32 protein-coding genes and 1 pseudogene (2 of these 33 only partly in view) are annotated in these 57,671 nt (G+C 47.2%); 12 read left to right on the top strand and 21 right to left on the bottom strand.

The features are described from left to right. From porU to T499_RS0106970, 6 genes are all read left to right on the top strand, one after another. Nucleotides 1–2,968, top strand: partial view of a type IX secretion system sortase PorU gene (gene porU, locus T499_RS0106995; RefSeq protein WP_033150362.1) — the 3' portion only. The gene continues 173 nt to the left of window position 1, outside the view; the window shows 2,968 of its 3,141 coding nt (coding positions 174–3,141); its start codon lies beyond the left edge, outside the window; the stop codon is at nucleotides 2,966–2,968. Nucleotides 2,969–3,056: 88 nt separating this feature from the next. Then, nucleotides 3,057–4,199: a type IX secretion system outer membrane channel protein PorV gene (porV, locus tag T499_RS0106990; RefSeq protein ID WP_091861247.1), complete on the top strand. Its 1,143-nt coding sequence runs from the start codon at nucleotides 3,057–3,059 to the stop codon at nucleotides 4,197–4,199. 53 nt (nucleotides 4,200–4,252) lie between these two features. Beyond that, entirely contained in the window at nucleotides 4,253–4,732 is a 480-nt protein-coding gene (gene ispF, locus T499_RS0106985) for a 2-C-methyl-D-erythritol 2,4-cyclodiphosphate synthase (protein ID WP_028906791.1), read from the top strand. A gap of 410 nt (nucleotides 4,733–5,142) precedes the next feature. Then, a complete protein-coding gene (locus T499_RS0106980) occupies nucleotides 5,143–6,417 on the top strand; it encodes a glycosyltransferase family 4 protein (RefSeq protein WP_033150360.1) in 1,275 nt (424 codons plus the stop codon). Further along, nucleotides 6,414–6,992 (top strand): LbetaH domain-containing protein, encoded by a 579-nt coding sequence (locus T499_RS0106975; protein ID WP_033150359.1) that lies wholly within the window; start codon nucleotides 6,414–6,416, stop codon nucleotides 6,990–6,992. Before T499_RS0106980 ends, T499_RS0106975 begins: the two co-directional genes overlap by 4 nt. Before the next feature lies 1 nt (nucleotide 6,993). Further along, nucleotides 6,994–7,797, top strand: a complete 804-nt coding sequence (locus tag T499_RS0106970; RefSeq protein ID WP_033150358.1) for a glycosyltransferase family 2 protein — start codon at nucleotides 6,994–6,996, stop codon at nucleotides 7,795–7,797. Between the two features lie 4 nt (nucleotides 7,798–7,801). Here T499_RS0106970 and T499_RS0106965 read toward each other — a convergent pair whose 3' ends face one another. The 11 genes from T499_RS0106965 to T499_RS0106915 form a co-directional block, all read right to left on the bottom strand. Next, nucleotides 7,802–9,622 (bottom strand): alpha-amylase family glycosyl hydrolase, encoded by a 1,821-nt coding sequence (locus T499_RS0106965; protein WP_369793373.1) that lies wholly within the window; start codon nucleotides 9,620–9,622, stop codon nucleotides 7,802–7,804. 117 nt (nucleotides 9,623–9,739) lie between these two features. Continuing rightward, nucleotides 9,740–11,089, bottom strand: a complete 1,350-nt coding sequence (locus T499_RS0106960; protein ID WP_033150357.1) for an Outer membrane protein SusF domain-containing protein — start codon at nucleotides 11,087–11,089, stop codon at nucleotides 9,740–9,742. A 20-nt stretch (nucleotides 11,090–11,109) separates the two neighbouring features. Then, entirely contained in the window at nucleotides 11,110–12,168 is a 1,059-nt protein-coding gene (locus T499_RS14150; RefSeq protein ID WP_081358044.1) for a SusE domain-containing protein, read from the bottom strand. Between the two features lie 34 nt (nucleotides 12,169–12,202). After that, nucleotides 12,203–13,792, bottom strand: a complete 1,590-nt coding sequence (locus T499_RS0106950; RefSeq protein ID WP_033150356.1) for a RagB/SusD family nutrient uptake outer membrane protein — start codon at nucleotides 13,790–13,792, stop codon at nucleotides 12,203–12,205. A gap of 19 nt (nucleotides 13,793–13,811) precedes the next feature. Continuing rightward, on the bottom strand, nucleotides 13,812–16,841 hold the full coding sequence (locus tag T499_RS0106945) for a SusC/RagA family TonB-linked outer membrane protein (protein ID WP_033150536.1): 3,030 nt from the start codon (nucleotides 16,839–16,841) through the stop codon (nucleotides 13,812–13,814). Nucleotides 16,842–17,060: 219 nt separating this feature from the next. After that, nucleotides 17,061–18,704, bottom strand: a complete 1,644-nt coding sequence (locus T499_RS0106940) for a glycoside hydrolase family 43 protein (protein WP_033150355.1) — start codon at nucleotides 18,702–18,704, stop codon at nucleotides 17,061–17,063. A 17-nt stretch (nucleotides 18,705–18,721) separates the two neighbouring features. Further along, the gene (locus tag T499_RS0106935; RefSeq protein WP_033150354.1) at nucleotides 18,722–19,840 is read right to left on the bottom strand and encodes an alpha/beta hydrolase family protein; all 1,119 of its coding nucleotides are present in this window, start codon (nucleotides 19,838–19,840) and stop codon (nucleotides 18,722–18,724) included. An 11-nt stretch (nucleotides 19,841–19,851) separates the two neighbouring features. After that, entirely contained in the window at nucleotides 19,852–21,171 is a 1,320-nt protein-coding gene (axe7A, locus tag T499_RS0106930; RefSeq protein ID WP_369793372.1) for an acetyl esterase Axe7A, read from the bottom strand. 66 nt (nucleotides 21,172–21,237) lie between these two features. Beyond that, nucleotides 21,238–22,386, bottom strand: a complete 1,149-nt coding sequence (locus tag T499_RS0106925) for a sialidase family protein (RefSeq protein WP_033150352.1) — start codon at nucleotides 22,384–22,386, stop codon at nucleotides 21,238–21,240. Between the two features lie 147 nt (nucleotides 22,387–22,533). Beyond that, a complete protein-coding gene (locus T499_RS0106920) occupies nucleotides 22,534–23,832 on the bottom strand; it encodes a pectinesterase family protein (protein WP_033150351.1) in 1,299 nt (432 codons plus the stop codon). A gap of 109 nt (nucleotides 23,833–23,941) precedes the next feature. Further along, on the bottom strand, nucleotides 23,942–26,326 hold the full coding sequence (locus tag T499_RS0106915; RefSeq protein WP_084162948.1) for an AraC family transcriptional regulator: 2,385 nt from the start codon (nucleotides 26,324–26,326) through the stop codon (nucleotides 23,942–23,944). 209 nt (nucleotides 26,327–26,535) lie between these two features. Between T499_RS0106915 and T499_RS0106910 the strand changes: the two genes are divergently transcribed. Genes T499_RS0106910 through T499_RS0106890 form a run of 5 tightly spaced genes read left to right on the top strand, consistent with a single transcriptional unit; the run spans nucleotide 26,536 to nucleotide 37,907 of the window. Continuing rightward, the gene (locus T499_RS0106910) at nucleotides 26,536–29,745 is read left to right on the top strand and encodes a SusC/RagA family TonB-linked outer membrane protein (protein WP_033150349.1); all 3,210 of its coding nucleotides are present in this window, start codon (nucleotides 26,536–26,538) and stop codon (nucleotides 29,743–29,745) included. Between the two features lie 23 nt (nucleotides 29,746–29,768). Continuing rightward, nucleotides 29,769–31,838: a RagB/SusD family nutrient uptake outer membrane protein gene (locus tag T499_RS0106905; RefSeq protein ID WP_084163006.1), complete on the top strand. Its 2,070-nt coding sequence runs from the start codon at nucleotides 29,769–29,771 to the stop codon at nucleotides 31,836–31,838. A 24-nt stretch (nucleotides 31,839–31,862) separates the two neighbouring features. Continuing rightward, the gene (locus T499_RS0106900) at nucleotides 31,863–33,455 is read left to right on the top strand and encodes a DUF5123 domain-containing protein (RefSeq protein WP_052173521.1); all 1,593 of its coding nucleotides are present in this window, start codon (nucleotides 31,863–31,865) and stop codon (nucleotides 33,453–33,455) included. 14 nt (nucleotides 33,456–33,469) lie between these two features. Continuing rightward, nucleotides 33,470–35,362 carry a polysaccharide lyase family protein gene (locus tag T499_RS0106895; RefSeq protein ID WP_033150348.1) on the top strand — a complete coding sequence of 631 codons (1,893 nt, stop codon included), beginning with the start codon at nucleotides 33,470–33,472 and terminating at the stop codon, nucleotides 35,360–35,362. 10 nt (nucleotides 35,363–35,372) lie between these two features. Continuing rightward, entirely contained in the window at nucleotides 35,373–37,907 is a 2,535-nt protein-coding gene (locus T499_RS0106890; RefSeq protein WP_033150347.1) for a glycoside hydrolase family 95 protein, read from the top strand. On the opposite strand, the gene T499_RS0106885 is transcribed toward T499_RS0106890, so the two are convergent. Continuing rightward, nucleotides 37,897–38,919: a glycoside hydrolase family 53 protein gene (locus T499_RS0106885; RefSeq protein WP_033150346.1), complete on the bottom strand. Its 1,023-nt coding sequence runs from the start codon at nucleotides 38,917–38,919 to the stop codon at nucleotides 37,897–37,899. The two genes, T499_RS0106890 and T499_RS0106885, sit on opposite strands and share 11 nt — an antisense overlap. Before the next feature lie 135 nt (nucleotides 38,920–39,054). On the opposite strand from T499_RS0106885, the gene T499_RS0106880 reads away from it, so the two are divergent. Next, entirely contained in the window at nucleotides 39,055–39,921 is an 867-nt protein-coding gene (locus tag T499_RS0106880) for a hypothetical protein (RefSeq protein WP_198021257.1), read from the top strand. A gap of 357 nt (nucleotides 39,922–40,278) precedes the next feature. Here T499_RS0106880 and T499_RS0106875 read toward each other — a convergent pair whose 3' ends face one another. The 9 genes and pseudogenes from T499_RS0106875 to T499_RS0106835 form a co-directional block, all read right to left on the bottom strand. Next, on the bottom strand, nucleotides 40,279–42,330 hold the full coding sequence (locus T499_RS0106875; protein WP_052173519.1) for a glycoside hydrolase family 43 protein: 2,052 nt from the start codon (nucleotides 42,328–42,330) through the stop codon (nucleotides 40,279–40,281). A 104-nt stretch (nucleotides 42,331–42,434) separates the two neighbouring features. Then, complete coding sequence (locus T499_RS0106870; RefSeq protein WP_033150343.1) at nucleotides 42,435–43,484, bottom strand: family 43 glycosylhydrolase; 1,050 nt, start codon at nucleotides 43,482–43,484, stop codon at nucleotides 42,435–42,437. A gap of 4 nt (nucleotides 43,485–43,488) precedes the next feature. Further along, nucleotides 43,489–45,264 carry a glycoside hydrolase family 43 protein gene (locus tag T499_RS0106865; RefSeq protein WP_052173517.1) on the bottom strand — a complete coding sequence of 592 codons (1,776 nt, stop codon included), beginning with the start codon at nucleotides 45,262–45,264 and terminating at the stop codon, nucleotides 43,489–43,491. 459 nt (nucleotides 45,265–45,723) lie between these two features. Next, nucleotides 45,724–47,187 (bottom strand): annotated as a pseudogene (locus tag T499_RS0106860) (hypothetical protein); the annotation flags it as partial. Between the two features lie 43 nt (nucleotides 47,188–47,230). Continuing rightward, nucleotides 47,231–48,979, bottom strand: a complete 1,749-nt coding sequence (locus T499_RS0106855; protein WP_033150532.1) for a RagB/SusD family nutrient uptake outer membrane protein — start codon at nucleotides 48,977–48,979, stop codon at nucleotides 47,231–47,233. A 37-nt stretch (nucleotides 48,980–49,016) separates the two neighbouring features. After that, nucleotides 49,017–52,232, bottom strand: a complete 3,216-nt coding sequence (locus T499_RS0106850; protein WP_033150341.1) for a SusC/RagA family TonB-linked outer membrane protein — start codon at nucleotides 52,230–52,232, stop codon at nucleotides 49,017–49,019. Between the two features lie 184 nt (nucleotides 52,233–52,416). Then, the gene (locus tag T499_RS0106845; protein ID WP_033150340.1) at nucleotides 52,417–55,338 is read right to left on the bottom strand and encodes a two-component regulator propeller domain-containing protein; all 2,922 of its coding nucleotides are present in this window, start codon (nucleotides 55,336–55,338) and stop codon (nucleotides 52,417–52,419) included. Next, complete coding sequence (locus tag T499_RS0106840) at nucleotides 55,335–56,636, bottom strand: MFS transporter (protein WP_013064553.1); 1,302 nt, start codon at nucleotides 56,634–56,636, stop codon at nucleotides 55,335–55,337. The genes T499_RS0106845 and T499_RS0106840 overlap by 4 nt, the downstream gene beginning before the upstream one ends. A 23-nt stretch (nucleotides 56,637–56,659) precedes the next feature. Beyond that, nucleotides 56,660–57,671, bottom strand: partial view of a LacI family DNA-binding transcriptional regulator gene (locus tag T499_RS0106835; RefSeq protein WP_013065485.1) — the 3' portion only. The gene runs 14 nt beyond the window's last position; 1,012 of the gene's 1,026 nt are visible here — the last part of the coding sequence; the start codon falls outside the window, past its right edge; it ends in the stop codon at nucleotides 56,660–56,662.

The raw sequence follows: 57,671 nt of genomic DNA, 5'->3' as shown, positions 1-57,671 counted from the left end.
AGGGTTTAGCGATGCCAGCCACGTAAAAATATACGGCTATGGCGGCGCGCTGCAACCCGAGCGCCTGACAGGCGATTACCTGACGGCTAACGACGACCTGAAAGAGCTGCCCACCTGCACCATGAACGGTAAGCGGGTATTCTATGGCGTGGGGCCGGTTAACTGGTATAATAAGGAATCGCTTACGCGCACGCGCAACCCTTATGCTGATTACGGTTATTATTTCCTGACGGAGAGTGAGGACGAGCCACTGACTACCGACAGCGCCACCTTAGTTGGCCAGCACTACCCCGCCAACCACGATTACCACCAGCTGTACGAGGTGGATAACTATGCCTGGTACCACGGCGGGCGCAACCTGTTTGATAAAACACTCTACACCATCGGCACACCACAGACTTACAAGCTGAAGGCCACAGGCAGCACAGGGCGCATAGGCATAGCCCTTACAGCCGATGCCGACTACGAGGCAACCATCAGCGTAAACGATTCGGTGATAGCCACCATTAGTAAGAAAATCACATTAGACAGCTATACCAAGGCCGACGAGCAGCTGTGGCAGTACGACCTGCAGAACCTGAAGGCCGAGAACACCATCAGCATTACCCAGACCGCTGGCGGCAACCTGCGGCTGGACTACATCGACTTGCAGCACGCTGAGCCTGCCCCCATCACCATCGGCGAGCCCACCTACGTGTATCGCATCACCAATCAGGATCACCATGCCGATGCCGCCACCGATATGGTGATTATCATTCCCACCAGTCAACACCTGTTGGCACAGGCCGAACGCCTGAAAGCCCACCATGAGCAGCACGACGGGCTGCGCGTAACCATCGTACCAGCCGACGAGCTGTATAACGAGTTCAGCAGCGGCACCCCCGATGCCACTGCCTACCGCCGCTATCTGAAAATGCTGTACGACCGTGCCACCACACCAAACGATAAGCCGCGCTACCTGCTGCTGTTTGGCGATGGCGCTTGGGACAACCGCATGCTCACCAGCGAGTGGAGCGGCTATAATCCCGACGACTATCTGCTGTGCTACGAGAGCGAGAACTCGTTCAGTCAGGTAAACTGCTACGTCAGCGACGATTTCTTCTGTCTGTTGGATGACGAAGAGGTGATACAAACCACCAACGGCAACAGCACCACCTATGCCGGCAAGCCCGATGTAGCTGTTGGTCGTCTGCCTGCCCGCACCCCAGACGAGGCGAAGACACTGGTGGATAAGATTATCAGCTACGCCCAAAACGAATATGCCGGTCCTTGGCAGAACGAGATATGCATGATGGGCGACGACGGCAACGACAACTCGCACATGAAGACCGCCGACAAGGTGGCCACGATGATAGAGAGCACCTACCCCAACTACAATGTAGATAAGATTTACTGGGATGCCTACCAGCGCACCTCGTCGAGCACGGGCTATAGCTACCCTGACGTAACCCGACTGATTAAGCAGCAACTGCAGAACGGCGCACTGATGATGAACTACTGCGGGCATGGTGCCGCCTATGCCATGAGTCATGAACTGGTGATGAAGCTGACCGACTTTGAAAGTCAGCAGAGCAACTACCTGCCACTGTGGATGACAGCCTCGTGCGACATCATGCCCTTCGACGGACAGGAAGAGAACATCGGCGAGACCGTGATGCTGAACAGCAAAGGCGGCGGCATTGCCTTTTTTGGCACCACCCGCACCGTATATGCCACCTATAACGAGGTGATGAACCTGGCCTTTACCAAACATGTGCTAACCCCAGGCATGGCTATCGGCGAGGCCGTACGCCTGGCCAAGCGCGAACTGGTAGAGAAAAGCAGCGACCTGACCTGCAACAAACTGCAATATACCCTGTTAGGCGACCCAGCCCTACAGCTGAACACGCCCCGACAAAAAATGGTGGTAGATAGTATTAACGGTATGCCTGCTACCCAGGGCATTAAACTGGCTGCAGGTTCGATCGTAAAGATAACCGGTCATGTAGAACTGAACAACGAGACCGACACTGACTTTAACGGTATCGTGACCCTGTCGGTACGTGACGCCGAAGAAACCATCACATGCCGATTGAACGACCGATCGAGCACTGGAGCCGACAAAGCTTTTGTGTATCAGGACCGCACCAACTACCTGTATCGCGGTTCGGAGAACGTAACCGAAGGTGTTTTCCACTTCACTTTCGCTATCCCCAAGGATATCAGTTATACCGACGGCAGCGGCTTGATGACGCTCTACGCCATCAATGTCGATAAGACGCGCTCGGCCCACGGCGAGAACGAGAGCTTTGAGTTGATAGGCAGTAGCACAGCACTGACAGATTCCATTGGCCCGTCGGTTTACTGCTACCTGAACTCGAAAAACTTTAAGAACGGCGGCAAGGTAAACACCACGCCATACTTTATAGCCGAGCTTTATGACGACAGCGGTATCAACGCATCGGGCAGCAGCATCGGTCACGACCTGGAGCTGATTATCGACGGCGACATGAACCAGACTTACAACCTGAACAACTATTTTGAGTACGACTTTGGCGACTACCGCAGTGGTAGCATCGGCTTTAGCATACCCGAACTGAGCATCGGCACCCATAAGCTGCTGTTCAGAGCTTGGGACATTCTGAACAACTCGACCACCACTGAACTGCTATTCGAGGTGAGCGAGGATACGGGAGCAGGCGAATTCAACGTTACCTGCACGCAGAACCCAGCCAGCACCAACACCCAGTTTGTGATTACCCACGACCGCCCTGGCAGCGAACTGAAGGTAACACTGGATGTGTTTGACTTGGGCGGCAGACAGCTTTGGCGACAGACCGATACTGTAATGGCAACTAACGACACCGTGACGGTAGACTGGAACCTGAACGTAGCAGGCGGCAGCCGACTACACACAGGTCTGTACCTGTGCCGCCTAACCCTGAACGATGGCGATAGCCAAACCATCAAACTATTGATTAAACATTAAAGATTAAACATTAAAGATTAAACATTAAACATTAAAGATTGAAAAATTGAAGAATATGGAAGATAAAGGACGTATACTAAGGTGGGTGATGGTGACACTATTCACTATTCACTATTCACTTTTCTCTGCTTCGGCGCAGGACGAGAAGAACGCGATGTTCAACCCCGTAGAGCATGCCGTGATATCGCAGACGATTGCCCCCGATGCCCGTGGCGCCGGTATGGGTGATGTGGGTGCGGCTACTGATCCCGACGTGAACTCACAGTATTGGAACCCCGCCAAATACCCCTTCTGTATCAGTCGTGCAGGTATCGCCCTGAACTATACCCCATGGCTGCGCCAGTTGGTAAATGATATCGACCTGGCCTATCTGGCAGGCTACTACCGCATTGGCGACTATTCGGCCATCAGCGGTTCGCTGCGCTATTTCTCGCTTGGCGAGGTGTTTGCCAACGATGGCATGACAGTTAAACCCTACGAGATGTCGTTTGATGTGGCTTATTCGATGATGCTGAGCGAGAAGTTCTCGTTGGCTGCCGCTATCCGTTGGATATACAGCGACCTGCGCTACGACTACAGCGAAGACTCGAAACCCGCCTCGGCCTTTGCCGCCGACCTGGCGATGTACTATAACAACTACGTGATGCTGGGCAGCAGAGAGTGCCAGTTGGGCATTGGATTGAACATGTCGAACATAGGTAGTAAGATTAGTTACTACGGCGACGATGAGAGTCAGTTCCTGCCCGCCAACCTGCGCCTTGGTGCCTCGCTCATGGTGCCCATCGACGAGTACAACCGCTTTTCGATAGCCGCCGACGCCAACAAACTGCTGGTGCCCACCGTGCCCCGACAGGAAGAGGGCGAATCGAACAGCGACTACCAGGACCGCGTGCGCCGCGAGTATAGCGACATTAGTGCCATCAGCGGTATCTTCAAGAGTTTTGGCGATGCCCCGGGCGGACTGAGCGAAGAGTTGAAGGAGATACAATGGAGCGTAGGTGCCGAGTACGTGTACCACGATCAGTTTTCGCTGCGCGCCGGCTACCACCATCAGGCCGAGTCGAAAGGTAACCTGAAATATTTTACCGTGGGTGGCGGCTTTAAGATGAACGTGTTTTCGCTGGATGTGGGCTACGTGATATCAACAGCACGCAGCAACCCACTTGACCAGACACTGCGTTTCTCGCTAACGTTTGATATGGACGGTATTAAGGACCTGTTCAGACATTGAACATTAAAGATTAAACATTAAACATTAAACATTAAAGATAAAACATTGAGAATATGAAGATTAGAGTTGGTATGGGCTTTGATGTCCATCAGTTAGTAGAAGGCCGCGACCTTTGGATGGGCGGCATTAAGTTAGAACATAGTAAGGGATTGTTAGGTCACAGCGATGCCGACGTGCTGCTGCATGCTGTGTGCGATGCGCTGCTGGGCGCTGCCAACATGCGTGATATCGGCTACCACTTCCCCGATACCGCTGAGTTTACCGACGGTATGGACAGTAAGGTTATCTTGAAGAAGACCATCGAGCTGATAGCTACCAAAGGTTATAAGCTGGTGAACATTGATGCCACTATCTGCGCCGAGCGCCCAAAGATGAACCCACACATCCCCGAAATGAAAGCCTGCATGGCCCAGGTGATTGGCTGCGACGAAGATGATATCTCTATCAAAGCTACCACTACCGAGAAACTGGGCTTTACCGGTCGCGAAGAAGGTATCTCGGCTTATGCTGTGGTGCTGATTGAAAAGGCATAAAAAGAGTGATGCCACAACCCTCACGAGCTGTGGCATCACAAAAGCCTATGTTTAACTAAAAATCCTTTTCGTATAAAAAAGAAATTTTCAGCCCACAAGGGCCAAAAATTTGAAAGTTTAAAAGGGAGCTTCACAGCGACCTCCAGTTATCCCACTGTTGAAAACTTTCTTTTACCAATAACTAAAAACCTAAAACTATAAATATTACTACTAACCTAAAACAATCTAATCTATTAACCTTTTGACGGGTGCAAAGGTACGACGTTTTTTCGAATCTCACAAGTTTTTCTGCGTTTTAAGTGTATAATTACACGTTAATCTTGATTTATATCAAGTCTTGTGCACGGACACAACATATATTTACGTATTTTCACTTGGTTTTAACAAAAACTTATTGTACCTTTGTCCCCATGAAAATACTCATAGTAAATACAAGCGAGCGTACAGGCGGGGCTGCTGTAGCAGCCAACCGCTTGATGAAGGCTCTTAATAATAGTGGTGTAAAAGCCAAGATGCTGGTACGCGATAAGGAATCGGATACCCTGACGGTTGCCCAACTCCCTAAGTCGCCTATGAAGCGCTGGCATTTCCTATGGGAGCGACTGGTGGTGTTCTGCCATCTGCACTTCAGCAAGCAGCACCTGTTTGAGATCGACATCGCCAATGCAGGAACCGACATCACCAACATGCGCGAATTCCAAGAGGCTGATATCATCCATCTGCACTGGATTAATCAGGGCATGCTGTCGCTCAACAGTATCCGTAAGATTCTACGTAGCGGCAAACCTGTGGTATGGACCTTGCACGATATCTGGCCAGCCACCGGTATCTGTCATTACACCCGTGGCTGTGGCTACTTTAAAATGGCCTGCAAGCAATGCCAGCTGTTGCCTGGTGGCGGCTCGGCGAACGACCTTTCGACCGCCATCTGGAACCAAAAGCAGAAATTACTGAGCGAGCACCACATATCGTTTGTGGCTTGCAGCAAGTGGTTAGAAGGTGAAGCCAAGAAGAGTGCCTTGCTACAGGGACAGCATATCTGCAGCGTACCCAACCCAATTGATACGCACATCTACCACCCCGAAGATAAGCAGCAGGCCCGTCAGCGTTTGGAGCTGCCAACCGATAAGCGCATCATACTGTTTGTGTCGCAACGTGTTACCGACGACCGCAAGGGCATGGCCTACTTTACCGATGCCATCAACCGCTTGGCAGAACAGCATCCAGAAGCACGCGAGAACACGGTGATAGCCATCTTAGGCGGACACTCGGAGGATGTAGCTCCCCAGTTGGCACTGCCCGTTTATCCGTTAGGCTATGTAAACGACGAGAAACGCATTGTGGATGTTTACAATGCAGCCGACGTGTTTGTGCTGCCATCGCTTGAGGACAATCTACCTAACACCATTATGGAAGCCATGGCCTGCGGTGTGCCCTGTGTAGGATTCAGGGTGGGCGGCATTCCAGAGATGATCGACCATCAGAAGAACGGCTATGTGGCCCGTTTCCGCGATGCCGACGATCTGGCTACAGGTATCAACTGGGTGCTTAGCAATACCGACTATGCACAACTATCGCAGCAAGCCGTACATCAGGTTAACATGAGCTACTCACAGCGCAGTGTGGCCTCGAGATATATCGAAGTGTATAATCAGGCTATGGCCTACAAGCATTACAAGATATGAATCCATTGACTCAAGCCGTGATACTCTCGACCTCAACCCTGCGCATGATTCCACATATCATATTATATATGGCGAATCGCAGTAAGATAGCCCCCGATTTAGAGAAGTACTCTGCCGATGGCAGTGGCATTGGTGCCTTTATCAAAGTATGCACCCGTCAGAAGGTGTTCCGCAACCTGTTTTATTACCGCTTGGGCGAGTATGTATCGGTATTCATCAAATGGATGCTTCCCCCCGATCCTACGCTCCACATCTGGTGCCCAAGCATCGGACCTGGTGCCCACTTTGAGCACAACTACGCCACCTACCTGAATGCCGAGCGTATAGGTAGCAATTTCTATTGTCTGCAGCTGGTAACATTAGGCAACGACGGCAAGATGCAGCGTCCTATCATCGGTGATGATGTGAAGATATTTACCGGCGCCACCGTTTTTGGCGGCATCACCATCGGCAACCATGTAACCATCGGTGCCGGCGCCGTGGTATCCAAGAACGTACCCGACAACTGCACCGTCGTCGGTAATCCCGCCTACATCGTTAAGAAAGACGGACAGAACTGTAAGATTGAATTATAATATGAGTGAGATACGAATTACATACGTTACCATTACCTATAATGCAGCCAAGGTGCTGAAACGTACACTCGACAGTGTGCTTGAGCAGGATTATCCCAACATCGAGCACCTGATTATTGATGGTGCATCGACAGACGATACGCTGAAACTGGTGAACGACTACATTGCCCAATCGAATGCAGCCGAAAACGGCCATCAGATTCAAGTAACATCAGAGCCCGACAAGGGTATCTACGATGCTATGAACAAAGGTCTGAGATGCCTCACAGGCGATTACGTATGTTTTCTGAATGCCGGCGATTTCCTGCCTGCACCAGATATCGCCAGCCGCATAGCGCTGGCAATAACCAACACCAACCACCCATCACCCAACACCTCGCAACTGCCAGCAGTTGCGTACGGCGACACCGACATTGTGGATGGCGAGGGGCATTTCCTGCACCACCGCCGACTGGCACCACCCGAACGCCTTACGTGGAAATCGTTCCGCCAGGGCATGCTGGTATGCCATCAGGCTTTTTATGCCCGCGCCGATTTCGCCATTGCCACACCTTATGATATGCAGTACCGCTACTCGGCCGATGTTGACTGGTGTATCCGTGTGATGAAAGCAGCCGCCAAAGAGAATGTGCCCCTACTGAACCTGCACATGGTAGTGGCCAACTACACCCAGGAGGGACAAACAACGCTCCACCACCGCGAATCGCTCATGGAGCGATACCGAGTGATGGAGCATCATTACGGACGCGTGCAAACCTTGCTACTACACTGTTGGTTTGCCGTCCGCACGTTTCTCAAATACTAACTAACTATCTTACTATGAACTTTTGCTTATTAATAATGTAAACCCCAGGCTTCAACGAACTCTTGGTGGTGCCTACCTGTCGGCCCTGAAGATCGAAGACGGCATGCTCGGCAGGCTGACCTGTCATATCGATATGGCGTATAGCCGTGGCTGTTACAGTGGCTTTCAACCCGTCTTTACCAAAGTAGTAGCCGCCGTTGGTATAATTCATATTACCTGTCTGCATACCACCACCACTAAAAATAATGTTATCGGGATTTACTGAACCTGTTACAGTCCACTTCCAAACGCTGTTACCATTATCGGCAGTACCCAATTTGGTGGCAGAAACACCAGGCCAGTCGGTGCCGAGGTAGTCTTTGCCATCACCATTGTTCATCCAAGCCCAAACAAATATCTGACTACCCCATGAGACAGGTGCCTCGAAGAAAGCACAGCGCTCACCCTCTTCTATTGTACAGAAAGTAGGAACTCCAGCGTATTCACCATCTTTCTCTTCCTCGGTCTTGATCTCTGGATACGTAATAGAAGCGGGGTCGATATCGCTGACATAATATACATAATGATAACCGCTAATTGCTTTCTTCCATTCACTGCCCTTGGGGGTGTAACCAGCAGCGTTGGTGCCCACCACAACAAGCAGCTTACCCTTCGTACCAGTTGTCTGTACGGCATAGTAGTCTTTATTAGAAGCCATATTCGTATAAGCGCTCGTATTGGTGATGCCAACAGCCTTACGTACAGTAATCATATTGGCAATCTCCTGCTTATAGGCCTTCCAATGCGTCAGGAACACACAAGGTGTGCCAGGCATAGCCAACATATAGGCATTGGCAGCCAAGGTATCTTTTTTTATAGGATCCTGAGCGGCATTAGCACGCTTCTCGGTATCGTGATTCTCTACGAATGTTACAGCATACCGGCTATAGCTAGCATTCTCGTAATTCTTACTAATGAGCGGATAGTTGTGGTATTCTACCTTGTCCTTGGTGTAAGTGCCATTATCCTTACCCAGCATGGTCCAATCGTTGTTATTGATGGCATTACGAACGGTATAACGGAACTGAAAATCGAACGCAGCACTTGTTTTGCCAGCCGCATCAATCCAGTCCTGTATCACCTTACTGGCATCCCAGCATTCACCAACCGAAAAAGAGGGTTTACTGTCCTCGTTATACATCTTAGTGTACATGCCAGCATAGCCTTTTACCATATCGTAACGGAAACCTGTGTAACCCAGATCGTTGAGCAAGAACTTGAGATAAGCCTTTACGTTGGTTTGCACATTCTCGCTCATATGGTCCAAATCACGCATGCCATCCCAACCTTCGCCAGTATCCTTATTAGGACCAACCTGATGACCATTCGTAGCAGCCTCATCATCGCTACAGATATCGTTATATGTAAGCTGATAAGTTACGCCATTATAGGTCTCGGCAGGAAAATCTGTCCATGACGACACATTACGACGATGGTTAATCACCACATCGGCAATGGTACCGATACCTTTTTCCTTAAACGTTGCAATCATCGAACGCAATTCGGCCTCGGTTCCAAAAGAGCTGTTATAGTTGGTGAACCAATACAGATCGTCGTATCCCATCGACTGACCGCCACAGTAACCACTCTGTGGAATCCAAACCAGGTCGAACACCTTCGAAAGGTCATCGGCCTGCTTCTTTAAACGTGTCCACTGCGAGTCGTTATAGCTATCCCAGTAGAACCCCTGTAGCATTACACCGCTATAATCCTTGGGCCAGCCCTGAGCCATGGCAGCAACAGCTACCAAACAAAATATCCATGTGGCGTAAAGTCTTCTCATCATGCTCTTTTAGTTATCTGTATTATTGAATTTGCTGCAAAGATATGAAAAAAGCCGCTTGGTTATTCTCCAAGCGGCTCATTTTATGCAAGTTATCTTATGCAATCGGTTGCACGAAGATTATTGCTTAGTCATCTTAAAGGTAGCCTTGCTATCGCAGTAAGCGAAGAGCTGGATAAAGTACTTACCAGCAGTAGCAACCTTGATGTTGTTACCACCCTGAGTAAGATTGTTCTCAGTGCCACCCCAGTTGATGTCCCAACCATCGTTAGCACGGAACTTCATCTCATCAGCAGCCAACTCTACAGTAGCTTCCCAAGCGCCAGTCTCCTTATTGTAAGTCATGTCGGTGTCGGCATCCCAGCCACCAGCCTGAGCAGGACCTACAATTCCGATAGTTGTAATCGGTGTGAGCTTATAGGTAAGAGCACCCAGGTCTACTTCAACCTTGTAATAACCAGCATCAGCACTCAGGTTACCAGCCTGCTCGGCCAAAGTTCCCTCGCTAGCGCCTTTTCCCCAATCAGGAGCATTCCAGTTGTCCTCGCCGCTACGGAACTTGAACTCACCATCCAAATACATAAAGCCAGTGTACTTACCATCGCCAGCAGGGCTATAGAGTGGAGAAGCAGGGCTACCCCATCCGTTGCCATTACCAGCCTGCCAGATGTAAGTATTGAAATTCAGAGCATCGTACTTCCAGGTCTGGTCGAGCATATTAAACTCTACGCGATAGAACTTAGCTCCTTCAACATGAGGAATCTTCAAGTCGGCGCCTGCATTATTTGTAGCGAACTTACCCTCGGTATCAGATGCTGTGAGACACTTGCTCCAGTCGCCACCAAGACCTGACTTAGGTGTTACTTTGAAGCTAATATCGCTACCTGTAGCAGGAATCAGCACCTTGAAGACAGGATTCTCATAAACATCACCACCGCCATTAGTAAGCTCGAGCGATGTATCGCTGTTATTCCAACCATTAGGTGTACCTGTGATGTAGTAAGCCTCCTCAATCTCTGGAGCATTAGGAGTAGCGGTTAATGTAGTAGAGGCTGTCTTAACAATAGAAGCACCCTTGACATTGATAGCAACACCAACCTCCATAGGAATGGTACGAGCAACAGGACGGCGACCGTAAAGACCATAAACTGCAGCCTCGAGCTCCTCGACATTAGCATAGCCTTCGGCGTCTACCTCAACAGGTGTCTGGTTTTCGCCAGACTCGTCGCTCAGTACTACTTCATACTCAGTAGCTGCAGCACCCTCAGGACCTTCGATTGTTGAGTTGAACAGCAGCACCTTATCACCGCTGATGGTAGCAAAGTCGATAGGACTTGCAGGCGAGGCAGTAAAGCTGATGCTATACGGATCCTCGGGTGCATTGCTGAACGGCTCTGCCCAATCTTTATAATCGTCGGTACAACTTGCCATCAGCAAGGCCATACCCATTAATGATAATATCTTTTTCATAATTCTACGTCGTTATTTAGTTACTCGATAACTACATGATGTTTGTTCTCACAAGAGAGATAAAGCTTGTAGGTGTGAGTACCGCCGTCGCTATTCAGGTTTGCACCATCCTGTGTCAGGTTGTCCTCAGTTCCACCCCAGTTGATAGCCCAATCGTGGTTAGCACGGAACTTGTACTCGCCAGATACTTCGCCTGTTGTGCACTCCCAATAGCCACCTTCAACATTGTAAGTCATCTCTACGTCGCCAGCCCAATCGTTGAAGCCACCGATGATACTGATGTTGGTGATAGGTGTAACGCTATAGGTCATCTCGTTCAGGTCGACAGTAATCAGGTAGAAACCTGCATCAACGCCTGGCATGTTAGAACCGCCATTATCAGCAATCTTACCATCGCCGTCGTTCTCCCAGTCATTATTCCAGTCGTTCTCGTTTGGTTTGAACTTGAACTCACCATCGAGGTAGTAGAAGCCCTTATAGATACCATCCTGGTTAGGACTGCAGAGTGCATGAGCTGTACCCCAACCGCTCTCATTACCAATCTCGTAAATATACATTGGGAATGCGGGAGCAATCTCGTCAGCAGGAACAACAATAATATTAACTGTATTAGAGTAGATAGTAGCTGCACCCTTGGTAGTAGCCGAAGCACGAACTGTAAGCGTTACAGTCTCAGGTGCATCATCACCCCAGTTACCCATGGTGTTGACAGCTGCAGCCAGTTTGGCAGCATCCATTGAACCAGAACCACCTGTAAAGGTAGCAGGCAGTGCAACGTAATCAGGAACCAGACTCTCGTTCTCCTCAGCCTCGGCAGTTGATACGGTGAAACTGCCATTGATAGAAGCCTCTAACTGGAACTCAGCCTCAACGGGGCATCCGTAATCAGGCGAAGACCATGTGAAAGGCAGTTCTGTTGATGTTTCCAGATTAACAGGCATGCTGGCATAGCCTGGAGTATTCAGCACAAATGTAGTAGGCTGACCCAGCGTTGGGTTGGAGTCGTTGTCATCGCTACAAGCGGTGAACAGGCCCACGCTGCAAAGCAGCAGTAGTGTTGACTTCAATATTGTTTTCATAATTATCAATTCTTAATTATTCATTATCAATTAATCAATAGCCAGGATTCTGAGTCAGATTTGGATTGGCTGTCAGATCCGTTGTTGGGATAGCAAAGAGGTTCTTCGTTGCGTCGAAGTTGCGGCCATTAATGGCACCACCCTTCCACTGCCATACGTAATCGCTGCTACCACCAAACTTGCCAAAGCGAACGAGGTCCATACGACGACGACCCTCGAAGTAGAACTCACGGCACCACTCATCGCAAATCTCATCTAATGAGTAGTTAGCCTTAGTGTCGGCATTAGCACGGAGACGCAGTGTGTTAATAGCACTTGCTGCCTCGGCTGTAGTAGCTCCACCGTTCAAACGAGCCAGTGCCTCAGCATAAGTCAGATAAGCCTCAGCCGAACGCATCAGGAAGAAGTCGGCATCAGGGAACTGAGCACTGCTGGTTGCTGCGCCATTAGTGGTATAGTTATTATACTTAGCTACAGCATAACCATTCTTAAAGTTGCTAGGATCGGTGTTCTCGAGTTCACGACCTCTGGTGTCGAAGATGGCGCGATCATCGCCAGCAGCCTTCACTACATCACTAGGAGCAGCCTCAGGAGCATCGTTACCAGGGAAGAACTTCTGGATGAGCTGAGGACGAGTGCGGTTACCACCCCAAGCCTCGGTTGTACCATTAACGTCTGACATGTCGGCATCGTGAGTAGAAGCGATCATGAAGAGAGAAGTACCCCAAGAGGTAGTGCGAACACCATCCTGCAGGATTGGGAATACAGCCTCGTAAGCAGCGCTTGTCTCACCATTGTCGCCCATAAACAGCATCTGGTAAGCACTCCACTTGCCAACAGCAGTGGTATTCAGCTTATAGCTTGAATCCATCACCTTCTTGGCATAGTCGGCAGCCTTCTGCCACTGAGCAGTGCCTGTGTAAACCTCAGCATTCAGATACAGACGGGCCAGCAGCAGCCATGCAGCAGCCTTGTCAACACGGCCGTAACCGTCGTCGGTCGACTTCTTTGCTACAGCAGCATTCAGCTGTGGCTCAATCTCCAACAGCTCGCTCTCTACAAAGTTGAACACTTCCTGACGTGAATACTGTACAGGCTTCTCAGAAGAGATCGAGGTCACGAAAGGAACATTACCCCAACCATCCATCAGATAGAAGTAGTTGAGCGCACGTATAAAACGAATCTCTGCTGTCATAGCGGTATTGTAGCTACCGAACTCCTGCAGATACTGATTGCAGAAAGAGATACCAGTGTACAAACGATAGTAGAAACCACGCAGCATAGGATGGCTGGCATCGTAAGTGTTATAGCAGAAGTTAGAAATACCCTCATCACCCCATCCGCAGATAGCCTCATCGGTAGTTAACTCCTGAGCGTTCCACAGCTGGCGAACATATCCTGAGGTACCACCATCGATACCGTCGACGTCGCAATCGCCGTTAGCACCACCGTTACCGGCTACAGCGATGTTTGCATAGCACTTGTTAAAGAGTGCCTCCGGCTGAATCTCTGTATTCAGGTTCGGGTCGATAGGTGTCACATCCAGATCCTTCGTACAAGAGCTGAATCCTACTGCTACGAGTAAGGCAGCTGCCGGAATGATATTTTTGATATATGTTTTCATTGTTACCTTATTTATAATGTTAGAAGTTCAGATTCAAACCAAGGATGAATGAGATAGGACGGGGGTAGAGATTGTTGTCGATACCACCGAACACTTCTGGGTCGATGCCCTTGTACTTCGTGATGCAGAATACATTAGAAGCAGTAGCATATACACGACCGCTAACGCCCTTGTAGCTACCCATTGGGAGGAGGTTCTCGAAGCTGTAACCCAGTGTGATATTGTCGCACTTCAGGAACGAACCGTTCTGTACCCAGTGGTCAGACAGCTTAGCTTCCAGATCATAGGTCTGCCAATTGTAGTCGAGTGCTGCAACAGGACGGTTGCCGAAGAAGTTGTTACCACTTGAGTAAAGCTCACCGGCACTCAGGTTAACATTACCCGACATCAGGTTGTTGAATACATAGTTACCAATGCTGGCACGGAGTGTGAAGCCGAAGTCGAAGTTCTTGTACTCCAGACGTGAGCTCAAGCCCATAGTTACAGGAGCATCAGGACTCTTATAGTAGTACTTATCAGCCTCGGTAATAGTACCATCACCATTGCGGTCAACTACCTGTCCCTCGATAGGTTTGCCTGCATTATCGTAAACCTGCTGGTAAACATAGAACGAGCTCTTAGGATGACCTACGGCATGAGCCTGAGCTGTAACACCAGTACCACCACCGATACCACCTGTTGGAACGAAGTAGCTCTTATCGTCGCCACCTACCAGCTCGGTAATCTTGTTCTTATTGTAGGTAAAGTTGTAGTCAACGGTCCAGTACCAATCCTTAGCCTGAATAGGCTTAGCACCGATGGTAACCTCGACACCCTTATTCTCCATCGATCCGATGTTAGTCATCACGGTGTTCTTGAAGTTAGAACCAGCAGCTACGTTAGCACTGTTCAGCAGGTCGGTGGTCTTACGCAGATAAGCATCGATGCTGAAAGTGATTCGCTGATTCAGAACGCCGAAGTCCAAACCGATGTTATAAGTATCAGTTGTCTCCCACTTCAGTGATGGGTCGTAAGCATCTGGACGAGCCAATGAACCATCGCCACTGATATCGTAGTAGCTACCAACACCAGTATTCATGGCATAAATAGCAAAGTAGTTGTAATCGCCAATACCATCCTGCTGACCGGTCTTACCATAGCTCAGACGAAGCTTCAGGTCAGAGAGCCAGTTGATATCCTTAAAGAACTTCTCCTCATTAATCTTATATGCGAAAGCTGCTGATGGGAAGAGTGCCCAGTGATCCTGGAAACGTGAAGAGCCATCGTCACGTACAGTAGCTGTGAACATATAACGATCCATCAGCGTATAATTAGCACGTCCGAAGAATGAAACCAGATAGTTCTCGGTCTTATAGTTGTACATCGACCAATCGTGATACTGTCCGGGCTTCTCAGCATTTGTGCTGGGATATGCTCCCCAGTAGTTGTTACGCTGTGAGCGCCAGAAGTGCTGCCACTCGTAACCTCCCATCACATCTACATGATGAATCTTTGCAAAATCCTTGTAATACTGAGCATAAGCCGAAAGGGTGAGGTTACGCTTGGTAATGCGATCCCAACCATGTGAGCCGTAATAGATAGCTGCAGGAGAAGAATTCTCAACATCTGTCCACTGCTTACCCTCTGAGACATCAGCACCTAAAGTAAGGTGGAGGCGAAGATCCTCGAAACCATGAATCTTATAGTCGGCCTCGGCATTACCGATAAACGAGCGGCTGATAGCACGGTCGTCCTTCAGCTCCAGCAGAGCCACTGGGTTGCTGGTAGCATTACGGTTTGTTGTTGTTGCCCATGAAGGATCGTTGAGTGATGAGCCAGGAACCTGCCACTCCCAGTAACCACCAAAGTTGGTAGCACTGTCGTCATGAACAGGCTTGGTTGGGTCGAAAGCAACAGCAGCACCAATAGCACCAGTGTCAGCATACTGCGACTTAGCCCACATGCCCTTGGCATTCAGGTTCAGAGTAAGGTGATCGTCGAACAGTGATGGGTTCAGGTTCACAGATGCAGTGTAACGCTTAAAGTCGGATGTCTTCAAGATACCCTGCTGATCGGTATAACCAAGAGATACGCGATAAGGCAAGTTCTTGAATGCACCAGCTACGGTTACATTATGATCGTGGCTCCATGCAGTGCGGTAAATCTCCTTCTGCCAATCGGTATTAGCATCGCCCAGAGCAGCCAAAGCCTCAGCCTCACGAGAGTTGCCGGCATAAACCTGCTTAACCAATGCACGATACTGATCGCCATCCAGTACATCAACTGTCTTCTTCTTCATACTCATGGTAACACTTCCTGAGTAGCTTACCTGAGGTGCACTACCCTTGCGGCCCTTCTTAGTGGTGATAATGATAACACCATTAGAACCACGGCTACCATAAATAGCAGTTGCCGAAGCATCCTTCAGCACGTTGAACGACTCGATATCCTGTGGGTTTACCATCGAGAGGGGGTTAGCAAGACCCTTCACACCGTTGTTATCCATAGGTACGCCATCGATAACAATCAGAGGGCTGTTTGATGCGTTCAGAGACGAACCACCACGAATACGGATGGTAGAGCCACCACCAGGGGTACCACCATCGCTGGTTACATTAACACCAGCAATCTTACCCTGCATCATTTCCTGGGCGTTAACAACCAAACCCTTGTTCTTTGTATCGGGCTTCAAAGCTGTAACCGAACCAGTCAGGTCGCTCTTTTTTACTGCACCATATCCGATAACCACTACCTCGTTAAGAACAGCAGCATCGTCCTGGAGCGTAATCACCAAACTGGGAGCAGCCTTTACCGTCTGGCTCTGATAGCCAATATAGCTCACGGTAATGTTTGCACCCTGTTCTGCCTTCAGCACGAAGTTACCGTCGAAATCAGTAACAGTGGCGGCCTGTGTGCCGTCTACACGTACTGTTGCGCCGATAATGGGTTCGCCTGTAGCATCTTTCACATGGCCTTTTACGTCAATCTGAGCAAAGGCACTTACCGACAGGAACAGACCTAAAATAAGGCCAAGCATCCTCATCGGGAATTGAATGTTTACCTGCTTCATCATTACATTTGAATTAGAGTTAATTTGTTATTGTTATATCGTTTTAAGCTTCTTGGGAGCTTGAATTTACAGTTTCATCGGTGCAAAGATAAATCAGATTTCAATAAGTTATTCTTTTTTTTGTTTAAAATTGTTATTTTCACGATGCAAACGTTTGCATAACAAAAAAGGGCTTGCATCCCATAGATACAAGCCCACACCTTATTATATATAAGCACCTTATGGTGTTACCCTAATCCAGTCGGCATCCAGATTGCCACGATCGGATTTAGCATTATCATCTACAGATACATAACCGAACTTAGCGCCAATCCATTTGCCCTCGCGCATCTGGAACTCAGTACCACAGGATTTGAACTTCTTGCCATCCAGACTGTAGGCGAACTTCAACTTAGAGTTATCTACACTCAAACGGAGATAGATATCCATGTGGATAGCTGGTTTGTAATCGATCTTATCCTCGGCTGAGGGTTTTAGGGTTGCTATCAGCTGCTCTGTCTGCGGAGTGCCTTTATCGGCAGCCTTACAGGTGAGTTGCAGCAATTGGAACTGCTTACCCACACGCTTTACTACCAACGCCGAATAGTCGAGGCCCATCATAATAAGTCCGCCCATCTGTCCTTCAGCCTTTGAGGTGAAACGTATCTTGGTGGTTGCCGTAAACTTATCGGCAGGCGTTTTCTGGAGCAACAGATTGGGCACCTCCCAGAAGTTCACGAAGTTATCCGAGAGTTTATAATTATAAATACGATAGGTGCCAAAGGCGGTGGGCATACCGAATTTCTCATCGTAGTTGGCATGCCATTGCCACTGCAGGCCTAACTTGTTACTATTAAACTCATCGCTTTCAACGGGGTTAACCACCGTTTTCGATGAACTCTTGGGTTTCTTGTAGGTTGTTACAGGCTCACCCTTATTACCCATGATGGGCCAACCAGTGCTCCAATCAACGGGATTGAGATGTACCACACGTCCATAGGCTTCCTTATCCTGAAAATGCAAGAACCAATCCTCGCCGTATTTGGTATGTACCCACCCACCCTGATGAGGGCCGTTGATAGTAGTCTTGCCCTGAGCTAATACTATCTTATGCTCATAAGGACCATAAGGGCTGCGACTACGCATGGCCAACTGGAAGCCAGTGGGCACGCCGCCTGCAGGACACATAATCCAGTACCAACCATCGCGCTTGTAGAATTTCGGTCCCTCACAAGTACGATTCTCAGTGCCGTTGCCATCAAAAACAATCACAGGCTGGCCAATGGCACGAGTGCCATCAGCTGATAATTCGCGCACCGTAAGTACCGATGCGAACTTAGAACGACTGTTAGCCCATCCGTTCACCAGATAGCAGCGACCATCCTCGTCCCAAAGCGGCGTGGTATCGATATACCCCTGCCCTTTAATCACACAAACGGGAGCCTCCCACTTGCCGGCAGGATCCTGTGTTTTTACCATATACACACCAAAGTCGGGATCGCCCCAATAGATATAGTACCAACCAGCATGATAGCGAATACTAGGCGCCCAAACGCCTGCACCATGACGAGGCGAACTAAAATGCTCGAGCAAAGCCTCATCGCCCTCGTACAGATTGCCTAATGCATAATTGATAATCTCCCAGTTTACCAAATCCTTGGAGTGCAGGATGGGCAGACCAGGCACGCACTGAAACGACGAAGCCGTCATGTAATAATCCTCGCCGCTGGCACCCACGCACACATCGGGGTCGCTATAATCAGCATTAATCACAGGATTGGTGTAGGTGCCATCGCCATTTTCGGGGCTCCACACCTTCGACACATACTGAGCCGAAGCTAAAAGAGGCAGGCAGACAACTGCCATTAAAATCGTTCTTTTCATATTTTAGTAGTTTCCTTTTATAAGTGTTTCTTGAAGAATTCGAGCACACGCTGCTGGGCTTTCAGACCACAGCTGTGGGGGATATCCCAGAGTTCGGTTTCCAGTTTATCGTCGGCACCCTGACTTTTCCAGGTATTGTGCATGATGGCAAAGGCCTTTTCGACACCTGGCACAGGGAACAGTTTATCCTGTTTACCATTGATAAAGAGCATAGGCTTAGGGCAAGCGATACTAGCCACATGGGGATAATCCATCCAGCGGCGCAAACCTGGGAAACAGTTGGCAAAGCCGCCATTCTCGGTTCGATCGTACTTAAACGACAACTGCTCATCGGCTGTAACCATCCAGCATACCGAAGCACTTACTTTGATGCGATCGCTGAGTGCAGCCAACATCCAGGCACGATAGGCACCCATCGACCAGCCCGTACAACCAATTCTCGAGGCATCTACCTCAGGCATCTGCGCTAAGAACTCGGTACCAGCGATATCGTCGTAAGTCATCCAGGCCGAAAGGTCGATGCCATACAGCATCATATTGCCTGCTATCATATCGTATCGGTCGCGGCGCGGTCCTTCTTTCTGTCCACGTTCTCCCCACATCGGGGCATCGGCCGAGAAAACTACATAGCCCTGCCTGGCCAGATAATCGCCAAAGAACTGGCCTTCGTAACCAGCCAGCCACTCCTCAGCATCTTTCACTACCGCTTTATCCTCACAGGATAGCGGACGTATCATCTTCTCCTTACCTATATATAAATGGGCACCATGATCGTGCAACAGGTTGATGGCTGGGAACGGGCCTTTACCATCGGGAATCAATACATAAGCTGGTACGGTGTAATATTGCGACAAGCGGATCTCAATCTTCTGCGCCTTATAGCCATCGCGCTGTTCCTCGAACAGCACCTTAGTCTGATAGCCATCAGCAGGTGGTGGCGGTGGCATCAGCATGCAGTCAAACACCTTCTGGCGAGCCACCTTCTTCCATTTTGCAAACTTCTTAATGCCACTATTTTCCCAAGCCAAGGGATAATCGAAATGGGCAATTAGCGAGTCGGCATACACAGGCAGATTACGCATAAACTCGAATTTTTCGCGTTTCTGCGCTGAAGCATTAAGACAGCAGAACGCCATCAACGCAAGGATTATTTTACTTGTTTTTTGAGCCATAGCATCTGAGTATAATTTGTTTCTGAAGTAGTCCAATGTTCATTGATAGGTGTAATGAGCGATCCCTTGGGCGCTGTTATCAGGTTCCAGACAATATAGCTGGTAGTTGGCGGACACACATTATCATTATATCCCCAAGTGATATAAACCGGACAGGTAATACGACGGGCAAAGTTTACCACATCGTAATAAGCCATAGTGTTAACCTTTTCGGGAGTGAACATATTCTTCAATCGGTTAAAATGAGGATAGCCACCAGCACGGTTATCCAAGTAGCCGGCCATATCACTTAAAGCAGGATGGTTGGCAACACAGGCTGTTACACGAGGATCGAGACCTGCCGTAACGAGCGAAAGAGCCCCACCCTGACTTCCGCCTTGTACAAAAACATTCTGACCATCCCAATCGGGAAGCGATGTCAGGTAGTCAATAGCTCGCACACATGCCACATAAACATGCTTCATGTAGTAGTTGTCGCGATCGTCGAGCCCATTGGTCAGATAACCGTTTTCGTAATCAAAAGCAGTGGTTATCTCCTTAAACTGCTCATCGGTCATCTCTGGGTTCAGACCATGAATCTCCATCTCCAAACGGATAAATCCGTTCTTAGCATAGAAAGTACTACGCATAGGCTCTTTAATGGTTTTGATACCTGCACCTGGGGGACAGAGCACAACGGGGTACTTACCTGCTTTCTTGGGTTTGGTGAGATAGCCATAGATGCTATGACGGCGATCTGTCTTGATTTTCAGGAGATAGCAATCAAACTCGTCGGTGGTATATTTATCTACCTTATTACAACTTACTGATACAGGCGTTTTGCGGGCCTCATCAAGATTGGCCTTCCAGAAAGCATCGAAATCCTGAGGATTCTTGGTGTAGGGCTTTAACAGCTCAGGCGAGAAGCCCACCTTAACATGATGCTGATACTTGCCATCAACGCTCAGTCGCATATCAAGAAAACCAGGTTTCTTCATCGTCCCCATATCAATCACGGCACGACCATTCTTAAGTGCTACCTTTCCTGATGACGTAGCAGGCATCATATCGGGCCCTATCTCATAAGCCACTTCCACATTTTGTGGCATACCATAAAGGCAGAACGACACCTCGACCTTGGCACGTTCGCCTGTCTTATAGAGCCAGTCGGCGTGATTGGGCACCGTAAGCCACAAATAATCAGCACGATAGGGATAATTCTCGGCCAAAGCAGTAGCCATACTGCCTAACACAAAAAACAATGTAAATAGTAATTTCTTCATTTCTGTAGTTTGTTTGGGTGCAAAGTTAAACAATTATTTTTATTAATTCAAAAAATCGACTACAAAGACAACAAAAAAATGTTACCGTCACGTAAAGCCCTAAAGGGTAACGATAGTACATTCTACATCTTCTTTATTAGTTGAATATCCAATATATAAGTTTTGATGATATGCAATGGCCTTGGGGTAGCTATATCCCAAGGTTTTATATTTTCCCTCATAGCGCCGTGGTGGCAAATCGTTTAGTGAGCCACTACGCAACAAGATGGCCTTATCGAACTTTATGCCATCGTTACTCAAATGCAGCACGAGCGGCCAGCGACGTTTGGCAGGAGCAGGACAGCTAACCATATACGAGGTGCCATCGGGCAGATTGCCCGCACACTGTTTGGTACGTCCATCAGGGAATGTTGTCAGCGTTGGCTTTGTCCAAGTTACTCCCCTATCCTTGCTTTCAGATACCAGTTTGCGGAAGCTACTGCTTTGATCGCGGAATAGCATCACGAAAGTGCCATCGGGACGCAAATACTGACTGGGTTCAATTTCGCGCGAAGTTTTACTAATATCTTCTGATTCGAAATTCCCTTTGCGCCAGCCACTGATGCCTCGCGGATCATCAGTATATACAGGACAGATATGCAATCCTGGCATAAAGTGAGTGGCTCCCACTAAACGTCCATCTGGCAAGCGATAAGGATCTTGTTCCAGTACACCGTTCATCTCGCTGCCGTCTGCCATTCTTACAGGTTTCATGGAACTCCACGAAAGTCCGTCGGTACTGGTTATATAACAAGTCTTTCCGCCTCGTGGCGAAAGTCCTTTCTGCCAAGTATCAATAAAAGCTATAAGGGTGTCGCCGTTAACCAGCCAACCGCCTGATGTGCAATAGCAATCCATGCCAGGTGCAGACAGTACCATGGGCTTGCTCCAAGTATTGCCTTCATCGCTACTGATGCTATAAAGCACACGGGTATCGTCGCTATCCTCATCCTTTGGCGAGCTTTGCCACATGCAATAAAGCTCGCCCTTAAACGCAGCCAATACTACACCGTTAGCATAGTGGTCGGACTGCTCAGTAGCCTTAAATACCGTTACGGTCTTTACGTTAGCAGCCGGTTTTAACCCTACAGTTTCGTGCAGAGTGGTATCGATAATACCATTGGGGATATATGGCATTTGTATCTGTGCTGCAGTATAACTACTGCAAAGCAGTAAAAATGCAATAACAAATTGAACTTTATTTTTCATCTTTTAGTAGTTTGATTGAGTGCAAAGATACACGATTATTTTCAAATTGCAATAGTTTTATCCTTATTTGTTTCTTCTTTAGAAAAAACTTCCTGCTATTTCACAACAACAGGAAGCCATCTTACTTACTTCAATTAACTAATCTAACTATAATCCTATATGAATCTCCGTTTTATTACCGATGTGACCATAATGATTAATAGTACTAACCGTATATAACTGACTATGCTTCTGTGTTATTATTAGATGGTTATCTTTCACGATTCCAACCACTTCATTCTTATCGTTTGTTACCAGATATCCTTTTGCTCCTTTTACCGATTTCCAATGCAGTACGCCTTTTTTATAATAAAGTTTTTCAGGAGCAGGTAATGATTCCATATAACTACGAGGGTTCCAACCATCTGGTGCCAGTATCATATTCTGATAATTATATTTGGCAGCTTCGGAGGTTGTGAGTGTTGTCCGGCTGCTACCAGAATACTTAGCTCCGGTGCTGCGATCGGTATAGGTATAGATAGATTTACGGTGCTCTGTTTCTATCAATTTGCCCTGATTGTCATAACTGCGATATTCGGCAAAAAGATAAGGAATGGTACCCATATCAGTCCAACCTTCAGGGGCAACAGGAATAAGCATCTTGGTGTTAATCCACACGTTTACAGGATTGTTATGCCAAGGACGACCTAATTTCAGTTTTCCATCGGCTGCCTTCTGATTTCCATCCACAATACAGTTTAAGAACGCATAACCATAACGTGCTTTGGTGTGGCATGGTGCGGTAATAATCGATCCGCTACGCACATTGTAAAAGGTAGTTTCTTCAGCAAGAATATCGCCACTACCATAGATGTAGTCAACGGCACCCTCCAGATAGCAGTCCTTAATATAATGGCGATCGGTATCGTTGGTGGTTGTAAACCATGTATCCTGGAAAGACAAGAATCTACAATTGTAGAACGCCATTCTATCGGCAAACGTCCGGATGGCCAATGCTTGCGGACCAGCCTGTTGTCGGGTTCCCCAACTATTCTCAAGGGTGATATTCTCCATATAGAAGTTACTACCCCAGTTATCCATTACTGCATGGTGTTTATAGTTTTCTGATTGGGGATTATTAACAGAATACTCAAATTGCTTGCTATCCTTACCGCCACAATGCATGGTATGACGGATGATGGTACTATTTGCATCTTGTCCGATAAGATGTATATAAGTCTTTTCGGCGGGTATATCCACCAATTCATCATATATACCATTCTTAATAAAAATAAGATATGGACGTGTAGAATGCTCGGGAGCAGCATTTATAGCTGCCTGTACGCTGGTGTAATTTCCACTGCCATCAGAAGCAACAACCATATCGAACACCTTATTGGCTTTATTCTGGCCATAGCCTATAACACTTACCAGTAGCGATAATAAAATTGTTTTAGTACGTTTCATTTTTTGTTTTTAAAGATTTTGATGGCGCAAAGATAGAAAGCCATACAATATTTTAGGTCGACAAAAGTCCTAAAAACTGCATGGCGTATATTTTTCCTCGTTTTCGGGATTATTTTTTACCCTCGGAAAAATCCTTCGGTAAAACTCCTGTTAGTTTCTTAAAGCAGCGACTAAAGTATTTGGGGTCGGAAAAACCACTCTTATAGGCAACATCCGACACACGCATATCGGTAGTAAGTAACAGTTTCTTAGCATAGTTAATACGGGTATTAAGCACATAGTTATTAGGCGAACTATTGAATATGTGCTTCATACGTACAAACAGCACAGTACGGCTCACATACATGGCCTGTGCAATATCGATTACTGATAGATCAGCATTATCGATATTTTTCTCCACATACTCCTTGACACGCGAAGCAAAAAAACGGTCATCTGGACTCAACGTTTCACTCTCCTCGGTTATCTCCTTTACCTCTTCGGTGATAGGGAGCAACTCTTTGATGCGTTCACCCAACAATTCTATCTGTTCCTTGCTGGTAAGTTGTACATTTTTCAGCTCACGCTTTAATCTTCGTACGTATCTGATGGCCGATAATCCACCAATTACAAAGCATGTAATAAGTAACCCATATAACATCCAGGCCCAAGGTGTCTCATTAAAATATGCAGAACGGTGCAGAATAATCGTCTGCTCGTTATCAGTCCAAACGCCATCGCCATTGGTTGATTTGATATGCAATGTGTAATCGCCTGGCGCCAATCGGGCATAATTCAGTTCATTACTTCGGGTATATCGCCACTCACTGTCTATGCCATCCAGTTTATAAGCATACACTATCTCTTCGTTCTTATTATAATCCAATGCCGCAAAGCGAATACTGAAATCTTTCTCATCGGGCGACAGGAATACTTCATGAGCACAATTAAACACAATTCGAGGAACGAAATTACTTTTCTTCATCTCGCTTGGGTTGATGGGTAATATACCTAAAGTGGTACTGAATACGAGCGTTCCATTTGACAGAACTGCAGGTGTTGCCTCCGTAAACAACTCGCCAGCATCCGGAAACAGATTCCAATAGTTAGTGGCTAATCCTGTTTTGGGGTTTAGCATACTTAACGACCCAGCAGACACTATCCACACATTACCATTCCTATCTTCGGTCAACGTCTGGTTCATGTCCGATGAGATACCCTCAGCTACAGAAAAGTGTTGGAATTGTATCGTATCACAGAGAAGTTTATGAGAAATAACGACATCGGTACCACCACCAGAAGTAGTAATATAGATCCGACCAGACTTTGCTTGCAATATTTCGGTAACAAAATTATTACTGATACTATGAACATCGTTAGGTCGACGGTTGTTGATATAGAACACCATCTTTTCGTAGGGATTGTTCAGGGATGTTGTGTATAGTCCGTCGTTAGTACCAAACAACAGCGTACCATCAGGCATCATACTCAAACATCTGCTCTTAAGCCCCTTGTGAGGATACTGTTTCAATACATTTCCACAATGCATAAAACGCGTTTGTCCGTTTGACAGCTGTTCGGCAATGTTCAGTCCGCCACCAAAGGTTGCAATCACAAGTCTGTTCTTTGCATCCTCAGCAATGTCGTATACCGAATTACAATTGATAGAGAAAACATCCTTAGGGTCATTACAGAAATGCTCCACCTGATAGCCTCCATGATGAGGAGTAAGTTTAAACAGTCCATCAGGTTTGGTGCCTATCCACATCCGTCCTTTGCGATCTTTGTAGATGCAATAGGCAGCATATCCAAAAGACGTACGAGTGCTTGAAAGACTACCATTAGCCGTAAGATATTGCGTTTGCTTATTCTTGTTAATCAAACGAATATAGCCGCTCTTATCCGCCACCCACAAGTACCCTTTAACATCAGCATAAAGGGCACTTACCACTTCTTCATGCGGACTATCTTTCAAAGTCATAATGGGTGCTGGAATATCCGATATACGTTCTAAACCACGATGAGAGTTTACCCAAATACCATTTTGCTGGTCTTCCAACAATATACTGAATTCAATATTCTGATATTCCTTGATGTTTTGTATTTTTTGTTTAGCTTTAGCTGTTGGATGATATAAATGGGGCTTCACCTTATTATTATATAAAGTGAATACCGCTGTTTGGGGATTGAAAAGATAGTATTTATCGTTCGACCAACATATAATCTGGTGATCGGCAGTTTCTTCTACATAACTAATGCGGTTTGATTCCAATGGCGAACAGTCGCCAGGACGCGCTTTAAAGGTTTCGAACCGATAGCCGTCATATCGGCGCAATCCATCCCAAGTAGCCAACCATATATATCCGTTGCTATCTTGTATCATGTGTACGACAAGTGCTGATGAAAAACCATCTTCCTCACCAAAGTGCTGAATCTTGGTTTTATGTACTTGGAAAGCCCAACCAGATATAGCCACCAAGCACCATGTCGTTAGTAGTATAATGTATCTTCTCATGTTAAAACTGTTATTTGCCGATACAAAAGTACGAAAAATAAATCATAAAAGTGTATTTTAGTTCTAAAACTGCCGAAATAGGACTTTTTTAACCGTAAAATGTACTTCCTTCACCCTATTGCATACATAGTATGTATAATTTTGCCGCCACTTTTAACTACTACGATTATTTTTAAATCAATCAATTTTAATAACTAAATCAAAAAAGTATGTTTAAACGAACTCTCTTTTCTGTGATTTTCCTGTTAGCCCAATTAATGGCTTTTGCTCAGGGTGGACAGGTAAAAGGTATTGTAAAAGATTCCAATGGCGAACCTGTTATCGGTGCTACCATTACCGAGGCAGGTAATTCCAGGAATGCAACTGTAACTAATTACGAAGGTAACTTTACGTTGAAACTGTCGCCCAAAGGACGTCAGATTGTGATTTCCTATATAGGAATGAAGACGAAGACCTTACGTGTAACAGCAGGTAAACCTATTAATGTTACACTCGAAGAAGATGCCACCACATTGAGCGAAGTAGAAGTGGTAGCAGTAGGTTATGGACAGGCTCGACGCCGTGACTTAACAGGTTCAATATCGTCGGTAGGCGAAAAAACGCTCAAGAATATCCAGACTACCAATGCTGCTTCGGCAATTACAGGTCGTGTGGCAGGTGTTAACGTTGTAACAACCCAGGGATCGCCCGATGCCGATGTTACCATCCGCGTACGTGGTGGTGGTTCAATCACCCAGAACAACGAACCTCTTTATATCGTTGATGGTTTCCAAGCTGGCAGCATTAGCGATATCCCTGTTACCGACATCGAGAGTATCGATGTTTTGAAGGATGCCTCATCTACAGCTATCTACGGTGCCAAGGGTGCCAATGGTGTTGTACTGGTTACCACCAAGAGTGGTCGTGCAGGTAAAACCGAGGTAACCTTTAATGCTTCGATGGGTTTGAACAACTTCTACAACGAGACCGAGGTACTGTCGCCATACGAGTATGTGTACCTACAGCGCGAGCTTGACAATGCCGATAAGGCCAGTTTCTTTGACCGATACGGCCGTTGGGAAGACATCGACATATACAAATCTCGCCAGGGGACCGACTGGCAGAAGAAACTGTTCGACCGTACAGGTATCAAGCAGACCTACAATGTGAATATCAATGGTGGCTCCAAAGATCTTATCTACAGCCTCAGCTATACACGCGATGATGAGAGTTATATTATGGAAGGCTCTAAGTTCAAGCGCGATGCACTGAACACCAAGATAAGCAAGAAGTTCTCGGATAAATTACGTCTTGACTTTAATGCCAAGATGACCTATCGTATTATTGATGGTCCAAGTGTATCGTATGGCAACAAACTGCGCGACTGTGTGAAATATCCACCTGTTAAGACCTTGATTGACCTTGGTATCGACGACTTAGGCGGCGACGACCTCTCGTACGAGAATATCAGCTATCTGCAGGATCCATTCTATAATATTGCCAACGAGTACAAAAAGCAGAAGAACTTTAACAACTCGTACAATCTGGCACTTACATGGGATATTACCAAATGGTTGCAGTGGCGCACAGAAGGTACGTACGGCTTTAGCTACAACCGTCAGGACAACATCTTCTTGGCCAATACTGGTGAGGCAAACGGCCGTTCAGGTATGCCTGTGGCTAAGCGCCAGTATCAGGAGGGCAACAACTGGACTTTCCGTACCATGCTGAACTTTAAAAAGGATTTTGGCAAACACCACACCGATGCCATGATTGGTTTCGAAGGTAACAACTCTGAGTCAGATCGCATGAATATCGAAGCCGACTACTTCCCACTCGACTATACCGTGGATAATATCCTTGCGATGTGGAACAATGGTACATCGGAACCCACCTATACCACTATCAACGAGCCTGGTCGTACGCTGTCGTACTTTGGCCGTGCTAACTATGTGTATGGAGGCAAGTACTACTTTACCTTTACACTGCGTGCCGATGGTACCAACGTATTCTCGCCAGGCAACAAGTGGGGTGTATTCCCTGCAGTGGCAGCTGCTTGGCGCATTACCGACGAGAAATTTATGGCAGGAACACGTGATTGGCTCGACAATCTGAAGCTCCGCTTGAGCCATGGTGTATCGGGTAATGCCCGTGTTGGTAGCTACTGGCGCCAAACCTACAGCCCTGTAACAGCTGTTCGCAACCTGTATTTCCAGAATGAGACTGGTCAGAGCAGTCTGCAGCCCTCAACCGTGTTGCGTAACGACAAACTTACTTGGGAAACCAAGCACTCTACTAACGTAGGTATCGACTTTACTATACTTAAGAAGAAACTCGACGTATCGGTTGATTGGTACAACGATGTAACTAAAGACCTGATTATGTCGGTACAGCTGCCCTCAAACTCTGGTTACAATACCCAGTATCAGAACTTAGGTCAGACCACCAACCGCGGTATCGAGTTCACTGTTAATGCAAATATCATCGACACCAAGGACTTCTACCTGGGCGCCAACTTCAACATCTCGTTCAACAAGAACAAAGTTGACCACTTGTATGGTACCGAGAATGACGAGATGATACTTTCGGGCGGTTCGTTCCCCAGCACAGGTAGTGATAACTACCGAGTATTTGTGGGCGATGAGGTAGGACTGATGTATGGCTATGTTTGTGATGGCTATTATAGTTTCGACGACTTTACCTATAACGAGACCACTCAGCGCTGGGTGCTTAACGAAGGCGTTGTAGATGTAACAGGTGTATTGTCGCGTTCAGGCGCTTGGTTCGGTCCTGGCCATTTGAAGTTGAAAGACTTGGATGGTGATGGCAAGGTAGATGCCGACCACGACCGTAAGGTAATTGGTCGCGCACAGCCCAAGCACACAGGTGGTTTTGGTATCAACATGGGTTGGAAGGGCTTAGACCTCACAGCACTCTTCAACTGGTCGTATGGTAACGATGTACTGAATGTGAACAAGATTGATAACACCTCTTACGATCTCTCAAAGCGTTATCAGAATATGAGTACCGAGATGTCGTTGGCCAACCGTTTCACGGTTATCGACCCTGTTACAGGCTTTAATATCTACAATGGCGAGCATGCCAATCCTGCAAAATTACAGGAGTTGAATCAGGGCAAGACCATGTGGCACCCTCTGATGAACAACAGTATTACTACCGACTGGGCTGTTGAGGATGGTTCGTTCCTGCGTCTGGGTACACTCACACTTGGCTATTCACTGCCTCAGCAGTTGCTGAAGCATGCAGGAATCAAGCGTCTGAGAGTTTATGCCACAGGCACCAACCTGTTCTGCTGGACAAAATATAGCGGACAGGACCCTGAGGTAAACATTTCATCAAACAATATGGTGATGGGTTACGACCGTTCGGCCTATCCTAAGTCACGCTCTTGGGTGTTCGGTCTTAATGTAACATTCTAAATATGTAATAAACAATAATGATTATGAAATACGATATTATAAAATATATGATTGCTGCAGGTGCTCTCTGTGGTTTTACCACCAGTTGCTCCGACTATCTCGACACCGAATCGCCTTCGCAGCAAACCAGTCAGGTTATCTACGAGAACGAGGGTATGGCTCGTGCTGCCATCATGGGTGTTTACAGCGACTTGGCAGGAACTTACGTATATGGACAGAAAATGTCGGTAAACTGGCAGGGTGTCAGCGATATCGAGCTGGCCAGCGGTTATAACAACGACCCCTCGAAGGAGTTGACATCCGATACTGGTGCAGCCAATTTTTATAGCGATTGGTATAACCACACCATCCAGTGGCAGTATATCTTCAAGATGGCCGAGCGTGCCTCAACTGCCGTTGAGGGAATCCGCAACTCTGAGGCTTTCAAGAGTGGCAATAAAGCCATGCAACGCTACTTGGGCGAAGCTCTTGTTTTGCGTTCACTTAGCTATTTTGAACTCGTACGCCGCTGGGGCGACATTCCTTACAAGGAGGGAACATCGGCCAGTGACCTCTCGAATGTATATGCCGGCAAGACCGACCGCGACGAAATCTATTCATATCTGGTACGCGACATGCAGGAGGCCATCGACTATCTGCCATGGCTTGGTGAGGTGTCTGACTACAACTGCGAACGTATTACCAAAGGCTTTGCCAAAGGTTTGTTGGCACGTATCGCCTTGTTTGCAGGCGGTTGGAGTGTACGCGACGGTAATCAGTTTGCCGACGACTCGAATGTAGAGCACTATCCTTCAACGGTTCCAGGTATGGGCGAGATGAACGGTTTCTATGTTGGTCGTCCAAAGAATTGGCGCGACTATTATGCCATTGCCGAGCAGCAGTGTGCGGAGATTATCGGCGACGACCAGAATCCTCACCACCTTGATCCCGATTATGGCGATATCTGGAAAACAGTTTGTCATCTGGATTACAATGCCTATAACGAGAATATGTTCGAGGTAGCCAATGGTATGGGTTATAGCGGCGACATCGGAACACTGATGGGCCGTGAGATGGATGGCAACCTGTTTGGAGCTACTGGTTGGGGTTCTTCGTATGTAAACTCTAACGGCTACTACTTCTACTCATTCACACCATCCGACACCCGTCGCGATTATGCTTGCTACTTCCCCAAGTTCACCAAAGAGAACAACAAGCTTACCGAGACCATGAACGGACGTAACGATATGCTGAATGTTCACTTTGGTAAATGGAGTTATTTTTGGACAAACGATGCCTATAGAGCACTGGCTCAGACCGCCAGCGGCCGTCCCAGCACTGGTATTAACTGGATTCTGATGCGTTATCCCGATGTACTGCTAATGTTTGCCGAAGCACGTTATCAATTAGGAGAGGGCGAAGACACAAAGAACACGATTGCCAAGATGTCGGCTCGCGAAGCTCTAGAAAAGGTTCGTGAACGTGCATTCGGTGCAGGATCGGCTGAGATCAAAAACTACGATAGCGATTTCTTTAACGCCATTGTTAACGAGCGTGCCTGGGAATTTGGCTGCGAGGGCATTCGCAAACTCGACCTGGTTCGTTGGGGATTGCTCGACCAGAAGATTGAGGAGATGAAAGAAGCCCTTGTAAAGATGTACGATGGTACTCAGACGGTAAAAATCTTCGATAAGACTTACGAGCCCAAGGACTTCCCCGAGAAGGTTTACTACAAAATGATTTCGAAGGGTGCAAGCGGCTATCCTGAGGTTGATATTTCGAGCATCAATTTCTATCGTCAGCTCAATGCCAACCCCAATCCCGATACTTATAAAGAACTCTCATGGCTGCGTAAGGAAAACAACGAGACAGATGTTGTGAACCGCTCGGTTAGAATTCTGCTTTGTGCCTCTGGTTTGCGCGCCAACTACGACTACAGCGCTCTGCTCAGCCAGTTGCAGTATGGCTCACAAATTCAGGAGAAACTGCAGACCTATACCATGGGTAATGGTGTATGTAATTATCGCCATCTTTATTCAATCTACTACGACGACATCTATAAGTCGAACGGATACTTAAAGAATTCTTATGGTTACGACCATAGTATTAACTAATTCATTAATTAAGAAAACTATTATATGAGAACAATTAATAAAATTGCTTGCATAGCATGTGCTGCTATTGGCCTTGCATCGTGCAGCGAAGACGCAAACCAGTGGCCTGTAGATGAGAGCTACAGTCACCTATTCCGTACCACCAACCTATCGTTGGTTGAAACCGAACCAACCTCGGTGGTACTGAGCTTTAATGGTGTTACCAGTGCTACCCAGTATGTGTTGGAATTTAGTCTCGACAGTCTGGAATTCAACGAGATTGTCAGAACGGAAGTTATCAAGGCCGACACCTTAACACCTTATAGTACTGGTAAAGTGATGGTACAGAACGAGTACCACAAACTGATAGAGGATTTGTATGGTACAACCACCTATTCTGTACGTTTAAAGGCAATAGACGAGACTACAGGCGATGAGTCAGGCTGGTATGGTGTAAGCTTCAAGACACCTGCCGAACAGATCTTTACCACAGTAACACCAGGTATCAAGGATGTACAGCTGAACTGGGATCCAGAAAAAACGGCTACATACATCAAGTTGGGTACCATTGGTGAGAAGGATACCACATGGATATCAAGCCTCAACATTTCTACTGACATGCAGGAAGCAGGTAGCGGTATGATTGACGGTCTGAACCCTGGCACCAATTATATCGCACAGATATACAACGATACATTCCTGCGTGGTACCTATAAGTTCAAGACCCTAGGTTCTGCAACAGGTCAGACCATTGATGTGGCTGTTGGCGATGATGTTAACGAGTTGCTTGCAGCCGCTACCGATGAGACAGTAACACTGGTATTTAATGGTGGAAATACATACGAGGTTGGAAAAGTATCACTTCCTGAGACCATCAAGAACATCTACTTCTCAGGAAAAATAGTTAATGGTGTTCGGCCTGAATTAAAGATGCCAGCATTTAGTATCAACAGCAGAACTGAGAATATCAACTTCCAGTATGTTGATATCGATGATGAAATGAAGAATGCTTTCTGGTTCGACATGCGTCGTGCCGATGGCTTCGGCAATATCAACTTCGAAGGCTGTATCATTCGTAACATTCCACGCTCACTTGTGTTTGTAAGCAATGGTAACGCCGAGGTTAATAGTATCAACATCAACAATTGTATTGTAAATAACGTGGGTACATCGGGTTATGGCATGATTAATATTGGTGGCGCTAAGAGTGTCGGTACCATATCTATCACCAACTCAACACTTATGGAGATTGGCGACCAGATGATGGACCTGCGCGCACAGGCTGACATGTTTAAGGTCGACCACTGCATCTTCTGTAACTATACCACCAAGCTGCAGAAGTGGATTCTGGCAACCAAAACACCTAAAGAGGCTCAGGTTACCAATATGATATTCTGTGGACCTAATGGTGGACAGAAGATGAACTCCGGTTATGGCGACTACTCAGGCTGGCTCGATTTCTCAGGTTGTTATCTCACAGCCGATTTCCCAGAAAACAGCAAGAAGTTCACAAACGCTATCCGTTTGGAACTGACAAGCGAAGAACTGTTTGAAGACCCACAGAATGGTAACTTCCACCTTAAGAAAGGTGTAATCTTCAAAGGTAAAAAGGTAGCCGGCGATCCTCGTTGGTGGTAGAGAATAGGATATCTATGAATTTAAAATCATTAATAGTTTGTTGCACCTTTTTTCTGATTAGCGGTGACGTCCTAGCACAGGACGTCACCGTGTCAGTGAGCAGCAACCGTGAAACAAAAATGTCTAACGGCCTCATCAGTATTACCATTGGCAACAACGGGCGAATCAGTCAGATGACTCCCACAAACGGTTCAAATGTCATTGGTAGCAACGGCGTATACTTTGACTACACCTCCGACAAAAATCGCACACTCAACCCATCGAAGGTAGATATTGTACAGCAAACCGCTGATTATGCCGAGGTGGTATACAGCAACATGGATAACCATCCACATTTGCAGCAGGGATTTATTATACGGCGAGGCGTTTGTGGTGTCTATGTTTATATGGTTGTTAGCGGCACAAACGCTTCATCAGCAGTAAAAATGCGTGAGATGAGAGTATGCACACGTCTTGCCTCCTCTTTCATCAATGGTTATGTTGACGATCACATGCAAGGACGTATCCCATCCAATAGCGAGATGAAAACGGCCGAGCGAGAAGAGAACAAAGTAGCCGATGCCACTTATAGAATGGCGGATGGAAGTATATATACCAAGTACAACTGGGGACAATACATCGTAAAAGATAGTCTGCATGGTTTAATGTCCGACGACACAGGCGTATGGAATATTGCTTGTAGTCATGAGTGGGTTAATGGTGGACCAATGAAACAAGAGCTGACTGTTCATGCCACAGCAAAATCACCTATTACCATCCAAATGTTGCAAGGCGAGCATCTGGGAGCCTCTTCGCATAGTTTCAAGGAGGGAGAGCATAAAATTTACGGTCCTTTCCTGATTTATGTGAATAGGGGAAACCACGAGGAGATGATAGCCAATGCCAAGGCGATGGCACATCAGCAACAGGCAGAGTGGCCATTCCAATGGTTCCAACATGAACTATACCCCACAGAACGTGCTACAGTGACAGGTAGGATTAATGTCAAGACTAACCAAGGGCGCGAAGGTATACAGGTTATTTTAGCAGAGCCTGGTAGCGATCCTTACAGTCAAGGTAAACGTTATATGTTTTGGACAAAAACAGATAACAACGGTTACTTCTCCATCCCTGCTGTACGTCCCGACGACTATACACTCTATGCCTATGCCACACAAGGTGACATAACCGACCAACTGGTAGTTGATCATGTTCAAGTAGAAGCAGGCATATGCGACTTGGGGACAATTGAGTGGGCACCTAAACAATATGAACATTTGTTATGGATGATAGGCGAAAATAACCGTTTGAGCGATGGTTATGCGCTAAGCAACGCATCGCGTTCCTATTTATTACCCGAGACGGTGCCATCCAATCTTACATTCGTGATTGGGGGAAGCAGTCAAAGTACAGACTGGTATTATGCCCAAACAAAGAAAGGAACATGGACGGTAAAGTTTAATTGCACCAAATCGTATACAGGCAATGCCCACCTCACAGCCTCGCTAGCCGCTGTTACCAGCAATCCCACAGTAAAGATATGTCTTAATGGTCATACCCTTACTACATGGAGTTGGAATACCAACGACGGAGCAATCTACCGTAGTGCCACACAGAGTGGGCGACACGATGTGAAGGCACTGGTTTTTGACGCATCCCTGTTGTCACAAGGAGAGAATACTCTCACCTTCAACCTGACAAACGGAACGGGCAGGAACGGCGTGATGTGGGATTGTATCAAACTGGAAACTGGCGATATGACAACCTCTGATATTGGTCAGAATTCTATCGCATCACCAAAAGTAATTGCTATAGAATATTATAATCTGCAAGGAATACGTATGTGCCAAGCCCCAAAAGGCCTCTGCATTGTAAGTACGATAACTGAGGATGGCAGAAGAGAAAATAAGATTGTAAATTACAAATAAAACTATCATTATGGAAAATAAGAAAAAAAGAATGACACTGATGGCGCTCATCTATGTATGCGTGTTGAGTATCTATGCTCACCCACACGTATTGTGGTACGACCGCCCAGCCAAGCATTGGGTTGAGGCTTTGCCATTAGGAAATGGTCGTTTAGGAGCAATGGTTTATGGTGGTGTTGAGAGCGATACTATCCAGCTGAACGAAGACACGTTTTGGAGTGGTTCACCGTACAACAACGTAAATCCTAAGGCACTTGGTGTGCTGCAGGACATACGGGCAGCACTTAATCGTGGCGATTATCAGCAAGCCCAGTACTTGTCAATGCACAATATCACAGCCGATAGGAGCATCACTGGTCATGGTATGATTTATGAGTCGGTAGGTAATCTGATTCTTACATTCCCACAGCAAAAGGTAAACGCCTATCGCCGTGAGCTTAGTCTAGATCAGGCTGTAGCCACTACTACTTATCAGGCCGATGGCATAGGTTACGAACGTCAGGTTATCACCTCATTAACCGATAACGTAACACTCATCAGACTGAAAGCTACCAATGGTGGCAAACTGCAGTTCAGTACGTCGTTTGCCGGGCCGTTGAAGAAACAGCGCGTGCTGGCCGATGTGAGTCAGGTAGGCAACGATATGCTACGTGTATTCAGCCACCCTACTGCCCCAAAAGAAGAGAATGTACCCAATGGTTTGCACTGCGTATCTTATATCAAGGTTATTCCAACAGGCGGAAAAGTAACTGGCGCCAATGGTACCATCAATGTAAGCGGCGCAACCGAGGCTTTGGTTGTGGTTAGCTCAGCAACCAACTTTGTGAGATATGACAATATTACAGCCGATGCAGACGCAAAAGCGATGACAATATTAAACAGCTATCTTGATAAACACGAGCCATTCGAGAAGTCGTTGGCAAATCATGTGGCTCGTTATCAGGAACAGTTCAATCGTGTGAGTTTGGATTTGGGACATAATCCCGCACAGGAAAAGAAACCTACCGATGTACGAATTCGCGAGTTCTCGGAAACAAACGATCCCGGGTTGGTAGCCACCTATTTCCAGTTTGGTCGTTATCTGCTCATTGCCTCGTCGCAACGTGGTAGTCAGCCTGCCAATCTGCAGGGCATCTGGAATCCTGATGCCGACCAGTATCCTGCATGGGACTCAAAATACACCACTAACATTAATGTAGAGATGAACTACTGGCCTGCCGAGGTAACTAACCTTTCGGAATGCCACGATCCATTCCTGCAGATGGTAAAGGATGTAAGCGTAACAGGTCGCCGCTCAGCCAGCGAGATGTATGGTGCCCGAGGCTGGACACTGCATCATAATACCGACTTATGGCGCTCTACTGGAGCAGTTGATTATCACTCATGCTCCATCTGGCCAACATGCAACGCCTGGTTCTGTTCGCATCTGTGGGAACACTATCTGTATACAGGCGATAAAGATTACTTAAAACATGAAGCATATCCGGTGATGGCCGAGGCTTGCCGATTCTATCTCGATTTCTTGGTGCGCGAACCCAAGACTGGCTATTTGGTAGCCTCGCCCTCCCACTCTCCCGAAAACCATCCAGGTATAGGCAGATATCACGACGACATTTTTAATAACGATCAGTCGCCATCGGTTTTTGCAGGTGTATCTATGGATAACCAGATGATCTATGACTTACTTTACAACACTCGATTGGCAGCCAACGCATTAAGTATTGATCAGAGTTTTGCCGATAGTCTAGACCAGGTTCGCAGTCAGTTGCCACCTATGATGGTAGGCAAATACGGACAATTGCAAGAGTGGCTCGAAGACTGGGACCGCGAGGTAAGCAACCATCGCCACGTATCGCACCTCTGGTGCCTCTTCCCCGGTCATCAGGTATCTCCCTATAACAATCCTGTTGCTACGGCTGCTGTCCGCAAGTCGCTCATTGGTCGTGGCGATGCTTCGCGAGGTTGGTCGATGGGATGGAAGGTTTGTTTGTGGGCCCGACTGCTGGATGGCAACCACGCCTACAAACTCATCCAGAATCAGCTGAAATTGAAATCGCCCTACGTAACCATCAAGGATCAGGATGGCGGTACTTATGCCAACATGTTCGATGCACATCCGCCTTTCCAGATTGATGGTAACTTTGGTTGTTGTGCCGGCATTGCCGAAATGCTGGTGCAGAGTCACGACGGTGCTATTAACTTGTTGCCTGCCCTGCCTGATGTATGGTCAGAGGGCGAGGTAAAGGGACTAAAAACACGTGGTGGCTTCGTTATCGAGCACATGAAGTGGAAAAACGGTCGCGTAGTATTGCTCACCATCCGTTCTACACTGGGTGGCAATTTGCGCATACGCTCAGCAGTGCCACTCAAAGGTAAGGGTATAAAGAAAGCAAAAGGCATAAATACGAACCAACTTATGCAGGTATATGATATACCCGCCCCGAAGGTCAAAGATTCCTCGAAACTATTGCAAAACAAACTACTATCAACATATCTGTACGATATCAGCACTCAGCCTGATAAAGTAGTACATCTTACTCATTAAAGGCCTCCATGATGGCTGTAGGCGCGGCGTTGCTGTTAAAGGCGCCAAGCTTATAGCCACCAGGCAGGCACTGGGGCTCCCAATAGAACACACCACGGCAACGGCCATTGGTTTCGTTACGAGCCTCGCGAATCACACGGGTTAGCTGGCGGCGCCCCTCGTCCATCTTTTCTGGGTGCTGCTCATCTACCTCAAAACCCGTTTCTACTATCATCACATCGCAGCCGTATTTTTCGCTACAATGGCGGATGTTCGCCATACAGTCGGTAATAATGCCATCGGGATTTAGTTCGGGATGATCCTGCATGGCCCAGTAGGGATAGAGCGACATGCCTATCATATCAAACTTACCACCATACTTCTTCACAATATTCAGATTATAATCGTAAAGGCTCTGCAGGTGGCCGCGATCCAGATGCACAATAACAATGGCTTGAGGGAACACCTTCTTCACAGCATCGTAACCAGCACGGATAAAGCCTGCATACTGCTTGGGGTTCTGCTCGATATGCCCCATAGGCCAAAGTAGTCCGTTGGCTGTTTCGTTGCCCACCTGCACCCATCGTGGCTCAATGCCATTAGCTTTGAGCAGCGAGAGTACATCGATGGTATGTTCGCGAAGATCCTTCTTCATCTGCTTGTAGTTATGATTTTTCCAAGCCTCGGGGATAGGCTGCTTGGCAGGATCGGCCCATGAGTCGCTATAATGAAAGTCAACCATCAGGTCCATACCAAGTGCTTTGGCACGTTTGGCCATTGCCAGCAACTCATGCTTATCGTTCATGCCGCCGCGTGGGCTCACCCACACTCGCATACGGATAGCCTTCATCTGATAGTCGGTCTTCAACAGTTCCAAGCATTCTCGTTCCTTTCCATCACGATCGTGAAATTTCACGCCATGTTTCTCCTGCCCAGTGAGAAATCCCACATCGGCCCCTTTTACAAAGTCATTCTGCGCAAAAGCACTCTGCGAAACGAGTGCCATAAACATCGATACAAGCAGTAGTTTCATAACATTTAGTTTATTTTTCTGTTGCAAAAATAGGACATTTTCTGCAAAACGCAAACACTTTACCCTAAAAATGATGGTAAAAACCTGTTATTTTAAAAATATGTTGTATATTTGCAGCCAAGAAGTAATATGATTATGTTTAAACGTGCTATCTATAAAACAATACTTATAGCACTGCTGATGCTTTGGCAAACTACAGCATTGGCAGCAAACCTAATTAGCAATACCAACGAGAAAACCGACTCGACACAGTTGGTTATTAAACTCGATGCGGCATATAAATGGGTGGGCGAACATCTCGACTCGCTGGCAGACTCGTATCTGGCAAAAAGTGGCAATATTCTCGACCCCGACAATGTACGCGAGGAATTAAAATGCATTGGCTACAACGGACTGAACGTTACCGATTATATCATGGCCAGCCGACAGATAGACAGTTTGGTATTAGCCAGACTGATTGACCGTGCTGAGGCCGAAGGTAACAAAACCATCTTTTTTATGATGGGATCGACAGCATCTGGCAAATCTACTGCTTTGAGGAACAATCCCAAACTGAAAGCGCTAGCCCATAGTGCAGGATTGGTGTACGATGGTGCTTTTATCAGTATTCCATCATTCGAGAGTCGCCTAAAAATGGTACAAGACCGTGGGTTTAAAGCCAGCATCGTGTTTGTGCACAACGATCCGATAACAGGATTCACGAATATGATTAACCGCTTAATCAGGTCGAATCGTGCCATGAGTCACTATTACTATGTGTATTGTTATCCGCTCTTTAAGGGGCGCATTGCCTATCTGCTGAAAGAGCATCCCGACATCACGCTCTATTGCTTGGATAACAGTCATAACAAGGGTGGCGTGCGCGTTAGCATCGAAGAGGCGCTGACGTGGGATTACACCATCACCGAGGAGGTTGAAAACAAACTCAACGACATCATGCAGGAGTTTATCAGCTCAGGCAAACTCACCCCCGCCCAAATCCAAGCCCTCATCGCACGATAGAAACAAATTATCGAGAAAAAACTTCATTTTTAACGTCATAATGTCATATTTAGTCTAAGTGTTTGTGTTACAAGGCTTTACATATGACATCACAATGTCATACCAATATTATTAATGTCATATTGTGAATATTACGGCATAATAGAACCTATATTTCCAATATGTTTCATCGACAGAAACAATGTGTTTCCCCATGAGAAACAAAGTGTTTCGCCTCATGAAACACTTTGTTCTAGCAATTTCTACAACTTAAAGCATACCTAATATGACGTTAAGAAACATAACTTCATATAATGTCATCATCTATAATTTGGTAATTCACAATGGTTTACATTAAATATGACGTTATGACATTAATTATTCCCAACAGAACATAGAGCCGTTGCGACGGGCCGGGTCGGCACCAGCGAAGTCCATCGAATAAGGACTGCCTGTGGTAGGACTTTTACCAACGTAGCGGTGGGTACGCATAGACATCAGCATAAACTCGTGGTTGAGATAATCCTGCCATAGGAACACCTCGGCTTTCGAAGCATCGGTAGTCAGGCGTACATCGCCCGGAATACCAAAGCCCGAGCACCATACGTAGCGACCATCCTCGCACTGCAGCACTACCTTTCCCTGACCTTTATCGATGATACGGAAACGTGTTTGTGGACTCTTGTCGGCCTCATCGGTATCGTAAAGCAAGCCATGCTTCTGAGCGATAGCAGGTTTGCCGGTGGCTAAATTAATGATGCGAAACGACTTGCCGTATGGGATATTCTGACTGCGATCTGCCTGCGGTTCTACTACCTTAAAGTTGTCGAACTCGGCATAACCACCCTGTTTGCCCTTATGATTAAAGGCGAAAAGCGCATGGCGCGAGCCCTGGAACGAGATAAGCTGATAGCTGAGAGGCATTTCGCGGCCTAACTGGTGATAGGTAGAGCCATCAAGCGAATACTCGTAATGAGCCTGATTGTTATCATAATCGCCCACCATACGGAGCCACAGCTTTTCGGCATTCACTTTTTGATTGATAGTATCATTGGTGGCCTGTTCGAAGCAACGGAGCGTAAGAGTGCTACCATCTTTTACGATGCCTATCCACGAGCAAGGCACGTTGATATTGCCAAGACCTGCCACATCACCATCTTTCATACCCCTGGTAAAGAGCTCGACGGTGGCGACAGATGTAGGACCGATGACACGCTGAGTGAGTGTGTTTCGTGCCCACATCAGTTGTTCGGCAGGCATCGATTGAAGACGCAAGCGGCCCTTCTTCAACCCCCACTTAGTATCATCGGGGTTGTGATTCCACTGCCATACGTTACCCAGCTTTGCCGAATTAAAATCATCGTTACGAAGATATGGAGCATGTGCTTTTATGTTGGTAGCGATGTTGGGTTTGAACCAGGTACGTGGAGCGCGACCAAGGTTGCCTTCGAGGCCTATCATAGGCCACCCATCCTTCCAGGTAATGGGCGAGAGACATACGGTGCGACCGATGGAGTGGAAGTCCATCATCAACAGCGCCCACCACTGTCCATTCTGGTCCTGCACAATACCACCCTGGTGGATGTTGGTACAAGCGGTAGCATCTTTATCAACTTGAGGTATGCCAAACTTAGTACCATCCACACCAATACGATACTTTTCGCCACGTGGCACTTGTGTTAGAGGTGCGGCATGATAGCCAAAGGTCTCGTCGGCGGTAATGGTAACGGTTTCGTAAGGTCCCCAGATGCTTTTGGAACGACTGCAGAGGGTACGGCCATTAGGCATATAATCGGTAGATATGATATAATACATATCATTAATCTTATACACATGATGGCCCTCGCCGATGGCATTGCCCTCGGGGATAATCACACGATCAGTACCCTCAACAGGACCGCTCATATCAGGCTTCAATTCGGTACAGTGCACCTCGCCATACTTATGGATGGCATAAATCTTACCGTCGTCGTCGAAAAGCACGGAGAGATCGTAGATGTTGCCCTGCATGTTATGATGCTGCCAAGGGCCACGGATATCCTTCGAGGTATAACACTGCAGACCTTTACCGTTGATGTTGGTAAACACATAAAACTGGCCGTTAGTATAACGGATGGCAGGTGCCCAAACACCCTGACCGTAAATCTCCTTGTGGTTTTTGAGAGAGAAAGCATCGTCATCGAAATCGAAACGATCAAAGCAATACGAGATATTCTCCCAGTTAACCAAATCCTTGGAGTGCAGAATCACCAGACCAGGCACGGTATGCATGGTGGTACCAGCCAGATAGTAGTCGTCGCCCACACGCAGAATGTCGGGATCGGAAAACTCATCGTAGAAAAGCGGGTTGGTAAATGTGCCATTACCGTTATCGGCCGTCCACGACTGGGCGAATGCAGAAGTAAGCGAAAAGTGAAAAGCGAAAAGCATTAGTATCGCCTTTAACCAAACATTACTGCAAAAATCTTTATTTCTAACTAACTTATAACTAACTATGGTGAACATAACTCTTCACTTTATCACTTTTCTTTTCATTATTCCAAAGTCGGCCATCCGTCAGGCGTCCAACTGATAGGACGCTGGATGAGAATAGATGCTCCTTGGTGAGCAATGCTATAGCCGTGACAGATAAAAACATCCTGACCATCGATATGGTAAGCTGCGCAATGACCAGCAGCCTCGAATGCCTTTTTATCGCCCTCGATAAAGAGGTTGCCACCACCATAGCGCATATCAATGCCATGACGGTCGAGATACGGACCATCGATGGTTTTGCTACGACCTACCGCTACACGATAATTGCTCTTGCTACCCTGACAACAATAATCCCACGATACAAACAGATAATAGTATCCTGCGTGTTTGAAGATAAATGGAGCTTCGATGGCATTTGGTCCGGCAAAGTCGGACGTTGGATTCTTGGGCGGATTGGGATTGATGGGCAGCGCATTCTTGCTGGCCTTACTATCCAAGTTAAACCTACGGGCGATGGTGCGAGGCTTTTCGCCCTTGGCAATATGCATGGTGGTATCGAGACGAGCCAGTTGGATACCATCCCAGAAAGAGCCCCATACCAGCCAAGGCTGATCCTGGTCGTCGATCACAAAGTTAGGATCAATGGCATTCCATTTGTCACGACCTTCGCGCGAAGTAACGATACAGCCCTCATCGTTCCACAAGCCAGAAGCCAGCTTCTGGGTAGAGAGCAGTCCGATGGTCGAACCATTCTTACCAAAAGTAGAGCAACTGTATGAGAGCCACCATTTGCCATGCCACTGAATCACATCGGGTGCCCAGACATGCTGTTGGAAGCCTGGTACGGAATCGTGGGTCCACTGAGGAATGACCGACATGACAGGCTCTGTGTGTACTGTCCAGTTCTTGCGATCGACAGATGTCATTTTCTGGATACCCATGCCTGTGGCAAAGATATAATAAGTACCATCCTCGTAGGCCATCACAGGATCGTGGACCATGGGTGTGTCGGTAACAAAAGGCATACGCTGCTTGGGGTGCTGCTGTCCATAAACCGCCAGGTTTGCACTCAGGACTAACAGCATCAACGAGACAACTGTTTTTCTCATATTCTTATTTTACTATGTATTTTTTACCGTTCTGGATATAGATTCCTTTACGTTGTGGATTGTTTACGCGGCGACCTTGCATATCATAGATAGCCCCATTCTGGCGTATATTGTCAGATAGCGTTTTGCTGATGCCAGTGGTTTCGCTATACTTATAGCCCCAGATGGTAACACCATCATCGGCCAAAGCCGTGAATGCAGGTGTCTTATCGTCGCTAAATGTTTTATTCTCCAAGTTCTGTTCTACCATCACACCTTTATAAACGGTTGAACCCAACGTGATGGTGATGTACGAGGTGCCCTCGTTAATACTCCAAGTACCACTCTGACTGCCACTTATGCTACCATCGGCATTGAGTTGGATTTCTACGGGGGTAACCAGTTCCTTGGTAGTGTGATTCAGGCGATATTTATGTATCAACAGCTTGTAACCTCCAGGAACTTGGGCTGTTGCTATCTGCTGAGAGGTAGCAATATCGGCACTCTTTACCTGCTCGCCAGTATACTCGAATGGAGCTGCTACCAGCCAACCATCCTGGTTCTGGAACACTTGATGCACACGCACCTGATGGTTCTCGCCAGAATTCTGGAAACGGGTATGATAAACCAGATAGGTACGGCCATCTTCGGCAGCAAGGATAGAGTTGTGACCCTGCGAGCGCTCTGAGAGATTTCCTGTAGCCATGTTGCCCCAATCGCCATAAGCACCAAAGATGTTCACACCACGATCGGTTTTTGACTGCGGACCGAAATCGACCATAAAACTCTGGAAGATAGCATCCTTGCCCTCAGTATCCAGATAAGGACCATCGGGTTTCTCAGAACGGAACACACGCATCTGGTAACCGCCATTGTTATAGTCGCTGGCCACACCACCTGCAGCCAGTCCGCCGTAGGTTACAAACAAGAAGTAATAGTTACCGATATGCTCGATGTACGAGGCTTCGCCCGACACATAGAAACCGCCAGCAACTTTCTTGCCGAAATAAGGGTCGACAGTTACACCATCGCCAGCACCGGTCAGGGTATATTCCACATCGTAGTCACGCAGACCAGTATTCTCATCAAGTTCGAGCATCCATATACCACCACTCCACGAGCCGTACGACATCCATAGCTTACCATCCTCGTCGTAGAACACGCAAGGGTCGATGCAGTTGGGATAACGTTTGCCCCAGTTGCTGCCCACAGCATAGCGACCTGGCAACGAAGCCTGAGTACCGATGGCCACTTCGAGATCGGTATCCTTATAGGATGTGCCGGTATGGAAACCACTCATCACCACAGGAGCCTGATAAAGGTAGGGACCTTCGATATTGTCGGCTGTAAGCAGAATGATGCTCGAATACCAGTTATCGCCATTCACACTAAGGTACATACACCATTTTTTCATGGCTTTATTCCAGATAACATCTGGCGCCCACATGTTGCCATCAACATTATAACTGGTACTACCACGCTTAGCCCAAGCTGTAGCACTGAATTTTGGCAACGACACAGTTGCACCGCCTTTCTTAACGGTAGTTACTGCGGGGGTTGTAAAGGCTGCACTGTTGGCTGCATTCTGACTGGATGCTGTGGCCCAAGGAGCCGTAAACGCTGTCCAGTTCATCAGATCGGTAGTTTTTGCCGCCGCACGGTGCGAGCCGAAAATGTAGTACGTCTGGGACGCTGGCTCCCACACGATGCTTGGGTCGTGTACGCTTACTCGCTTCAGCGTGTACGCCATAGCACCCATGGGAACCAGTGCAGACAGTAATATATACAGATACTTCTTCATCAATTTAAATTATTCGAAAATCAAGTGACTGCCATCTACAGTGAATCGGAAATAGAGATCGCTGCTGATGGGGCTGATACCAATGTAATCCTGCTTATAGGTCTTGCCATCGCTACCTGCCATCACACACTTCACATCGGCCGAACCGCCCTTGTTAGTAACAGATACGGTTACCATAGCCTCGTCCATAGCCTTGAGCCATGCACCCCAGTCGCTCTGACCACCACTTGGTGTGCAAGCACCATAGCTGTCGCCCCAGCCATAGTTGTCGGCACGTACCACACCATACTCGTTGGTACCATCGCTGGTAAGAACTACACAGAAGTTGTTCCAGTTGTTCTGGAGGTTTGTAAAGTTCTTGATGCGTGTGCTAACGGTATAGCCCGAAGGTACGTTGAAGTCCTGAGAGTGAGCACCCCAGAAGGCTGTAGAGTTATCCTCGGCACCAACCACATCATCGAACTCAAGATGGCTACCATCCACGGTAAAGCGGAAGTAGAAGTCGTCGGAGTTAATCTTGATACCCTTATACTCCTGTGTATAGGTAACGCCGTTGTTGCCAACCATCACAGCCTTCACATCGGCAGAACCGTTACCATGGTTAGTAACATAGGTAGTAACCTTGGCACCATCCATAGCCTTGAGCCATGCACCCCAGTCGCTCTGACCACCAGAAAGTTCGAGGGCGGCATTATTCTCATAGCCTGCACCCCAACCATAGTTATCGGCACGTACTACGGCATACTCAGAATTATCGGCAGCACAGAGAACAACGCAGAAGTTGTTCCAGTTGTTCTGACCATTGGTATAGTTGGTAAAGCGCGAAACAAACGTTTCCTTAGCACCAACCTTGATATTCTCAGAATGAGCACCCCAGAAGGCAGTCGTGTTATCGGTAGCACCAATGCTGGTGTACATCTTATCAACCACCTGGAATGAAGCGTATGCGATAATAGGATTAGCAGCCTCGCCCTTATAGGTCTTGTTGTAAACGGCTACCAGCGTCTTACTGCCCAACTGATCCATATTTGGAATAGCCTGGAAGGTAAGATCCTTGGCTGTAACCTCCTTAGATACACCCTGCTCGAACTGAACTGTAGCGGTAACATTAGCAAAGGCATCGGCAGCCTCGGTACCCTGCAGCACCTTCTTGGGCACACCATTCAGTGTCATCGAAAGTGGCTGCTTATCCTCCTTAGAGGTAAAGCCACCGATAGGCTCGATGGTAGAACCCAGCCAGCTAATATAAGAACCCTCGGGAACCAGGAATGCGCGGATAGTGCCGTTAGAGGCATCAGCATTCAGGTTAACCAGAGCCGAAGTCTGGTTATAGGTCTTTGTAACTACACCGTTAGTCATGGTAACCACCAATCCACCATTGGTACGGTCGATAGTGAGTGTTACCTTACCACCTAACTTATCAACACCAGTATCGGTATCGGTAGCAAACTCCAAGTCGCTCGATGCCAGACTACGGTCGATATAGTCACCCCACTCAGAGTTACCACTGGGCTGATAGTCGTATCGGATAGCACCATACTCCTTATAGTTGCCAGCACCACGATCCTCGTCGTTAGTAATAATCATGGCAAAGTTCTTATAAGTGTTAGAGGCACTGGGATTGATATTCAGGTTGAACTGAGCAATCCACTTGCCGCCTTCGGGAATCTGATAGTACTTAGAGAACTGAGCCCACCAGCCTGTAGAGTAATCGGTAGCACCAACGGTGTACACATCCTCCTCCATACCTTCAATCACATCGTCGCCCTGATTCTTAGCCTTTTCGGCAGCAATAGAATCAGCCTTTGACGAAAGCCAATCGGGTGCATTGATGCTGAACAAATCACCACCTTCGCAACCTGTCAGCGTGAGCAAGCTCAAGGCAGCCGAACAGATGACTGTTGCTATTTTATTGTATTTCATAATCTTATAGTTTTTACTTTTTTACCTTTTTCTTATTTACCTTTTATTTGAGGTTCACCACAGGATGAACAGGGCCGTAAAGTTTATCGGCATTGCTCTCGCTCTTGTTGGCTGAGTTACCAACCAGGTTGGGGTTATCATTCAGTGTTCCCTGATAGATGGGGAAGAACTCATGACCCTGGATCCAACTGTCGTACGAACTCTTGAGCTCAGGATCGAGACCTACCTCGGCATAGCTTACAGGCTCTTTTACACGGGTCTTGTCGTTAGTACGACGGAAGGTGCCATGCTCCTTAATCTGCTGCAGACGATCGGCGCTGTAGAAGAAGCCCCAGCGAACGAGGTCGAAACCACGACCGAACTCACAACCGAACTCCTTAGGACGCTCAACGTTAGCAATCTGCTCGAACAGCTTATCGGCATTGCCAGAGAAATCAGCTAGCTTCAGATCGGCCAAACCGGCACGGTTACGAACCTGGTTAATCCAGTCGATAGCCTGCTGTGTAGGACCATTTACCTCGTTCTCGCACTCAGCAGCACGCAGCAGTACATCAGAGTAACGCATCATGCGCAGGTTGATACCGCAGTGCAGACCTGTTACCACCTTATCGTAAAGACCAGTACGCAGGTTGGTATTCTTAGCAATAGGCAGTCCACCATTGTTGTTATTGGTTACCACGGGGGCATCGGCTGTCATAGGCACGGTATAGCAAACGTTACCATACTCAAAGCCATCCCACTCGGGCTCGTAAGTACCGATGGTCCAATACAGGCGTGGATCGAGCGAACCACTGGTGGTCTTCTCAGACTTAAAGAGCTGATAGAGCCATGGAGAGGCAGAAAGGTCGGCCCATCCACCCATGTCACCAGGACCAAAGTTACTCTCAACGGCATGACCCTGAGTAGCGTTAGGACTGGTGTTTACAGGTGTCCACTCGTCGTCGGTACCCTGTGAGCCGTAATCCAGATACTGAATCTCGAACAGGCTCTCAGCATTGTTCTCATAAGCAGAGCCCTCGCGGAAGTTATCGCCATAGTTCTTCATCAACTCATAGTGACCATACTTTCCGCCAATGATATCCTTCAGTACGGCAAGAGCCTCGCTGTACTTATGACGCATCATCAGTGCACGGGCATAATAGCCGGCAGCAGCACCGTTGGTAGCACGGCCCAGCGCCCACTGACCGCCTGCATCGCGGCTGGGCAGCAGGGTCATAGCCTCGGCAAAGTCCTTCTCTACCTGATCCCAAGCCTCATCGTAGGTGCTGTTAGTACCATAAAGACCATCGAGTGTAGAATAGGTATTATAATCGGTAATCAGAATAGGGTTCTGATAGTAACCAGTCAGGTTATAGTAAGCCAGACCGCGCAGGAACAGCATCTGTCCCTTGATGCGCTTCATAGTCTCAGAAAGAACTGAGTTATCCTCGCCACAACGAGTAATAGTGTAGTTACATACGTTGATGGTGTAATACCAGTCACGCCATGACCACTGACCAATCTCGTCGGTGAAAGGTGCATTCAGGTCATCGAAAGGCATATACCATACCTGCGATGAGTTCCAAACTTCATCACCACGACAAACGTCGAGTGTATAGCCCACACGGGCATAGGTGCCCTCCATACGGATGTGGTTGTAGGCAGCAATCACATTCTCCTCTAATGATTCGACATCGTTGCCGAATGTGGCTGTGGTTTGCTGGTTAGGGTTCGACACATCCAACTTGCTATCGCACGAAGCGAGAGTGCCAAGACCTACCAGTACAGCCAATGAAATTTTATGTAGTTTCATATACTTCAATTTATCAATTATTATATCAATGCTCATCTTAGAAAGTGAAATTCAAACCAGCCATAAAGCTTCTGGCAGTTGGGTACGAACAGTAGTTGAATCCAGGAGTGAAGGTACCACCGGCATAATCGACATTGTAACCCTTATAACCTGTGAAGGTGAAGAGGTTCTGAGCCGAAACATATACACGTACACCAGTTACGTAGTTGGCGAACCACTTGTTAGGCAGGTTGCAGCCAAGCTCTACGTTAGCAATCTTCCAGTAAGCGGCATTCTGAATCTGGCGGCAGCTGAACAGGTCGTTCCAAGCCAAGGTTGCACTGTTAGAGAGGTAAGTACGGGGGATGTTTGATACGTAGGTACCACCGTCCCACTGGTTAGCAGCAAGAATATCAACACTCTTATTACCGTAGCCGTAGCTTGAATTCAGGGTGTTATAGAGATAATCGGTTACATGGTAACCAAGGGCACCGTAAGTTGAGATACTCAAATCGAAAATCTTGTACTCGAGGTGTGCACTCAAACCAAAGTTAACCTTTGGCAGACCGCTACCCAGAACTGTCTGGTCGTCGGCATTAATCTGACCGTCGCCATTTACATCGCGATAGTAGCAATCACCCACATGGGCACCTGGCTGATACTCTTCCAGACCTTGAGCCTGTGCAAGTGCGTTCAGCTGATCGAGCTGCTCCTGGGTACGGATAATACCCTGGTAATCCCAACCATAGAACTTACCAACTTCCTGACCAACCTCGGTGATATAAGAACCAGTGATATACTTCTCTGTACCGAAACCAAGCGATGTAACCTTATTCTTCAAGGTGCTCAGGTTAGCACTGATTTCGTGCTTCAGAGCGTGATCGCGATTACGATAGGTGAGTGAGAACTCGAATCCGCTATTCTCCATCGAAGCGGCATTCATGGTTACTGAAGTGTTAGCCACACCTGCATTGGCAGGAACAGGCACGTTATAAAGCAGATCCTCTGACTTATTCTTATACCACTCGGCAGTAAACTCGATGCGGTTATTGAAGAAAGCCAGATCAAGACCTACGTTCATAGTCTTTCTCTTCTCCCATGTCAGGTTCTCGTTTACGAAAGTAGAAACAGCCGAACCAGTAACAGGCTGATTACCGAAGCTATAGGTCATGTTGTTACGAGCCATAGTTGCCTCGATGGCATAGTCGCCTACAGCAGCCTCGTAACCCAGCTCACCATAGCTGGCACGGAGCTTGAACATATTCACGATGTCGCGATTGATGGGGAAGAACTTCTCCTTATCGAAACGCCAACCAAGAGATACAGATGTGAAAGTATCCCAGCGGATATCCTTTGACAAACGAGAGCTACCATCGCGACGTACGATACCCGAAATGAGGTACTTGCCATCGAAGTCGTAGTTCAAACGAGCCAGGTAAGAAGCCAAAGTGTGCTTGTACTCATAGCTTTCGGCACTCCAAGAGCTGGCATTCTGCAGCTGCAGGAAGTAAGGCTGCGACAAGTTAACACCAGTAGCCGACTGTGTCTGGGTGTTCTCCTCCTGATAGGTCTGACCTACAACGATGTTAGCGTGATGCAGACCAATGGTACCATCGTAAGTAAGTGTATTCTCAATCAGTGCATCAGTGTACTTACGATGAGCCTTGGTAAGGCGCTCGTTCTCCTTAGCCAGATATACACGGTTACTCTGAATCCATGCAGGAATCCAGGTTTTATCATTACAAGATGTGGTGCTATATGACAGGTTGATCTTATAAGTGAGCTGATGATTCTTGCTCTTAATACCTACCATCGACAGCAGATCGACATCGGCAGAAGCGGTACCTACAAAACGATCGACGATGGTATTACGTGTAAGCATCTTATTTACCAGCAGTGGGTTCATAGCCGAGATATCGCCATGTACGGTATCGTAGTAAACACCATAGCCATAAGCATCGTACTTGTAGCCACTGGCAGAGCCTACCACATCGTCGAGTACCCATGTTGAAGCGTCGTAAGCCTTAATGGTTGGCTGCATGTTAAGCACACCACCTAACACGTTACCCAGGTTACCATACAATCCCTGTACGTACTCGTTGGCATTTGATACGGCCAAGTTGTCTTGGTCAGAGTGAGAGTAAACCAGGCTGGTGCGGAACTTCACGAACTTTGTATCCATCGTGTTGTTAACACGAGCAGTATAACGCTCGAAGTTTGGACCAGCACCCTCGAGGGTACCCTTCTGATTATAGTAATCAAGACTTATATTATAGGTATTATTAATACCACCACCACTCAGGTTCACGCTGTGGTTCTGACGGATACCTGTCTTGAAGGCCTCGGCCAACCAATCGGTATCGGTATTATCGCGGAAATGATAGTAACCATCAGAACCCAAGCTATATCCACCGGGAACAGGAATACCAGCATTCTCGGCAGCAATACCCAGATAACGACTATACTGTTCGGCATCGGTCAGATCGTAAACACCTGTCTGGATCTTATCCACACCGAAATAGCCCTTATAATCTACCTTAAGTGGCTGCTCCTTCTTTCCGCCCTTTGTAGTGATGATAACCACACCATTAGCAGCACGGCTACCATAGATAGCACCAGCAGAAGCATCCTTGAGTACCTGAATGGTCTCGATATCGTTTGGAGAGAAATCACGAATACTGGTACCTACGGGCACACCATCGATAACATAAAGAGGTGCTGTGCTACCAAAGCTACCGATACCACGAATACGTACCGTTGGGTCGGCACCAGGCTGACCATCAGAGGTAATCTGCACACCAGCTACCTTACCCTCGAGCATAGAAGAAATGTTAGAATGTGAAACGCGCTTCAACTCGTCGGCATTCACAATAGATACAGAACCTGTAAGGTCGGCTTTCTTCTGTACACCATAACCTACCACAACAACCTGGTCGAGCATCATGGCGTCGCTTTCCATTTCAATAGTTTCAATAATCGCGCGTCCGCGTACAGCTATCTCACGATCCTTGTAACCTACATAGCTCACCACAAGTGTACCATTGGCAGGTACATCGATGGTAAACTTTCCGTCGAAGTCGGTAATGACACCCGTCTGTGCCCCCTTCAACTTCACTGTAGCACCAATGAGTGGTTCTCCCTCTTGGTCTACAACCTGGCCGCTAACCTTAATAGTTTGCTGTGCCACTAATGCCATGGCAGGCACCGGATAAGCCGACAGGCCGCCCAGCATACCTAACGCAAGCATCGCAGAGAATAATACATGTTTTCTCATTGCTAATTGTTTTAAGTTTTAATTTGAATTAGTTAAAATTTGAAATAATCTGGCGCAAAGATACTGATATATAATAATGCGATGGTGGACAAAACGATTAATAAGGTGGACAAAACGTTTTTTGTCCTCCTGCACGCATATTTTCCACTTCTTGAGATATATCAAGACCTATCCTTGAGCTAAATCAAGACCAAGAACTGGGGTTGACACCATACATCTTTGTGAAGCAACGAGTAAAATATTTAGGATCATTAAAGCCTACTGCATAGGCTATCTCAGTAATATTACGGTTAGTGGTTTTAGACGATAACATCTCCTTAGCCATATTCAAGCGGTAATTGCGGATGAACTGTCCAACAGGCAGTCCAGCCTCGGCATTGAGATGCTTACTGGCTACACTACGGCTCATACCCAAAGCGTCACAAAACTCCTGCACACCAAATTCAGAGTCCATATAGTGCGTTTCCATGATTTCCATCACACGTTCCATAAAGGGGCGTGTACTCTTCAGCTGCTCTTCCTTATCAGCCTCAACGCTCTTTGTTACACTTTGTTTGTAGCGCTCCTGATTATCTAAGATATTCTGAATACGTGACTGCAACTGGCGTGGGTCGTCGGATTCTTCCAGCACCTTACGGATTGGTGTAATGAGTTGCTCGGCCTCGCGACGCTTGACAATAGTAACCCATCTATTATATAGGTACACCATGAGAACCACAAACAGAATGCCTAACAGCAAACGGAACCACCAGCTACGCCAGAAGTAGGGTTTCACCACCACCTCTATCGAGATAGTGTCACCCTCGCCAGCCATCTGTACCGACTTGTATTTTACTTCGAAAGTATAATTACCTGCAGGCAGAGCACTATATCGTACAGAATGCTGACCAGGTTTCAATACTTCCCAATCATTATCGAGCCCCTTCATACGGTAGCTATACACGCCCTGCATCTCATAGCCATAGTCGAGCGCAGAGAAGTCGATAGAGAAGGAGCGATGGCCCTCTTTCAACCAAATAGTGTTAGCCACCGAGATATCCTCTGAAAGATAATAGCTACCTGCGATAGCTTCCTGATTATCCACCATCAGATGTGTAAACGTAAGATGCCCGTGGTAATGCGTATCAGAATTGTCATCCAACATCTCAATCAAACCAGCTTCACTACCCAGACAAATATTGCCAGCAGCATCCTTCACTGCCGAGTTCCAATAGAAATGTGGACTGATAAGACCATCGTACTGCGAGTAGTTGGTAAATGCCTGCAGTTTTGGATCATAAACCGACAAACCATTCTGGGTGGTAATCCACAAGCGGCCATTACGATCCTCAACAATACCTTTCACGCCATTATATACCAGACCATTTTCTTGTGTCAGCACTTCAAAGCGCTCATCACCATTCTCATCCAATACGCGTTTATAGAGTCCGTATCCGTTACTACCCAACCACAGAGTACCATCGCTGGTTTCGCAGAACGAAGAAATCTTATCAACGATTTTGGATGTAGGATCGGCCAAAAGATGGCGGATATTGCGAGTTGCAAACTGTCCATTCTTCTCTGATTTCAAATCGACGATCACAACACCTTGCATGCACCCCATCCACAAGTGGCCATCGCGCGTTACGATCGAGCCTATACAACCTCGCACCAACTGGCACTCTTCGAATGGTTCTATCAACTGTTTGTTTTTAAAACTATAGAAAAACAAACCATCGTTACTACCAATCCACATGCCGCCATTAATGGCATCGTAAGCCATGGCGCCGATATAATTGGTTAACCGGGCCTGTTCGGCAGGAAGCTCAAGACGGACAATGGTTTGAGGATTCTTCATATCAATCCAACAAACGCCCCCACCCCAAGTACCAATCCATAACCGACCGTAAGCATCGGCAGTTAATGTTGATACACTATTATGTGGCAAGGCCGAGTTGGTCTTAGTATAGTGAATAAAGTTACGCTCGCCCTTGATTCTACGGTTCAATCCACCTTCAACAGTACCCACCCACAGCGTACCATCAGGGGCAGCAAACATCGCATTAACCGGATTGGGTGATAATGAACTGGGATCCTGCGAATGCACACTATTCTGCAGCAGCAGCTGCCTGGGAACCAATCGGATAACGCCACCTGCCTCGGTACCTACGTATATCAGACCATCGTTTACCAACAGACAATGAACAAAATCGTTCTTTAATGGCGGTGTACTGGCCTGTGTCCAAGCCGTAAAAGTGCCCGACTTATCGTCGTAGATGTTCACACCGCATAGCGAACCCACCAACAGTGTATTATCTGGCATCAGGGCGAGACTCGACAAAAACTCGTGCGAGAGATGCTGGATGGGCGTCTGATCCAAACGCTGCAGATATGGATCGTAGCGGAAAAGACCATGGTTAGTGGTGAGCCAAACAGTATTACCACGCTTCAGGATATCGGTAATATAAAGACCATACAAGGGATGGAGCAAGGTAGATATCTCTTCTCTTACCAGTTTGCCATCCTTCTCTACCATACGATAGATACCGTAATCGATACCTACCCAAGGTTTGCCATTTCCTTCAACATCACAAATACATATCTCAGGGGTATTACCTCGATACTGATATGAGGCAATATGAGCTACACTTCCATCTTCAGCAAAAGTAATAAGATTGACCCGCTTATCGGTTATCAGCCAGATACGTCCAAGAGCATCGCAATAGGATATAACGCCCGACTGTGACAACAACGCAGCAATATCGGCCTTAGGAGATTTGGGTATGGTGGTGAGCATGGTACGCAGGTCGATGACATTAGTACCTTCATCGAAGGTAACCCATAGGCGTTTAAAACGGTCCTCGGCTATCGACTTACACGACAGGCTCTTCAGACCAAGCATCGGCGACATCATACCATAGCCGTCGTAACGCACTAATCCGCCACCATATGTTGCTATCCACAAAAAACCATTAGAATCGGTATAAAGCGAACTGACATTGTTATGCGGCAAGCCGTTCTCGAGGTTGATATACGACAGATTATACCGCTCAGTTAATATGTTGCCGCTGGCCAACATGGTCAGCGACAACATACAAGAAAGTATAATCGTAGTTAATCGATTCACTTTTTAGTCTTGATATTGAACACGGCACAGGCTCCGGCAAACAACAGGATACCTGATACAATCATCATATAGGCCTGGTTGCTACCAACAAGTGTGAGGATAGAGCCACCCAACAAGGCTGCTACAATCTGAGGCACACAAATGGTTCCGTTGAAGAGTCCAAGATAAGCACCCATGTGACCATAGCCCTGCAAGGCATTAGTAACCAGTGTGAACGGACATGCCAGCTGGGCAGCCCAAGCACATCCGATAAACAGGAATGGTACAATCTGCAGGTACTGACCAGGACAGAATGGAATAAGTGCAAAGCCTAAACCTCCCAGCGCCATGCTGACAGCATAAGCCAATTTGATACTCTTGAAGCGTGGAATAAGGGCTGCCCAAGCTACCGAGCTCATAGCCTGAATGGCATAGAGCACACCCGTCCAGTTACCAGCCACCTGATAAGCTTCGCTGGCAGAATCTGCAGTATCCCAAACCGTAATAGACACTGCATCAACCACATATGTCCACATATAAAGGAAAGCAGCCCAACTGAAGAACTGCACCAAGCCGATACGCCAGAATGCCGAAGGGGCATTCTTAAGCAATACGAACCAGTTGCCCGAATCTTCTTTCTCGTTAGATACAGGATTGTATTCGGCATACTCCTCAGGCGTCCACTCCTTGACTTTGAGCGTAGTATAGATAACGCAGAGAATAAGAATGGCAGCACCAATATAGAACGACCAGATAACCGTATCGGGTACAACGCCTTCGGGAGCCACATTCTTCAGGCCAATCCAGGCAAATATGAACGGGAACAGGAACCCCACTACACTACCCGCATTACACAGGAACGACTGGATAGAGTAAGCTTTACCCTTTTGCTCTTCGTTTACCATGTCGCCCACCATCATCTTAAATGGCTGCATGGCCATATTAATACTGGTATCGAGCAACATCAGCATGAGCAAACCGAAGATCATTACCATGGAGATGCTAAGACCTAGCGAACCAGCATTTGGCAACAGACACATTACTGCTACAGCAGTCAAGGCACCAATAAACAGATAAGGTATACGACGACCGAAACGGGTCCAAGTTCTATCGCTCAGCGTACCCACGATAGGCTGCACCAGAATACCCATCAACGGGGGTAATATCCAGAAGAAACTCAGAGAGTGAGGATCGGCACCTAACGTGCGGAAGATACGTGAAATATTAGCACTCTGCAGAGCATAAGCAATCTGCACGCCAAAGAATCCGAAACTCAGATTCCACAATTTCCAAAAAGACAAATCAGGTTTTTGTTTCATATCTCTTAATTCTTAGTTCTTAATTATTTGGTTGTTCCTCGTACAACGAGACGGGTTTTAACCACGTGTTTCTCTACCTTATCGAGTGGCGACAGACCTTCGACCTTATCCATCAGAATGGTAGCAGCCTCCTCGCCTACACGATGACCACGCTGCTCAACGGTAGTCAGCATCGGGTCGCAGGCCACAGCACGCTGTCCGTTAGTAAAGCCACATATCTGCACTTCCTCTGGCACTTTGAAGCCTGCATGCTTAACGGTATAGAGCACACCGATAGCCGTATCGTCATTCACTGCAAAATACCCATCCGGCGGATTATCCATCGCCATCAGTTTAGGTGTAAGTTCCTCGGCTTCGGCACGATTATCGCACACCTGCACAATACTCTCATCAATCTGCATACCATGACTCAACAAGGCATCCTTATAACCATTAAAACGGTTCTTGGATATCTCGAGCTGAAGCGGACCGCCATAGAAAGCAATACGTTTGCAGCCCGACTCTATCAGGTAATTAACAGCGTTCATGGCACCCATATAGTCATCAACAACCACACGACTGGCATTTACACCCGTGCATATTCTATCGTAAAACACGATGGGCACACCTGCATCAATCAACTTCTGATAGTGATCGTAGTTCTTGGTATCCTTGGCTTGCGACACAATAACACCGCACACCTTAAAGCGATGGAAGTTATCACATATCTGTGCCTCACGCTCGTACTGTTCGCCACTAAGCGCCACCATGATACGATAGCCACGGGCAGCAGCAGCCTCCTCGATACCTGTAAGGATGGACGAGAAATAATAATGCGTGAACTCTGGTACTATTACACCAATAACACGTTGGGGCATAACACGACTATGGCGAAGAGCCTCGCCAATGGCATTAGGATAGAAGTTATGCTCGCGTGCAAACTGCTGGATAGCCCTGCGACGCTCTTCGCTGATACGGGGTGAATCCTTGAGTGCACGCGACACGGTAGCCACGGAAATACCAAACTCCCGTGCGATATCCTTCATTGTCATTGGC

Origin of the sequence: Prevotella sp. RM4, assembly GCF_000701965.1 — a bacterium.
Taxonomy (GTDB): domain Bacteria; phylum Bacteroidota; class Bacteroidia; order Bacteroidales; family Bacteroidaceae; genus Prevotella; species Prevotella ruminicola.
The sequence above is the reverse complement of the archived record's forward strand: the minus strand, read 5'-3'. Positions and strand labels throughout refer to the sequence as shown.

What these genes read in the sequence shown, in the direction of transcription:
- porV (WP_091861247.1), top strand. Translation starts at nt 3,057, where the DNA reads ATGGTGACACTATTCACTATTCACTATTCACTTTTCTCTGCTTCGGCG.
- T499_RS0106935 (WP_033150354.1), bottom strand. Translation starts at nt 19,840, where the DNA reads ATGGCGTTCTGCTGTCTTAATGCTTCAGCGCAGAAACGCGAAAAATTC.
- T499_RS0106925 (WP_033150352.1), bottom strand. Translation starts at nt 22,386, where the DNA reads ATGAAAAATAAAGTTCAATTTGTTATTGCATTTTTACTGCTTTGCAGT.
- T499_RS0106940 (WP_033150355.1), bottom strand. Translation starts at nt 18,704, where the DNA reads ATGAAAAGAACGATTTTAATGGCAGTTGTCTGCCTGCCTCTTTTAGCT.
- T499_RS0106900 (WP_052173521.1), top strand. Translation starts at nt 31,863, where the DNA reads ATGAGAACAATTAATAAAATTGCTTGCATAGCATGTGCTGCTATTGGC.
- T499_RS0106920 (WP_033150351.1), bottom strand. Translation starts at nt 23,832, where the DNA reads ATGAAACGTACTAAAACAATTTTATTATCGCTACTGGTAAGTGTTATA.
- T499_RS0106850 (WP_033150341.1), bottom strand. Translation starts at nt 52,232, where the DNA reads ATGAGAAAACATGTATTATTCTCTGCGATGCTTGCGTTAGGTATGCTG.
- T499_RS0106865 (WP_052173517.1), bottom strand. Translation starts at nt 45,264, where the DNA reads ATGAAGAAGTATCTGTATATATTACTGTCTGCACTGGTTCCCATGGGT.
- T499_RS0106915 (WP_084162948.1), bottom strand. Translation starts at nt 26,326, where the DNA reads ATGAGAAGATACATTATACTACTAACGACATGGTGCTTGGTGGCTATA.
- T499_RS0106870 (WP_033150343.1), bottom strand. Translation starts at nt 43,484, where the DNA reads ATGAGAAAAACAGTTGTCTCGTTGATGCTGTTAGTCCTGAGTGCAAAC.
- T499_RS0106970 (WP_033150358.1), top strand. Translation starts at nt 6,994, where the DNA reads ATGAGTGAGATACGAATTACATACGTTACCATTACCTATAATGCAGCC.
- T499_RS0106840 (WP_013064553.1), bottom strand. Translation starts at nt 56,636, where the DNA reads ATGAAACAAAAACCTGATTTGTCTTTTTGGAAATTGTGGAATCTGAGT.
- T499_RS0106960 (WP_033150357.1), bottom strand. Translation starts at nt 11,089, where the DNA reads ATGAAAAAGATATTATCATTAATGGGTATGGCCTTGCTGATGGCAAGT.
- T499_RS0106855 (WP_033150532.1), bottom strand. Translation starts at nt 48,979, where the DNA reads ATGAAACTACATAAAATTTCATTGGCTGTACTGGTAGGTCTTGGCACT.
- T499_RS0106880 (WP_198021257.1), top strand. Translation starts at nt 39,055, where the DNA reads ATGTTTAAACGTGCTATCTATAAAACAATACTTATAGCACTGCTGATG.
- T499_RS0106980 (WP_033150360.1), top strand. Translation starts at nt 5,143, where the DNA reads ATGAAAATACTCATAGTAAATACAAGCGAGCGTACAGGCGGGGCTGCT.
- T499_RS0106910 (WP_033150349.1), top strand. Translation starts at nt 26,536, where the DNA reads ATGTTTAAACGAACTCTCTTTTCTGTGATTTTCCTGTTAGCCCAATTA.
- T499_RS0106890 (WP_033150347.1), top strand. Translation starts at nt 35,373, where the DNA reads ATGGAAAATAAGAAAAAAAGAATGACACTGATGGCGCTCATCTATGTA.
- T499_RS0106895 (WP_033150348.1), top strand. Translation starts at nt 33,470, where the DNA reads ATGAATTTAAAATCATTAATAGTTTGTTGCACCTTTTTTCTGATTAGC.
- T499_RS0106965 (WP_369793373.1), bottom strand. Translation starts at nt 9,622, where the DNA reads ATGATGAGAAGACTTTACGCCACATGGATATTTTGTTTGGTAGCTGTT.
- T499_RS0106875 (WP_052173519.1), bottom strand. Translation starts at nt 42,330, where the DNA reads ATGCTTTTCGCTTTTCACTTTTCGCTTACTTCTGCATTCGCCCAGTCG.
- T499_RS0106950 (WP_033150356.1), bottom strand. Translation starts at nt 13,792, where the DNA reads ATGAAAACATATATCAAAAATATCATTCCGGCAGCTGCCTTACTCGTA.
- T499_RS0106945 (WP_033150536.1), bottom strand. Translation starts at nt 16,841, where the DNA reads ATGAAGCAGGTAAACATTCAATTCCCGATGAGGATGCTTGGCCTTATT.
- T499_RS0106905 (WP_084163006.1), top strand. Translation starts at nt 29,769, where the DNA reads ATGAAATACGATATTATAAAATATATGATTGCTGCAGGTGCTCTCTGT.
- T499_RS14150 (WP_081358044.1), bottom strand. Translation starts at nt 12,168, where the DNA reads ATGAAAACAATATTGAAGTCAACACTACTGCTGCTTTGCAGCGTGGGC.
- T499_RS0106885 (WP_033150346.1), bottom strand. Translation starts at nt 38,919, where the DNA reads ATGAAACTACTGCTTGTATCGATGTTTATGGCACTCGTTTCGCAGAGT.
- ispF (WP_028906791.1), top strand. Translation starts at nt 4,253, where the DNA reads ATGAAGATTAGAGTTGGTATGGGCTTTGATGTCCATCAGTTAGTAGAA.
- T499_RS0106975 (WP_033150359.1), top strand. Translation starts at nt 6,414, where the DNA reads ATGAATCCATTGACTCAAGCCGTGATACTCTCGACCTCAACCCTGCGC.